Below are 55925 nucleotides of genomic sequence, written 5' to 3'. Positions count from 1 at the left end.
GCCAGGCGATGCGGAGTTGTGAGGCCATGGGCTTGGCCCAGGTTTCCTCCCAGTCGATGAGCTGGAATCGGGCTTCTGGGTAGGTAAGGGCCCAGATCATCACGTTGACGCCGTGGATCATCCAGGGGAAGTCGCGGGCGGCTGCTTCGTTGAAGACGCGTATGTCCCAGCGGGCGTCGTAGGTGTAGGCGGGCCACGGAAGGCAGTGGACGATCTGGGACACGACGGGGTCGATGGTGCTGGCGTCGGGACGGCAGCGGAGGGCCGGTTCGCGTCCGGTGACCTCGAGGAAGAGATGGGTGCGCTGGGCCTCGTCGAGGCCGAGGATGCGGACGAGGCTGTCAAGGAACTCGTCGCTGTAGCCGTCGGGGACTCCGCGTTCGAGCCTGCTGTACCAGCCTTCGCTCACGCCGGCAAGAAAGGCCACCTCAGCCTGGGTGAGACCTTTCCTGCGCCGGGCTCCGTATCGGGCAGTGAGGCCGGGCACGGCCTTGCGGTCGCGTGCCTTACGCCAAGCACGGAGCATGCGCGTGATCGGTGGCAAGTCGCCCATGTGAGGTACCGCTCCCAATGGCAAAGAAACGTTAAAACACAGGAGACTCTAACGCACGTAGCACCCTTGTCCGACTTCAAGCCCCCTGTCGTACACGGCCGGACATAGACGAGTAATTTCGGGCATCTGGGGTTGCCTCAGCCGCTGAAACCCGCACTGATGGTCCTGGTTCCGCCGCTTTCAGCACTCACAGGTTCGACCTAAGCGGTCGGAAAACAGGCAAGGTGGCCTCCGCCTGCGAGGAAGCAAACAGCCACCTCGCCCGGCCCCGTCCTCACGCCGGACCCGACCCGGGCCTGCCGCCAGGGCGGTGTGCACACGAGCGTCGAGTGAGGGGTTTCCCAGAAATGAGCCGCAGCGTCTTCATCACCGGTGGCAACCGGGGTATCGGCCTGGCGATCGCCAAGGCCATGGCCCAGGACGGGGACAGGGTCGCCGTCACGTACCGCTCCGGCGAGCCCCCGGCCGGCCTGCTGGGCGTGCGATGCGACGTCACCGACTCCGAGCAGGTCGATGCCGCGTTCAAGCAGGTCGAGGCCGAGCACGGACCTGTCGAGGTGCTCGTGGCGAACGCCGGCATCACCAGGGACAACCTGCTGATACGCATGGCGGAGGACGACTTCAGCAGCGTCATCGACACGAACCTCACCTCGGCGTACCGGGTGGCCAAACGCGCCAGCCGCGGCATGCTGCGCGCCCGCCACGGACGCATGATCTTCATCTCCTCCGCCGTGGCCCTGCGGGGCGACAAGGGGCAGGCCAACTACGCCGCCGCCAAAGCGGGACTGATCGGCTTCGCCCGCTCCCTCGCCCACGAGTTCGGCTCCCGCGGTGTCACCTTCAACGTGATCGCACCGGGTCTCACCGCGACCGACATGACGGCAGCCCTGCCCGAGACGCGCATGGCGGAGTTGTGCGAGGAGATCCCGCTGGGGCGTGCAGCCCAGCCGGAGGAGATCGCGGCTGCCGTACGGTTCCTCGCCAGTCGGGAGGCGTCATACATCACTGGCGCGGTGCTGCCGGTGGACGGCGGTGCGGGAATGGGGCACTGACAGCGGTGACCTGTAAAAACGGCAGCCCTGACCAGGCTGCGGGGGAACATCACCGGCTACCTGCACCGCGCGAACGCCTCAGGTCCGGCACACAGCGGCCGGACCGCGCCGCGGGCCGAGGGGGCGGGAGTGATCGACCCTGACCGCATCCTCGCCCTGGCGAAGGAACCGCCGCACGCCGGCGTAAGCCGGGGACGCGACGCCGACCGGGTCAGAATGCTGGGCGGCCTGGGAGTTGCCACCATTCCCTTGGCGTCACCGGTCGCCTGGTCAGCAGCTCGGTGCATGACGGAGCATCGCCGAGCAGACCAGGACTCGGCGGAGTGCCGCAGGGATGAGGCGCGGGTGTGCGGGGGCTGCCCGATCCGACGCGACTGCTTCACCGCCCACCTGGCAGGCGCACCTCCTGCTGTGCGCGTGTGGCGAGCGCGTATAGACGGAGGCCTCACGGGCGGACGAGATAGGTGAACGGGTGGGCGCCGAAGCGATTCGGCGCCCACCTCGGCCCCGGACGGCTCTGGAAGATGAGACCGGCCATCAAGCCGCCGCGCCCAAGGCGGCGACGTAGCCCACGAGGGTGGGCTACGCCCGATAGCGGGCTAGCGACGTGTCCATGCGAAACTGTCTCGCTCTTGAGCGGATGACTCGCCTCGTAAGTCGGTCTCTCTGTCGGGACCGTGTCTCATCCGGCCTCGGGTGCATCTGGCCCTGGATCATCCGTGCCTTCGGCAGTGGTGAGAAAGTCAATGGCTCGTGCGATCGTCTCGTCGAAATCTTTCTGACCTCCTGCCGCTGCCTGTCGATCGATCCCAGAACGCACATCCTCGTCTGAACGACGGGTCGGCGCGTGCAGCTGAAGCTCCGCCGGGAACGGCGGAAGTCCGGCCAGCAGCGTTGCCAGGACCGGATCCTCCACTGTGCTCAGCGGCTCCAGTGCCATCGCCCGAGCGAGCATCCGTCGCAGTTCGACCTCGATGACCTCCAGATTGAGAGTCTCGCCCGCTACCTCGACGATCCAAGAACCGTGGTCGACTCTCCGCATCGGTGGTGCAGGGAAGGTCGGCAGGTCACCGGTTTCCATCTCTTCGGCTGTGACTCGGGGGTACTCACCTGTCCACGCGTCGAGGCGCTCGTCAAAATGTTCGCTGGCATCCCGGACCTTCCGGTCAAGGACAGGCGACGCGTCGTCCACCTCCAAGATGGCGCGCAGTTGCTCTCCACGGAGCTTGCGGCGATCGTAGACGTCCTGTGCCGGCCCGGCATTCTTCGGCCTACCCTTGTCCACGCCGATGGGCTTGAGCATCTTGGAGACCTTGGCCGTGAACATCAGGAAGGTCTCAAGCGGAATCCAAATCAGCGGATCTGGGGGTGTCTGGCCAGCCCGCACTCGGATCTCCAGGAGCGCGACCTGCGCGTATCGCATGTCGCGTACCAGCCAGGTCAGGTAGATCCGCTGTGTCCACTCGTCCCAGATCGGCTTCTCGCTCATGGCCACCATCCTGGTGCTGATTGGTTCATCGCGACATTCGCATTACCAGGTTGAAATTCGAGAGCAGGCCCATCGACTCGGGAACGTGCGGACCTTGTCCCCTCGGCGGACGCCGGCTCGCGCCGCGGGGCGGTGATCCCATCGTGCTGAGCGGCGAGCGGAGAGAGGGCCTGTCCCCGGAAGCGTTGGAGCTCGGCGACTTCGACCGCAGCAGACGCCGCCCCTGAACCGGCTGTGGGGAGGGGCGACGGCTTGTCGTCCACGCATTCCCAGGGACGCAACTCCACGTCGTCAGCTCGTCGGGCCGCTGCCGTGCGTTTCGGCAGGCAGTGAGCCTGTTTCGTTCGTGGTCGAGGTCACGTGGGCGGGGGCTGCCGGGAGTGGACCCCACCCCGATTGATAGTAGAATAATTACAGAAGTGAGGGGGAAAGAGCACCTCACACCACCTCTTGGAGCCCGAAAGTGCAGCGCGTCCTCAAGATGTCCCAGGTTCACCGCAACCCGCGCCAGCCGCGCGAGTACTTCGACCAGGACGCGCTCAACGAACTGGCCAAGTCGATCGACAAGTACGGCCTCATGCAGGCCATCGAGGTCCGCCCCGACAACGAACTCGGGGGCTACGAGATCGTCTCCGGTGAACGCCGCTGGCGCGCCCACCAGATCCTCGGCAAGACCAAGATCCGCGCCAACATCATCTCCGAGAAGAGCGAGATCCAGCGGTTCAAGCGATCCATGTCCGAGAACGTCAACCGCGCGGACATGACCCCGTTCGAGGAGGCACGCGGGTTCCAGCGCATCCTCGACGAAGAGGAAGGCGCCACCGTCGAGTCCGTCGCGGACGACTTCGGCAAGACGGTCACCTACATCAAGCTGCGCCTGGCCCTGCTGGACCTGCGTGAGGAGGTCGCCAAGCACGTCGAGGCCGGCGAGATCGGCACCCAGGCAGCCGTTCAGATCGCTGCCCTGTCGCACGCCAACCAGGGCGCGCTGCTGGCCAAGTTCGCACGTGGAGAGTTCGCTTCGGACAACGAGATCGTACACTTCGCCTTCGCGATGAGGCAGCAGCAGGACCAGGCCGTCCTCATGATCGTCGAGGAGATGACGGACGAGGAGCGCCGCGAGCGCGCCTCGGCGCAAAAGAAGACTCGCAGCACGCTCGACAAGATCGAGCAGGTCCGCGGACTCCTCGACGAGATCGCACGCACCGAACCGATCAAGCTCGCCGAGATGCTCGACGGCCAGGTAGGAGCGCGCCTGGAGCAGCTCGACCGGGTCGCAGAGTCCTTGACCAGGGCCCGATTCCAGGTCAAGCAGGCCAAGGCGCACGCCGAAGCCAGGCAGTTGGTGACGGTCAACCCCGACGCCGTACACGACAGTCAGCAGGACACGGCACGCGAGCCTGCCGCCGCCTGACCACAACTCCAGCCGGGTGCGCGGCCCCATCATCCGCGCACCCGCAGCACCGACCTTCCACATCCCAGGGAGACAGCACCACCATGCGCTACAGCGCACCCCTCACCCGTGCCCAGGCCATACAACTCGGCAAGGACGTCGGGATGATCCTCGGCACCGCCGCGAACGCCCTGCATCACATGCACGGCATCAACATCGACAGCCTCATGCGGGCCTTCACCACTTCTCCCTCGGTGGAGGTCACTGCCGCTCGCTACCTGCGGGCCCTCGAAGAGGATCTGTCCCCCGGTGAGGCGGCAGCCCGGGCGGCCACCGCGCTCGTTCACGACTGGGCGGACTCCGTTCTTGAAACCCAGCGCCGCCTGACGTCGGCCGCAAGCGAGGAGGCCACCCAGTGAGCTCCGCCTCAGCAGGCAGGGACTGGGCGGCCATGCAGCGCGCCGAGTTCGACCACGACGCTCCCATCGAGCTGCCCGTCCCCACGGGCCGGCGGCGTATCCCGGCCGCGCCGGACGCGTTCGGTACCGAGGCGCTCTTCGGCGATCAGGTGCCCGCACCGCAGCGGCGTGCCCGGCCGCCCCAACCTGGCGACTCTGGCGGGCAGGACGGGCTGTTCTGAGCGCCGATGCCAGCCAGTCCAACGATGGTCGACGCCATCAACGTCCTCGGTGTTGCTGCGCCTGAGTGCGACGAGTGCGAGGGAGTCGGCACGGTCACCTTCTCCCATGGGCCGTACGAGCTGACGCGCGAATGCGACGCCTGTTACGGGGCTGGGCGCCGCACGCCATGCCCCGGCTGCACCGACGGGACGAGCCCGAAGACCGGCGAGACCTGCTGGACCTGTGAGGGCTTTGCCGTTCTCTGCTGACCAAAAATAGGCCGATACTCAACTGGAGATTGCGATGACTTTCGGAGACACCCTCACGGCGGAAGCCCTGCGCACCGGACAACGGGTCACCCGCGCCAGCGCGCCGCCCGGGATCGTCCGGCTGGCCATCACCCTGCCCGACGGTGCCACTCAGCACTTCGAGCGCCCCACCGCCGGTGGCAGTGCGGACTGGCGGGCCACAGAACTTGAAGGCCCGGGCTCCGGGTTCGTCTTCGACGAGCCCATCACCGCCGAGTGGGGCCGCGGGCTGGACACCGTCGCCGCCACAGCCCCGTGAACAGTAAGGAATCGTGATGGACTTCTTCGAAGAGCATGCCGAAGTCACTCTCGCCAAGCCTGTCCCGAAGGGCATGCTCCGCCTCTTCGGGCAGGTGACCGGTCACGCGACCGACCCTTTCACCGGCCAACGGCAGGTCATGGTTCTGTGGCCCGGCGCGGCCAAGCCCCTCCCCTACGACCCCGACGAACTGGCCCTCGCCGACTGACCAGAAATAGGTCAGTGCACATCTTCGTGTTAGGTTCTTGATCGAGGTCAAGCCCTGGCACGGCCCGACCACCCACCCGACCTCCGGACGGGCAGCGACCCCCCGCGCCCCGCCCGCCCGGAACGGCTCGTCCGATACGAGCCACCCCTCCGGCCGGGACCCGCACACCCCCGCGGGTCCCGGCCACCCCATGGAGAGACGCCCCAATGCCTGCCACAAGCACTCGAAACGAAAACGCCCTGTACGAGGCCCTCATCCTGGAGCGGTACGGCCGCACCCTCGATGAACTCCTCCAGGAGCAGACCCGGCGCCCCCTGCCCGAACTCCTCAAGGAGCAGCAGCGCCGCCCCCGGGTACCGCCCGTCCCCGTGCGGCAGCAGCCCAAGCCAGACTCGGACGCCGCCGCGCACTACGCCGCTCTCCTCGAAGCCACCGCCCCGCGCCCGCGCCGGAGCGCCGCGTGACCGAGGAGCAGTTCCGTCGCCACGTCCGCAAGATCGCCGCACTCCGGGGCTGGACCCTCGCCTACCACACCCACAACTCGCAGCGCAGTGACGCCGGCTGGCCCGACGAGGTGTACGGGCACCCGAAGACCAGGCGGACGATCTTCGCCGAGTTCAAGTCCAACACCGGGCGTCTACGCCCCGAGCAACGCGACTGGCTCCGTCACCTGGCGGCCTGCGGCTTCGAAACCGCCCTGTGGCGGCCCAAGGACCTCGACCTCATCGTCACCGTTCTCGCTCCCAACGGCCCCAGAGCCCAACTCCCCGAACACTTCTGACAAGGAGACCCCGCTCACCGTGCTTAACGCCGACCTCCGCCCCTCCGAGGTACCGCCCGCACCCGGATCCATCTGGTGCAACTCCTGCGACAGCTGGTTCAACGTCATCACCAACACCTGCCGCTGCAACAACCGCTGACCCCTGGCACATCACCGTGACCACTCCTGCTCGCGCAGCCGAACCGGCGGCGCCCACCACATCCGCCACCCCGTCCCGCGAGCCGGTCACACCCCCCGAAGCCACACCGGACCTAACCGCCGGGAAGGCCCTCAAGGGGATCGCCCACCTCGCCAACGAACTGTGCGAGCACCTCACCGACGACCAATGGCGCCTGGCCGCCCAGATCAGAGACCTCGCCGAAACCGCCCGTCCAACCGCCGGAGCCTCCTGATGCACGCCCGCTTCCAACCCCTCCCCAGCCAGAAACGCAGCCAGGAGGCGCACGACACCGCCCAGGCACTGCGTGATCGGCCCGGCGAGTGGGCGCACATCGAAACGCTCGCCAACCTGAACCGGGCCACGAACCTGGGCTACCGCATCCGCACCGGCATGCACGCCGCGTTCCGGCCCGCAGGCGCCTTCGACGCCACAGCGCGCAGCGTCGGCGACGGCACCGCAGAGCTCTACGCCTGCTACATCGGCGCCACCGAGACACCAGCTGGTGACGACGCGCAGGCAGAAGCCGCCCAGCCCTGACTGCTCTCCGCCGCGCATTGCCCACCGACCATCGTCGGGCGGCTCGGCGCACCGTCCTGATCCCCTCGAACTCGAAGACCTCGCACTGTGACAACCGGCTCCATACACAACGCCGCCCCGACCGCTTCCGACACGTACAGCAACTTCGCTGACCTTGCCGCCCATGAGGACGAGGGCCTGCACTGGACGCGCGAATGCCGCCGCGTCCCCGGCTCCGATCTCGCGCACATCGCGATTCACGGCGGCCACATTGAGGCCGGCACGACAGAAGCGGCACTCGCATGCGCGGGCACTACGGACAACTACTACTCGTTCAAGGGCATCAAGACGGGCGCCAACCGAACGTTGCACGTCACCTCGACCCACTTCGATGAACCTCAGTGCGTCGACCTGCAAAGCGGCATGGCGCGAACGGTCTCCTGGCACGGGTTCAGCAGCGGCGACAAGATCACCGAAGTCGGCGGCCTCGACCACGACTTCTCCTACTGGATCACCGCGTCCCTGCAGCACGCCGGCTTCCCGGTCGCCGAAGCGACGCCGGAGAGGGCCGGGAGCAGCCCCAAGAACATCTGCAACCGCAACCTGGCCGGGCGCGGCGTCCAACTGGAACTCTCCAGGGCACAGCGAGCCGCGTTCTTCACGAACAACGACATGAGCGGCGGCAACCGGACCAACCTCACCGAGGAGTTCCACCGCTACATCGAGGCCATACAGGCCGCCTACCGACGGCTTCGGGCCTGACGCTGGAAGCAGGCCGATATCACGGAGGACGACACGAAATAGTGAGCGAGAGCGTCTTCACCTACGAGCGCCATCTGCACGGGTACGCCGCCTACACAGACCATCACGAATGGGTCGGTGACGTCTTCCCCTGCCTGCCGACGCCCGACTGCTACGGATGCGGCCGCTGGCACGGCTACACACGCACCGGCCAAAGCCCTAGGGATCCGCAGATGAGCGTCCACGGCTTCAGCAGCCGGAACGACGCCTCTCGCGCCCTCCAGGCCGTACGGCAAGCCTGGAGGCAGAGCGCCTGACCGGGCGGGCCTGTACTCTTCCGCCGCGTCGCCCCGGCCTGGCACCGGGACGAAGCCCCGGCGCACTCGATGAACGACAACAACGGCAGACTGAGCCCATGGACGCAGGACTTGCCGCGCTGCTTGGCGCCGCTGTCGGCTCTGCCACCACTCTTGGTGCCGCAATCGTGAGCGGCCGGGTACAGGCACGGGCACAACATGATCAGTGGCGCCGTCAGCACCGCCGGGACGCATACGCCAGCTACCTCAGCGCCCTCCACGACCGCGACATTGCCATGGACGCCATCTTCGACGCGCTGCGTTCCGACGCCCCCGACCTGCCCGACGTCGACGAGAAGATACGCCGCTTCATCGCCCTGGCCCGTGAGGTCCATCGCGCTGCTGAAGTCGTCATCCTCGAAGGACCGGCTGCCCTCGTGGAAGTCGCCGAGCGAGTCACCCACGCCTCCAGCGACCTCTCCCACATCATGCGGCGGATGGCCGAGGACGCGCGCACGGGAGACACCACCCGCAAAGCCGAGGACACCGCCCTTGCTGATGAACGAGAACGAATCCTCTACCAAGCGGTCAAGGACTTCCGCCTCGCAGCCCGCAGCGTCATCGGCAACACGAACTGACTCAGCAAACCCTGACCGGCACGACCGCCGGGAAGTCTGAGGCACTGATCAGCTGGGGACGTTAGACGACGGGCGGAAGGCATACCCAACAACTACGGCTGTTGGCCGGAGCCGGCCGCCGTAGTGGGTGGGCTGCACTACCGTGTCCACCACAGCCGGTACGGCCGCGACCTGGTGGAAACGATGCCGAGAGGCAGGGGCGGATGGGACGCACCAAGGACCATCAGTACGTACTCCTGGAGGCGCTCCGCACAGCGCATCGCGCTTCGCCTCACGGGTGGGTGACCGAGACCCTGGGGCTGAGCCGCCACAGCGTCGAGCAGCTCGTGGCCACCGGTCTGGCCGAGTGGGCGGACCCCAGTGAGCGGGCCGAGTTGTCCGCATACGCAGGGAGGCCCGTCGTCTGGGCAGCCCGGCCAAGCAGCGAAGGCCTCGATATCCTGCTGTATACCGAGGCACGGACGCGTCCACCGTCACAGCAGCCACCCTCGCCAGAACCCGAGCCCGGTCGCAAGGAAGTCGGCCTACTTCCTTCCGAGATGACGATGTTGCGTCTCTTCCTCTCGCTCGGCGGCAGCCTTCAGCATCCCCCAGCCACAGGGCTAGACGAAGCCGTCCGGAAGGCCCAATTCCGCAAGGAGTCCAATCGCTGGCTTCTACACGTAACCGAAGCACAGATTGCCTCCATCGCGTACGCCTTCTACCTGGAGGGGCACAGAGGCCACGTCACTGCGGCCAACCGCTTTAGCCGCAACTACGGCATCACCTACCGCCCAGGCACGGGCACACCCGCCTCCACCGAACCCGCAACAGCACAGTCGGCGGTGCGGACGCACTGAGGAGCGGTCGGCGGGTTCCGCCCCAGGGCGGTGGAGCAGAGTGTTCCTTCTGCCAGCACTCTGTTCGCCGAGCCGGTGACCTTGCACCGTGCGAGCGCCACGTCGGGCACGAGGACAGATCTGCACCCCGATCCGGAGTCGCCCTCGGTTGACAGCGCCTCGCGGGTGATCGCTTAGGCTCGACGGTGGGCGTGGGGCTGGAGTCTCGTGTCCACTGCCGCAACCCGCATCCCCGCCTCCCTCGCGAATCTGGCCGTCCCGATCGGCAAGCTCAACCTGTACCACCGCAACCCGCGGACGGGTGATCTCGACGCCATCTGCGAATCCCTGTCCGTCAACGGGCAGTACCGGCCGATCGTCGTCAACCGCGGAACCATGACCGGCCGCCCGAACGAGATCCTCGCCGGCAACCACACGTTCAAGGCCGCCCAGCAGCTCGGCTGGACTGACATCGCTGTCACCTGGCTCGACGTCGACGACGACGCAGCGGCCAAGATCGTCATCGTCGACAACCGCACCAGCGACCTGGCTGGCTACGACAGCGTGCTCCTCGCGGACATCCTCACCGAGCTCCCCGACCTTCAGGGCACCGGCTACGACCAGGACCAGCTCGACCAGCTCCTTGACGAGACGGCGCTGCCGACGCCCATCGAGTTGCCCACCGACGGCGCTGACACGGGTGCCGCGGCGACGGTGGACTACCTCCAGTGGGGCTACTTGCAGTGGTCCACCACCCGCGTGCGGATCACGCAGGCTGAGGTCGAGCTGCTCGACGCGTTGTACAAGGAGTTCGTCGGCGAGCACGACACCGACATGGGCTTCGGCTGGCACGTCCTCAACGACGAGCATCGTGCCGAAAAAGGGGCTGCGGCATGAGCCTCGACGTCCGCTTCGACCCCGCGTACCCGCTGAGCAAGCTCAGGCCTGCGGACTACAACCCGCGACGGCTGTCGGAGGAGTCCTTCACCCGGCTCCAGGCGTCGCTGCGCCGCCACGGTGTGGTCAAGCCAGTCATCCTGAACGCCGACGGCACCCTGGTCGCGGGCCACCAGAGGACCAAGGGCCTGAAGGCCATCGGGCAGACGACGACCCCGGCAATGATCCTCCCGCAGAAGGTCCGCCTCCAGGACGAGATCAAGTTCAACCTCCTCCACAACCGAGTCGAAACCGAATCGTCCGTCGTGTACGCGGAGCCCGGGCCCATCGGCCAGTGGTGCTGGATCCCGTGGCAGACCATCCAGGTCGAGGATTCCAAGAACCTTCCCTTCCAGCAGGCGATCGGCTTCATGACCGCCGCGCACGGCCCCTGGGGCTCCGTGGTGATCGACGACCAGGGCCGCATCGTGCTGAACGCCGAGTACGCGGCTGTCGCCAAGTCCCAACGCTTCGACGTCCTCGCCTGGACCGTCGCCTCCTTCGACGCCGGCCAGCTCGTGGAGGATCTCACCGGCGAGTACGGCGTGTACGACTGGTCCGGCCTCGAAGAGCAGGCACCGGTGTGGAATCAGCACATCGTCCAGCCCAACCGTCTGCGCGAGCACTCCTCGAAGGCGAAGGCGGACAAGGTCCGCTACAAATCCGAGGTCTGGGAGCGTCTCGTGCTGCCCTCGCTGACCACATCCCACCGAGTAGTGGACTTCGGCGCCGGCCACGGTGACTACGCCCAGCACCTGCGCTCCAAGGGCTACAAGATCCACGACTACGAGCCGTACCGCACCCTGAAGGGGAAGTACGCCGTGGACATCCGCGCAGTCGTCGGCCAACTCCGCTCCATCGAGAGGGAACTGCGCAAGAACGGCCTGTATGAGGTCGTGGTCCTGGACTCCGTCATCAACGCCACGACCAGCCTCGATTACCAGCACTGGGTGCTGGTCACCGTGAACGCGCTGTGCGCTGCGGACGGGCGTGTGTGCATCGGCACCCGGAATCTGGAGCGCGAGTTGGCGTACGAGAACTCCGAGCACTCCATCAGCCGTGACTCCACACGTCTGTCGTTTCTCGACAGCGAGAACGTGGACATGCGGTTTGTGCGCGGCAAGTGGCAGCGGATCCGCTACCACACGCCGGAGTCCCTCCGCGGGCTGCTGTCACGCTATTTCGAGGAGGTGGAGATCAGCGACACCTCACGGGCCACGGTCAAGGCCGTGTGCGGGCGCCCCTTGGCGTTGCCCACCGAAGAATACGAAAGGGCTTTCTCGGAAGAATTCAACATGCCCTACCCTAACGACTTTCGACACAACAAGCACGAGGGTATTTCAGAAATCCTGATAGAATTGATCAAGGAGAGGAATTCACATCTAGAGGAGTAGTGGAATGAATCCGGGGGCGGACTCAGAGGAGGTCCGTGTAGGCATAGAGGCTCGCGACAGGTACCACATCATGTGGCTGGCCGGCGTCCGTGCACTCGATCTGACCCAGCATTGCTTGAAGACCTTCGGCGAGTGCGACCGGCACCGTGTCGACACCAAACTGCGCCGTCAGACGCTTCGCCTGTCGGCGGCCAATCCACCCGCCGCCTGGTACCTGTGTGCGCTGCCAATCCCATGGGACTGGTCGCGGAACGCTCACCTCGCGTTCGAGTATGCCCCCGGCGAGACCTGGGCAGGTGACGCCCTCGTCCGCGGCCTTGGCGTGCACCTCACTAACGCTCGTCCCATCATGGGCTGGGGCGAGCACTCCATCCCCCGCGATGCACCGATGCGGAATTCGCGACTGCACCGCACATGCCGGAACTGGCAGTTCGCTTGGTGGCTGCGCACCCATCGCGATGTCCCTGACGCGCAAATGTTCACAGCAAAAGACATCAGCGAAGAGGGACCGGAGCAGTTGTCGTTCTCCTAGGCCAGCACATGGTCGAGGGTCGTACTGCTCACCGGCTCTGACGCACGAGGGGGCGGGGCATGGTTGTTCCGTGGGCACCGGGCAGGATTCGAACCTATGGCGTGCACCGGCTAACGAGGCTGGGCCTGCGCCTTTCGGACCTGCTGCGAGAGCACCTGAAGCCCGGCGTTCCACGAAAATTCGCGTGCCGGCTGCAGGCCTGGTTGCTAGCATCGGCTCCATGATCACGCCTTGGCCTCAGCACCGGATGATGCCCCGTTGACGGGGCTGCTGAGCATGGACGCGTGACACATCCGAGGCCCCGGGGACGGGGCCTCACGTGGTTGTGCGGAGCGGGCCTCGTCTCCCTGACAGGAGGTTCCGATGACTGCACCTCGCCACTACATCACCACAACGATCCCGTACGTCAACGCCCGCCCGCACCTGGGCTTCGCCCTGGAACTCGTCCAGGCGGACACGCTGGCCCGCCACCACCGTCGGCGCGGCGATCACGTCCGTCTGCTGAGCGGCACCGACGACAACTCCCTCAAGAACGTGCTGGCCGCCGAAGCCGAGGGCATCGACGTACAGTCGCTGGTCGACCGCAACGCCGAGGCGTTCGCCGCCCTGCGCGGCCCGCTGACGCTGTCGCTCGACGACTTCATCCGCACCAGCCGCGACCCGCGCCACCGCATCGGCGTCGAGCGCCTGTGGCGCCGGTGCGCCGAGGCGGGCGACCTCTACCGCAAGCACTATGAGGGCCTGTACTGCGTCGGCTGCGAGCAGTTCTACACCGAGGCTGAACTGGTCGACGGGCGCTGCGCCGAGCACAGCACCGAGCCGCATCTCGTGGCGGAGGAGAACTGGTTCTTCCGCCTGTCCCGCCACGCCGCCCGACTGCACGAGTTGATCGCCGACGGCACCCTGCGCATCGAACCCGCCGCCCGCCGCAACGAGGTCCTCGCCCTGATCGCCAGCGGCCTGCACGACTTCTCCGTCTCCCGCTCCCACACCCGCGCCCGCGGCTGGGGCATCCCCGTGCCCGACGACCCCACTCAGGTCGTCTACGTGTGGTGGGACGCGCTGGGCAACTACGTCACCAGCCTCGGCTACGGCACCGACGACCCCACCTACGAGCAGTGGTGGGTAACCAGCGAGCGCCGCACCCACCTGGTCGGCAAGGGCGTGGTCCGCTTCCACGCCGTGTACTGGCCGGCGATGCTGCTGTCGGCCGGGCTGCCACTGCCCACCGACATCCTGGTCCACGACTACCTCACCGTCGGCGGCCGCAAGATCAGCAAGTCCGGCGGGACCACCGTCGACCCGGTCGCCCTGACCGAGGCGTACGGCACTGACGCGGTGCGCTGGTGGCTGCTGCGCGAGGTTCCCCGGGTCGGGGACGCCGACTTCACGCCCGACCGGCTGATCGCCCGGGCCGACGCGGACTTCGCCGGAGGGCTGGGCAACCTCGTGCATCGCATCGTGACGATGGTCCACCGCTACCGCAGCGGGGCAGTGCCCGTACTCGGTGACGACCGATTCGCCGTGACGCCGCTGCTGGACGTGTGCGAGAAGGCTCCCAGCCAGATCGATGCGGCGCTGGCGGACTTCGACTTCCGTCGCGCCACGGGCGTCGCCTGGGGCATCGTAGAGGCGGCCAACCGCTGCATCGACGCCACCCGGCCCTGGGAACTGGCCCGAGCGGAACGGCAGGGCAACGGCGACGCGGCCGAACGCCTCGACGCGGTCCTCGCCGCGCTGGTCAGAGCGTGCCGGGTCCTGGCCGAGGAGCTGCGGCCCTTCATCCCCGACGCCGCAGCCCTCATCGCGGATCAGGTGACATCCGTCGACGGCAGCCTGCCGCCCGCAGCACCCCTCTTCCGCCGCCTCCAGCAGGCGACGCAGCACGCCTGACCCCCTGCCCCACACGGCATGGGCTGGTCGCGCGCCTGGAGTGATGGCTCGGTCAGGGATCATAGAGGGAGGCGCGGGGCCAGGGAGTTCCTCGTATGGGCCGCCCCAACCGCGCCACCCGGGCCGCCATCACCCAGCGCCGAGCTGACGCGATCGATCTGAAGCTTGCCGGCGTCGACTGGCTCACGATCGGCCGCAAGCTCGCCGCCGACCCGGCCATCAACTCCGACGGGATCGCCTACCCGCAGGGTTACGGCATCGACAAGTACCGCCGCGGCCTGGAGCCGCCGAGCGACAAGCGGCTGATCGAACTCGCCTGCAAGGACGTCTCCAAGGCCCTCAACGAGCGCACCACGGCCTTGGAAGAGAACACCGACGAACTCCGGCAGCTCATGGTGGAGCGACTGGAGCGCCTGTTCTTCGGTGTCTACCGTGCCGCGATCCGCAACGGCGACTACCAGGCCGTCGACCGAGCGGTACGGATCATCGAACGCAGCAGCCGACTCCTTGGTCTCGACCGGCCCATCCGCACCGAGCTGTCCGGCCCAGACGGGACCGCGGTCAAGGTGGAAACCGCAGGTCTCGAGGAGCTCGAGCATCTGATCAACCTCGCGGGCAGCCCGCGCAGGGATGGGGAGGCCTGACGAGGCTGCGGTTCTCCGGCTCTACCGGACGCTTCCCGCGCAGCGCCGTCGTGAGATCGCCGCAGCCTCCACCCCTGAGCTCCGCGCGCAGCTCATCCGTGTCGAACGCGAGCTGGCGATGGACCGCTCTCCCGGCGCGATGGCGGCGGTCCTCACTGACGGACGGGAGATGCAGGCCCCGCACCTGGGGCTGATCGATGCCGCGTTTGAGCAGGTCGCTGCCGGCAAGCCGACGAGGCTGCTGCTGACGATGCCGCCCCGGCACGGCAAGAGCCGCCGCGCCGCCAGGTGGGCGCCCCTCTGGTACCTGCGCCGCCGCCCGGAGCACCGGGTGATGATCGCCTCCTACTCCTCCGATCTCGCCGACGACCACGGCCGGTGGATCAGGGACGCGATCCTCACCTACGGCCCACAGCTCGGCATCAACCTGCGACCCGGCTCATCCGCCGCGAACCGGTTCGACCTCGTCGGTACAGAGGGCGGCGCGGTCATGGCCGGCGTCGGCGGTGGCCTCACCGGTAAGGGCGCCCACCTGGCCGTTGTCGACGACCCCATCAAGGATGCCGCGGAGGCCTCCTCGCCCACGATGCGGAAGCGGCTGTGGGAGTGGTGGCAGGCCGTCCTGCTGACGCGTATCGAGCCCGGCGGCTCAGTGATCCTCATCCAGACCCGCTGGGACGAGGACGACCTCGCCGGACGGGTCCTCGCCGAGGAAGGCGACCGGTGGACGGTCATCGACCTGCCCGCCCTGGCCCTGTCCGAGGACGACGCTCTCGGCCGCACTGTGGGCGCGCCGCTGTGGCCCGAGCGGTACGACGCCGATGCACTCGCTGAGATCCGCCGCTCGGTTGGCGAACGCGTCTGGTGGAGCCTGTACATGCAGCAGCCGCGCCCGCAGGACGGCGGTGTGTGGCAGTGGCCGTGGATCACCAACAACCGCATCAGCGCCGGGCAGTTCCGCGGCATCGATCTCACGCGCATTGTGGTCGCTGTCGACCCGGCCGGCGGCGAGTCCGCGGTCGGTGACGAGACCGGCATCGTGGCCGCAGCCTCGGATCGTGACGGTCATCTGTACGTCCTCGACGACCGGTCCGGCAACCGTGGGGCCGGTGACTGGGGGCGGGAGACGTGCCTGCTGGCGATCGAACTGCGCGCGGATGCGATCGTGGTGGAAAGCAACTACGGCGGCGACATGTCCCGTCAGATCCTCTATCAAGCCTGGCAGGAGCTCCAGGGCGAGAAACGCACAGAGAACCTCCTGATGCCCGCTGTTGTGTCGGTCACGGCGAAGCATGGCAAGAGATTGCGGGCGGAGCCGATCGCACAGCTCTACGAGCAGGGCCGCGTCCACCATGTCGGCGAATGGCCAGTGCTGGAGCAGCAGATGGTGACCTGGGTAGCCGGCATGGACAGTCCGGACCGCATGGACGCGGCGGTGCACTCCCTCACCGAGCTCGCCAGCCCACGACTGGCCGAGCAGGCCCCGTCCGCATACCGGGACCAGAGGCTCACCCGTCGCAGGTAGCACTCCCACGGCTCGCTGAGCCTCTGACATGACTGCCGTGAGGCATCATCAGCCGTAGCCCGGCGCATCAGGCCAACCCCCTGGCATCCTTAAGGACGAAGTCCAGCGTACGGAGGACACCCAGGTGGTGCTGGTGCGCTCATGTCTGAAGGGAGTGCCCGTCACCCATGGCCTTGAGGAGTATCAAGTACCAGGAGGACTACCGCTCCGGGTACAACAACCTCGTCGAGGAGTTCTTCCGCCCTTCGCTCAGAGAGGCCAGCTCATACTGGCGGGCGGTCGGCTACTTCTCAAGCACCGCGTTGGAATCCTTCGGTTCCCCGCTCGGCGAGTTCGTCATGAACGGCGGAAAGATCCGCTTGGTAACAAGCGTCGAACTCACTGAAACGGACCTCAAGGCAATATCCGAAGGAGCCTCCAAGGAGACGGTCTGCGCCCAGCGACTCCAGCAGATCGTCGAAGAGGACTTCACTGACGGCATGGGGACAGGTGTCGCGCGTCTCAGCCGTCTACTCGAACTGGGACGACTGGAGATCCGTATTGCCGTCCCCAAGCACGGATCCGGCATCTACCACGAGAAGATCGGCCTGTTCTTCGACAACGATGGCGAATACGTCGCGTTCAGTGGGTCCTCGAACGAATCACGCAGCGCCTTTGAACAGAACCGTGAATGCATAGACGTCTTCACGGCATGGGAGTCGCCGATTCGAGCGGAGCGCAAGCGCAGCCACTTCGAGCAGGTGTGGGCCGGCACAGACATCGGCGTCGAGGTCTACTCATTCCCGGAGGCAGCCAGGCAGAGGCTCTTGCAGGCCTACCATGCTCGTGCTCAAACGGGCACGCCGAGGCCGCGAAGTGACAAGTGGCGCCACCAAGAGGAAGCACTACGGATCTTCCTCTCCTCGGAACGCGGCGTCCTCAACATGGCCACCGGCACGGGCAAGACACGGACCGCGCTGAAGATCACGAAGGCGCTCTTTGACGCTGGAGACATCGACAACGTCATCGTCGCGATGGACGGCACCGATCTCCTGGATCAGTGGTACAACGAGCTGCTGTCCACCCGGCGTCAGCTGGGGCGGTCGCCACACGTGTACCGAGACTACGAGGCTCACAAGGAGTTGCAGGAGTTCTCGTTGTCGACACGAGAACGCATCCTCCTGGTCTCACGCCGCGGCGACGAGCGCCGTGATCCGCTTGCGTCGGCTCTTCGGCAGTTGGACCGCCGATCGGCCCGAAGGACACTACTCATCCACGACGAGGTTCATCGGCTTGGCAGCCCAGGAACGAGGCAGCGGCTAACAGGCCTGTCCGACGAAGTGCGGTTCCGGCTGGGCTTGAGCGCGACGCCGGATCGCGAGTACGACGAGGAGGGGAACGCGTTCATCGAGGAGCACATCGGTCCGGTGCTGATGTCGTTCGAGCTGAGTGACGCAATCGAGCGTGGGATCCTCGCTCCCTTCAACTACCATCCTTTGCCGTACGAGTTGACGCAGCAGGACCGCGAACGGATGCGGGACGTGTACAAGCGGCAGGCGGCCAGGGCTGCCGCCGGCAACCCGATGAGGGACGAAGAAGTCTGGATCGAGTTGGCCAAGGTCCACAAGACGTCCCCGGCCAAGCTTCCCGTATTCGACGAATTCATTGCATCCCATCAAGAGTTGCTGGAACGCTGCATCATCTTCGTCGAGACTCAGGAATATGGGAGGCAGGTACTGAGCATCGTTCACAAGTACCGGCCTGACTTTCACACCTACTTCACGGCGCAGAATTCATCGACTCTCAGCCGATTCGCTCGGGGTGATCTGCAATGTTTGATCACCTGCCATAGGCTCTCGGAGGGGATCGACATCCAGTCCCTCAATACCGTTATTCTGTTTTCTTCAGCACGGGCTCGCCTGGAGACTATTCAGCGGATTGGTAGATGCCTTCGGTCTGATCCAGCAAACCCTCAGAAGATTGCGAATGTCGTCGATTTCGTTCGCGACTCTGACGGCGAGGCCCAGAATTCTGATCAGGAGCGGGCAGACTGGCTCGCAGAGATGGCTGCCCTACGGCACAAGGAGACTCCCGCATGAGCCTTGACCTAAAGATTAGCCATGCGATCAGGGAAGCAGTTGCCAACTCGGAGCAGGAACCGGCACTGGCACACCGGCTGATCACGTGGATGGAGGCGGTTACGTCCGGTAGTGAGGATCTGCACGATTCAAGCGACACAGATCGTCGACTTGAGCTTCTATTCAGCAGCACTGAAGTGGATGACGTCAATCGAGATGGTGGGGGTATCTTCTGATGTCTGCTGTAATGCAGATCCTCGGCTGGAAAGCTGATGGGCTTCGGTGTCCAGATCACGAGATCGACTTCCGGGAGGCGGGGGACGATCCTCACAGGGTGTCTCTAATTCAGATGCCCAACGGGACGGGCAAGACGACGACACTTAATCTCCTTCGAGCCGCCCTGTCAGGTTCTGCTGCCAATGGCAGCTGGGACGGCTCGGAGACGATGAAGTACCGGAAACTCGAGAGCGATCAGAGTCACGGAGCCTTCGAAGTACGGCTCATGCTTGGTTCCGAGCGGGTCACCATCATCATGAACTTCGACTTCGAAACATCTCGGGTTCGCTACAAGACCACGCGTGGCGAAGGACAGGTGGATGGCTTTGAACCCCCTTACGAATTCCGGAGGTTCATGAGCGAAACCTTCGTGGAGGCATTTGTCTTCGACGGAGAGCTGGCAGAGCGACTCCTGGATGAGAAGCATCTGCGGGCAGAGGAGCTCGTAGAGGACCTTTTCCAAGTTGGCACCCTCAAGAAACTCGAAGATAAGGTAACCGAGTACTGGGAGAAACTCACCAAGAAGTCGGCGACCGAGGAAATAGCCCTCACGCGACGCCAGAACAAGCTAGAAAAACTGAAGGAGCGCCTGGCTAAGTGCGAATCAGAGAAAGAGCGGCTAGAGCGTGATCGCGATGAAACCTCAGGCCGGCTTCAGAAGCAGCACGCCACGTACGAGCAGGAGATCAGTAAGGAAAATTCACGGGCACAAGAACTAGAGGCTCACAAGGAAGAAGTCGCATCCTTGAAGAGTCGCGTACGCGAGGAGTCTCTTGACATCCTTGATGTCATGCGGGCCCCGAACGCCCTGTCACCCATCTTCGCGAAGAGGCTCCATGAGCTTAAGATTGGCCTTGATCGGGTCAAGCTCCCAGAGAGTGCAGCTCGCGAGTTTTTTACCGAACTCGCGCAGGAGGAATTCTGCGTTTGCGGGCGACCCATTGACGATCACGTAAGGGATGTAATTCATAGCCGCGCAGAGCAGTACCTGGGTTCGGACGATGTCATCCTCCTTAACTCGATGAAGACGGCCATCCAGGATGCAGTCGGTGAATCTCACGAGACCGCCGAGGAGCAGCTCCGCGACAAACTGCATTCCCTCGGTGAGGCGATGCACGACGAACGGGACGCTCGAAACGAAGTCGCTCTTCTCCAGAGGGCTGCGGAACAAGCCGATCCCGCCGTCCGGGAAGCCAGCGAGGAAATCAAAAAACTGGAAGCGGAGCTAGCGGGCATCGCCAGGAACCTTGATAAATACACCAATGGCGACACGGCCGAAAACACGCGCGATGTGAATATCCTCGCAGAACGCGTCAAGGCTGCAGAAGACGACGTCGCCGAAATCACCAAGACGATTATCCTCAAGCGCAAGCGCGACGTCCTGAGAAGGATCCTCAGGGAGGCCTATCAGACTGCCCGCAGGGGCATCTTGGACGAAGTCTGTGACGCCGCAAACCAGCGGATCACAGAATTGCTGCCTCATAATAACATTCGTATTATGCGTATCGAGAAGTGTCTCGTGCTTGACGGGAAGGAAGGTGGAAGTGTCGGCGAGAACCTTTCTGTGGCCTACGCATTCCTAGCTTCACTATTCAACCGCTCTGAGCATCAGCTTCCCTTCATTGTCGACAGCCCGGCCAACTCCATCGACTTGGCAAATCGCTCCAGGATCGGTCCCCTCATCCCTCAACTCACACGGCAGTTCATCGCCTTCACCATCTCCTCGGAGCGCGACCAGTTCGTACCGAATCTCCAGCAAGCCTGCGGGGGCAAGGTGCAGTTCATCACGCTGTTCCGGAAGGCTGATGAGCAGCTGATCGAAGACGCGCGAACCACTCCGAACCATACGGAAACCCTTGACGGGATTGTTGTCCGCGGCGAATCATTTTTCAATAAATTCCAGGTAGAGGAGGCGGCCTGATGCAGCCTTTCCGTCTCAGGAAAGACGCTCGCAATTGGTTCAAAGACCTCAGGGAGGACGATAGTTTCAAGATTGACTTCGACATCTTCTATTTCTGCTTCATTGCAGGGATTTCCAAGTCGCGAAAATTGCACATCACAAACGAGCACGCGCCGGAACTCGTGGCGAGCTTTCCAGGTCGATATACAGACCGGGGAAAACTGCTCGTCGCGCTGTTCCTGGCAAAAGAGCTAGAAATTCTCGGGGTCACCATGAACGAGAAGAAGGTCGTCCACTCCTCGATCGCAAAACTAGTCGACCCGACGGCACCCCATAACCTGAGCGACGAAGGGGTCAAGCACTTCAACCAGTACGCTCACGGGGGCTACGACGTTCTTCTCGAGTGGTTTTCCGGTGACAGACCGCGCTCCCTCGAGACGTTCCTCCGCATCTTCAAGCAAAACCTCGACACGACGCTCGTCCCGACCGTGTGACTCGTCCTACCAGCGGCTCCCGCCACGCCTGCACCATGCAGGGCGGGAGCCGCGGCCCCTGCCGATGGCATCTCCAGTCCCATCTAACGCCTGACAGCCACGACTTGGCGTGCCCCGCACCCAGCTGCCGCTTATGAACCAGCAGGTCACAGCACCAACGAGGCCGGTTCCTCAGGAAGTTGGCCTGAACGTGAGGGGATGCATGCCTGGGCTGTCCCATTGAGTATGAGACCGAATCGAGCGCCGGCTGTCAGTCATGCGCTCTACAGTCTCAAGCACCTGCTCATGCCAAGTCGACCGCCAGGCGACGACGGCCAAAGGGAGAGCAGGCAACGACCACATGGGTCCGGCACACAGCAGTCGGGCACCGGGGAGGGGCATGATGCTCCAGCTCGATGACGTCCGCGTCTCCGTGATGCGACGCCTGTACCAGAAGCAGGAACAACGGCCGTGGGACGGGGAATGGCAAGACCTCCTCGACACGGCGCTTGATCTCACTCTCGGTCACAAGCGGGCGGCGGACAACGCTGCTTACCTGTGCCGCAACGTCATCCGTGACGCACGACGTACGCTTCACCGGTCGGCAGCCAGCTCCCGTGAGGCTGCTGCGTGCCGGCCTCTCGCTGATGCCGCTCGCCGACGCGTCTGCACGCTGACCAACGATGGCCGGCCTACTGCTGAGATGGTCACCCAGGCTTCGCCTGAAGCCTGGGCAATCGCAGAGGAGACGTTCCGGGAGCTGCGGGAGTTTGCTGCGGGCCTTGGAGCCCATGGCCTTGGTTGTCTTCAGGGCATGCTGGACCGCGTGCCGGCATCGGCCTCTGCCAAGCAGACGGGTGTCTCCATCGCGACGGTAGAACGAACTCGTCGTGCGATCCGGCTGCACGCCCAGTCCCTCGCTGGAATCAACTCGTGAGCTCAGGCGCAGAGTTCACGATCCGCATCGCGGATCCGTACCGGGGCGCACGACTCACCCTTCGGTACACGAGTGCTGTCGTGAACCTACAGATCCCGAGTAGAACCGTGGGCGCGTACCTACTGCTACGCCACTGCGCGGAGACCGTTCGCCCGCTCTTCGTAGGGCGGTCGGACACTTGTCTGCGCAGCCGCCTCATCCGTCACCCCCTGGCCGACGTCGCCACCCACTTCGTTGCTGCACCGGCTCGCAACTCGCTCCAGGCGTACGCCATCGCGTCGTATTGGTACCACCGATGCCTGTCCTCAGGCCGCCCCATAGCGAACCAAATCCACCCGGCCAGCCCTTCAGGGACTGGGCAACGCTGTCCTTTCTGCCCCGAGCCGGCTGTCCGAGCAGCCTGGGCTCGGGCCCTTCGCCAGACACAAAGCGCACAGAATAGGAGCGGAACATGACCATCGCCGACGAAGGTGCCATCCCTGTCGTACTGTCTGGGCAGGCTCTGCTCAGTCTGCGGGAGTCCGGGCACAACTTCCCCTCCGCTGTCGGTGAAGTCATCGACAACAGCATTGAGGCGCGCGCCAACAACATCCAGATTCTGACCGAAGAGGTCATGAAGGGGCGTAAGAAGGCGCTCGACCAGATCGCGTTCATCGACGATGGCGAGGGCATGGACGACCACACCCTCCACCACTACCTGCAGCTGGGTTTCTCGAAGCGATTCATGTCCGAGAAGACGATCGGCAAGTTCGGTGTCGGCGCGAAGCTGGCCAGCCTCAGCGTCGGCACCTGCATCGAAGCGTGGTCACGCGTCCAGGGCAGCGATCGGATCAGGCACGTCAAGTTCGACCTCGATGCCGCGGTCAACGCGGAGAAGCAGGGCAAGAAGGTCGGGATCAACCCGCCGGATGACGAGCCTCTTCCGCCACATCTCGAGGAGGTGTTCCCTGAGGGATCCGGGACGCTGGTGCTTTGGTCGAAGATCGACCGTGTCTCCGACGGGCACGGTCGCAGCACCCCGGACCACGTGCGCAACGAGTTGAACAAGGAGCTGTCCCGCATCTTCCGGGAGTTCCTGTGCGGCGGCATCCGGATCTCGGTCGACGGAGTGGTGCTGAAGCCGCATGATCCGACGTTTCTGCGCAAGGGCACATGGGTGGACGCCGTTCTCACTGAGGAACTCGCGCGAACGAGCGGTATCCCCTACAAGCGCGGGGACGAGCGGCACTTCCACGGCCAGGTCTTCTTCAACGAGGAAGTCAAGGTCCAGGGCACTGACCACAAGATCCGAGTCGTCATCACCCTGGCACCCCCCGAGGTGCTGCGGTACAAGGGCGCCGGCGGTGACAAGCTGGCGCAGAAGCTGCGAGTCCCTGAGAACCAGGGCGCCATCAGCTTCATGCGTTTGGATCGCGAGATCAGCTACGGCACCGTGCCACGTCTGTTCCCCGGCAGTGTCGACACGCCCGACCGGTACATCGGGTTCGAGGTCCACTTCACGCCCGAACTGGATCGGATGATGGGAGTGCGCAATGTCAAGCGCGGCGCGGTCCCCTCGGACGAGTTGCGCAAGACTCTGACCACCATCGCCGCAAGCTACGTTCCCAAGGCTCGTGACGAGATCCAGCGCGTCTGGAGCGAGGAAAACCGCAAGGCCGCAGTGAAGTCCGGGGAGCACGCTCCGATCGCACGCGCGGTCAGCAGCGTCGATCGTACGATGCCGAAGGGGCGGGTGAAGGAGGTGCCGACGCCCGCTCAGCGTGAGAAGGAGTACGACAACCTTGCGAAGGACGCCGGGCGAAGCGCCACCAAGGAGGAGAAGGCCGCCTACGTGCAGGAGATCAAGGATCTCCCGTTTGTGCTTGAGACCGTCGACGTTCCTGGCGACGACCTCTTCCTGCTCACGCACCTAGGCGAACAGACGATCATCCGCCTGAACCAGCGGCACTTCTTCTACCAGGAGATGTTCGAACCGCTCCAGGTTCTGGCGAAGGCCGGCAAGACGAGTACCGGCCCCGATGCATCAGCTACTGCCCGCCGGGCAATCGAGGCGATTACGTTGCTGCTCGTGGCCTACGCAAAGGCCGAGTCGATGCACGAGACGCCGATCGCCCAGTACAAGGAACTGCGGAAGTGGTGGGGTAGCTTCACCGAGCAGTACCTGACCAAGATCAAGGACGTCGTCTAACGCCGTAACCGGCCTCTGATCCACGCATAGGCCTGGCAAGGACGCTCCTGTGCGTCCCTGCCAGGCCGTTCGCTACTGGAGAGCCGCGGCCACGAAGGCGCTGGCGCTCCTCAGGTCACGACGACCGTGCATGTAGCCGATCCCGCGGTGAATGTGCACGGTGAGTGTGCGGGAGAGGGCCTCCTCCGTCGGCTCTTCGCCATCGGCCAGGCACCGCTGCTTCAGCAGCGCCAGGTAGATGTCACCATAGATGGTTCCCGCGAAGGTCTTCCAGTCCATCTCGACATTGGAGTCGGTGACGATGTCCTTGACCAACGGCGTGGTCTCATCACGCAGCGACAAGGCAAGCGCCCACCGGCACAGGACGTTCCAGTGAGTGATGCCTGTGTGACGTTTGAGCCATGACAGCTGATCCTTGGCAGTCTTCGAGAGACGGATCCTGTCAAGCGACATGTGCTGCTCCTCTGCTCCACAGGTAGCCCGGCACGACCGTGGTGGTGAAGTCTGCGTCGTCGTGGACCAGCGTGTAGGTGTGAGCGACGTGCGGCTTCAGCCGTTCGTAAAGCTGCTCGTCAATCTCCTCGTCTGTCGAGAGAAGCAGAACCTGTCGTCCGGCTTCCGGGAAGTAGCGGTCGATCAGGTGCTGCCGGTGCTGGCTGTCCAGTCGTCCCAGCGGCGTATCGATGATGCTTGGCAGCCGGTTACCTGCAGTCTTCGCCAGTCCCCAAAGGAGTGACACGGCCAGTAGCTGCCGTTCGCCGGCGCTGAGGCGTCCAGGATCGACGCGCTTGTCGTCAGGGCCCGTCAGGACGAGGGTGAACTTCTCCGTGTCGATCTGGATGTCACGGATGAGGCCCTGCTTCCGCATGAGCTTGTTGAAGCTCTTCAGGACTGCGACTTCCACATTCTCGATGTGGAGGCTCAGGAGGCGATCCTTGAGCTTTGCGAGCGTTTCCTGCGTTTTGTCTGTGTACTTGATGATCCGCTCACGGCGTGCGGAGTTCCACTTGGCCTCGGCGTGAGCACGGCGGCTCCGGTCAAGCTCCTCCTTCAAGCGTCGCTGCCTTCCCTCCGCTTCGCTGTGCTCAGCTTCTGCACGCGCGACTCGGGCCTGCTCCATGGCTACCTGCTCCATGGCGAGACTGCGGCGGCTCACGAGGTCCTGGACCACGTCCTCTTCGGGCACGGCTGACATATGCTGCTTCGCCACCTCAAGGTGCTCGGCAGCATCCTCCGCTTCTTGGACGAGTTCGCGTGCTCGCGCGGCCTCGGTGGATAGAGCCTGATCCAGAGTCGAGAGCTGCACCAGCATGTCGTGCGGCAGTTCAAGGTTCTGTTCAAGATCGGCAGCAGCGGCGCGCTTCTGTCGATCGTCGGCAAGCGTCTTCTTCAGCTCGGTTCGGGTGCTAGCCGGCAGTGCTTCCTCGACCTGCCGGAGTAGCCATTCGTCACGCTGCTCCAGCACCCCGACCACACGAGACGCGTCCTCAGCGTCCAGTTCGAGCCTTGCCTGCTCCCTGAGCTCGTCAAGCTCCTTCCTCAGGAGTAGAAGCGGGAGAGGGCCTTCCGCAACCGAGACCAGTGACTTGTTTGTCGCCGCTACCTGCTCCTCGGCACGGTCGCGTTCCTTCTCGAGCTCGTGGCGGCGCTCGTACGCCTCCCCGCCGCCGTCTTTGAAGGCTCGCTCGACCTTCGCGAGTTCTCGCTTCTGCGCAGCGAGCTGCGTACGCGCACCCACCAATCGCTGGTTGGCGTCAGAGGTCGCCTGCTTGGCAGCATCGTATGCGCGCTCTTGGGCCTCGAAATTCTCCAGGACTTCCTTATCGGCATCTTCAAGACGCTGCCTGGTCTGAAATACCCTCAGGTCATTACGCAATCGCTCCAGGTTGCTCACGCCGAGAAGCGAGTAGATTGCCGACTCAATGACCTTTGCTGCTCGTGCAGGATCAGCAAGCTCCTCGATCTTTTCGCCATCGAAGAAGAAGAGCGAAGCCACGTCAATAGGGAGGATCGTTTCAACATGATCAGCCCAAGTCTCAGTAAGAGTCCGGCTGAAGTCACCGTCGATCAGGACAGTGACAAATTCCTTCAGCGTCTTACTACCCGCAACGTACCAGTTCCGGGTGACTCGATAGTGGCGCTCAACCCCTTCCACCGTGACAGTGAACTCGAGAGCGATCGACGCCCCCTCAGCCTCATCTGCCTTCCGGTTGATGCACTGCTGGAGGTAGTCGTTGTAAGAGCGGCCACGGCCGCTCCAGTCTGCCTTGGGGCCGTAGAGAACCAGTTGGATGGCGTCGAGCAGCGTCGTTTTGCCGCACCCGTTCAGGCCGCCGATCAAGACAATCGGCCGTCCGGACTCGGTGCGCAGGTCGAGTCGCTGCTCTCCTTGGTACGCCCCAAAGTCGCGCAGGGTGATGTTATGAAGAAGCATCGTTACTTGTCTTGTTCGAGGGGGAGGGCTTCGGGCTTGGCGCTGATCTCCGTCTGCGCGTTGCCACCACGGACTTCCTTCTTACGCAGAGCAAACTCTAGCGCGTCGTCCTTGTTTTCGTAATATCCCTTCTCGATGACTTTCTCGAAGGCATCAAAGAGTCCCTTGCGCCGGGTCTTGGTGCGGAACTCGCGGTCTACACCCATGAGTTCTCGGACCATCCCGAAGTGAATCTCGTCTCCGTCGCAAATTTCGCGTAGGAGTTCGATCTCGCTTGCCCGGATGACGAGCTGTTCATCCAAGTCTGCATCCGGGAACTTCTCCCCAGTTTCCTCTTCGTAAATACGGGGAAGGGAGTCTTCGACTTCGTGCTTGTTGAAGACCCAAAGCCTGCGAATCATCTTGAGCTCTTCAATTGTGATGAGCTCAATATTCCGTACGTGTTCGGGAGCCCTCGACCTCACCTTGGTCTGGGCCTCGAGGAGCTTCCGCAGCCACTTCTCGCGTGCCTCTTGCGTGTACGGCCCTCTGATGACTTCGTCGTGGAAGAGCTGCACTCGCCCGTTCATCCTTCGGAAGTCCCGGGTCTCCCCCTCTTTGGAGACGTCATCCAGCTCGTCCCGGAGGCGAAGAAGTGGCCGCATCCACTTCTTCTCCTTGTCGTTCTGGACCATCGCGGTCATGGACTTGTCCTGGTCCACCAAGGTGCAGGTCCAGCATCCAAACCGGCTGTCACCACACGAAGGGGTGCTGTCATCCACTACCAGTGGGCACTCCGAGTCGCTGGATGCCCCCTGATACATCGCCAACAGGTCCTGGTTGTCGTGTCCCCAGGCATTGTCTTCCTGCATGAGGAACATCCACACCTCGTCGTTAGTCCAGTCCTCGATGGGGCTGTAGACGAGAGAGTTGGGGAGATTGCCGTTGGGAGAAAGACGGTCACGCACTCGGCGCTTCTCGTGCTTGGCCATTGCCCGAGCGCGAGCTTGGCTCTCCGCCTTGCGGATGCCCAGCACGAGGATCGCTTCACCGTGCCGGCGTACCACCTTGCGGATGAATGTATTGGAGGGCTTGATCTTCATCCGCTCCGTGCACCAACGGAACTTGGGACGCGGTGCCGGGTAGCCACGTCCGATCAAGTTAACCCAGAACGTGTCTTCCACCTTGGGGGTAAGCCTGTGCGGCTCAATGGGGAGTCCTTGTTCCTCAGCAGCCTTCTTCATGGTGTCGAGGGACTGGGAGACCCACAGGGCGACCACAGGGTTTTCGACAAGCGTGTCTGTGCTGATGACGTAGACAGGCTTGGTGCGCTGCTCTGCAGGCAGCCCCTTCAAGGCAAGCCAGACAAGTTGCAGGACGGCAGTGGAGTCTTTGCCTCCGCTGTAGCCAACGACCCAAGGCACCTCGTCTGCTGTGTAGAGCTCGCGAACTTCCTCAGTCAGCTCGCTGACAACGTCGGAGAGACTCCGCCCCTGGAACGGGGCGGCGGTCTGTGCCGGGATGCTCATTCGTCTCCTCGTACGTATGCGTCTTCTGCGCGCTGCTCTTCAGGGCTGAGTCGGAGGTTCATGCGCTGACGGAGATAGTTGACAGTCAGAGCCAGGTTCTGGTGACTCTTCTGCACGCGGCCCCCGATCAGGGCCCGACCTTCCCAGTCAGAGTTGGTCCTCGACCAGTCAATGGTCTTCAGGCGATTAAGCTTTGGCTTCCAAGACTTGGGATCCTGCGACTCCTTCAGCAAGGTGTTACCGATCCGACCAAGTGCATGCAAGGCGATGCCATGACTGTGGATGAAATCCTTGCGGACTTCGGGTGCTGTCAACTCTCTTCGGCGGACCATGCCCCATTCAGGGATGACTTGGTCCACTGCTTCCCAGTACTGCTGCACAATCTCCTGAGCAGGCTCCTTCTTGAGCCCAAGTCCCTGAAGCAGCGACTGAGTTGAGAAGTAGAGGGCGCTGAGTGTGAAGAGTTTTCGGGACCGTTGGGAGAGAGTACTGCTCTCCATGTCTACATGCCCCTTAAACACCGCCGACTTCATCGCCAGGAGACGCGCCGTGATCGCCAGATCGTCGCGGTGGTCGTACAGCACCCCGATAGACCGCGGCGGCCGCACGGCGTGGCGGTTCAGGTCGGCGAACATCTGCTGGCAGCGGGCGAGGCCGGCGTCGTGAAAGAAGACGACGGCGATGGTCTCCTCGCCCAGGTCGGGGTATTCCTTCAGGGCTGCCTCGATCGCTGCCCTGCGGTGCTGTCCGTCGTTGATGAGGAAGCGGGCGGCCATCGGGATCCGGATCTGACCGACCCGCATACCCACTCCGGAGTCGGAGATGCTCTCGAACTGCATCGGCCCGTCGACGGAAGCCGTAAGAGCACTGAAGACGTAATCGTCCGGATTGTCCACAATGTAGCGAGTCAGGGCCGGCAGGCGCCCCTTGTTGAGGACGCGCTGAGCTCGCACTTCAGGGGCTAGCTCGTCCTCATTGAACAAGAAGATCTTTGGAATCAGACGAAGCGGACACATGGACACATAGAACTCACGTCCGGCCTGGATGCCCCGGATGGCTGGAAAGATGTACTCGAATCCAGACGACGTAGCAGTGTCAGCGAGCTGCAGAGATGACGATGAACCCACCCGTGCAACGGTATCGTACGTGAGAGAAAAGACGTACGCGATGTGCAGGAATGACGCACTAAGGTCTGGTGGGGTTAGTGGCGACGTATCTGGATGCAGCAGCAACCACACGTGTGGACCCACGCGTTGCAGAGGTGGTCCTGCACTGGATGACGGAGGACTTCGGCAACGCAGGGAGCCGGACCCACGAGTACGGATCCCGCGCGAAACGTGCTGTGCAGCGAGCGCGCCAGTACCTGGCCAGCACGTTCAACGCCGATGTGGACGAGTTGATCTTCACTAGCGGCGCCACGGAGAGCAACAACATTGCCCTGCTCGGTCTCGCTCCCTACGGTGAGGAGAGTGGTAGGCGCCACATCATCACCTCGGCCATCGAACACAAAGCGGTCATCGAACCACTACAGCACCTCCAGTCCCGCGGCTTCGACGTCGACTTCATCGAGCCGGGACCAACCGGGCGAGTCTCATCCGCGGCCGTGATGGACCGACTGCGTCCGGACACGCTCCTCGTGTCGCTGATGCACGTCAACAACGAGACAGGTGTAGTCCAGCCTGTTGTCGAGCTCGCCGAGCAGCTTCGGGACACGCCCACGTTCTTTCATGTGGACGCAGCGCAGGGGTATGGGAAGCTCACGCAGGACCTGACCGCCCCGATCGACTTGATCAGTGTCAGCGGCCACAAGATCGGCGCTCCCAAGGGTGTCGGGATGCTTGTCACCCGCCAGACGGAGGATCTCGACGATCTACCGCTGCAGCCGATCATGTATGGCGGCGGGCAAGAGCGTGAGCTTCGCCCGGGAACGCTGCCTGTCCCACTGATCATGGGACTCGAAGAAGCCGCAAAGATCTTCCACCGTGAACGTGAGGTGTGGTTCAAGGCTGCGGCCGAGCTGCGCTCGCGCCTCCTGAGCGCACTGGGCAAGACGCAGTTTCGCCTCAACGGCGACCAGGACCACGTCGTGCCGCACATCCTGAACCTGTCGTTCGAAGGGGTGAACGCTGAAGCTCTGATCGTCGCGCTCAAGGAGCAAGTGGCTGTAGCGACCGGATCTGCATGCACGAGCGCGTCATACACGCCCAGTCACGTCCTCACTGCCATGGGTCTGCCGAAGGAGGCCGCAAAGAATGGTCTAAGGCTGTCCTGGTTCCCCAGCCAAACGGGGGATCTGGACATTGACGCGTTGGTGTCCACGATTGCGGGCTTTCAGTCCAGCCGAGCCTGACGATCAGCCTTGGCTCGTACAAGACGGTGACCACGCAGCTCTCGACCACACCGGTCCAGCTCCGCTTCCCAGCCGCTCTCTGTGCCAATGAGGTGGGGATGTTCGTACAGGCCGGCCTTTACTTCTGCCTCCGTTAGCCGCCGGTACTTCTCGGAATCGGCGTCGTCGGGAGCCAGGAACTCGTGTTTGCGGTGTAGCAGCGGCCGGTTCGAAGATTCGGCGTACGAGGTGTGCGAGGCCTCGAGCGTCTTCAAGTCGACCTGGTACGAGGACAGAAGCCGCGGGTGGGGGTCTGTGTCGAAGTCCGGGTAGTCCAGCCAGCTAACAGCTCGTCCCTGGTGGCGGAGCTTGGCGACGGTCCATGCCTGAGGTCGGCCGGCCGCGATCGAAGCGCAGTGCTCGTATAGCCGAAGGACCGTAGGCATGCGGTCGACAGCACGCTGGTGCACATACAGGGCGGTCGGCGTCAGCTTCCCCACTGTCGAGGCGTTCATAGCTCCGCGGACGTAGGTGTCGTCGCGCAGTTTGAGGAGTAGCCGGTCGGATCGCTGGCATGCCTCCCTGTAGGAGGAGAAGAAGGCGCGGACGTCGAGCTGGACGCTGAACGGGAGGCTGGCGAAGGGGCCACGACCGTTGAAGAGCTCGACGGCGAGGAAGAGCAGGGTATTGAGCGTGGACCGCCTGGCGCCCTCTTCGACCTTGGCCTGGTCTGCGGAGTCTCGAACCAGTCGGCTCAGCTCGTTGGGGCGCAAGTGGCTGAGGAGTTCGGCCATGGGCTGTGGCATTTCTTCCACGCGTGGCGTGCGCCCGCGGCGTTCCACGTGATCCACGACAGCCGCGATCGCCGAGGTCGTGTCTTCTGAAGCGAGCCACTCAGCGTCGGGGACAATCCGATGCGCAAGGTAGCTCAACCGCGCGGTCTCGTCCTTGAACGCGTAGACGACCCCTGGAGCAGCGGAGACTGTCCGTACGCCTGTGACTTCCTCGACGTAGTCGCGTAGCTCGCTTGCCCTGAAGAGGTGCTGAAAGGTCTGCCGGCTGGTGAGGAGCCCATCGCCGAAGGCCTCGCCCTTGACCTTCGATTTCTCCCACGTCAACCGTGCTGAGGCGACGAGCACCGTGCCCGCCAGGTTCCAGGCCGCCTGCAGCGTCTTTCGGCGCTCGTGTGGGTCTTCGATGACGTTGAGAACGTAGGTAAGCAGGACGACGTCCGCCGGCTCCATCTTCGCGTCCGGCTGGAAGAAGGGGTCCCAGCCGGCGGCCACGCAGTCGAGGCGCTGAAGCGCGCGTACGTCGTCGCCGCGGCCGCAGCCGTAGTCCAGGACACTGCGTCCCGGAGTCACCTGCCTGTCGAGGACGGCTTGACGGGCGGGCACGGAGAGCCCTGCGCGACTGATCGCGGTCAGTCTGCGGTCACTGTTCCATGTTTGCTGCACCATGTTCGCGCCCTCGTACAACCGGGTGACAAGCGGAGGGTATCGGCGGCCCGGCGCCGAGGAGGCGGATTCGGCAGATGCCAACCCTTGAGGTGGAACTGGCTCGCTCACCTACGCTGTACGTGGCGCGGGATCGACGTTACGGACCTGTCCCCGTGGGCCTCCGCACCTTCCTGACCGACGCCTGGTCATGGCTGAACTACAAGCCAGCAATGGCCGGCACACACGACGGCCGTCCTCACCGGGCCCTCGGGCCCGAGCTGCACGCCAGCTGGCTTCCCGACGAGGCCGTGCGCCGCTTGGCTGCCTACAAGCTCTTGGCTGCCTATGACTCCAATCAGGCGGGCGAGCTGGCAGCTTTGACGGGCAACGAGGCTGCTTCCGAGCGCCGAGAGTTCGGGGATCCCTCAACGTTCGTGGACACCGCGCTCACCCATCTGTTGGGCAAGTCCCAACAGATCACCGTGCCCGGAGCCGAGCATGCACGCGATGAGGACGCCTCACCTGAGTCGGAGGCCGCGGCGGAAGCACAGCAGCGGCTGCGTGTCTGGGCCGAGGCGGAGCTGCTGCCGCTGCGGATGCAGGCGGCTGAGCGGAAGGCGGTTCTGCTCGGAGATGCGCTCTACCTGCTGGCCTGGGATCCGGAGATGGGGCGTGTTCGGCTCAAGACTTACGATCCCGGCTTCTATTTCCCGGTCATCGAAGCCGATGCTGATCCCGGCGACTACCCGCGGCGCGTGCATCTGGCTTGGGAGATCCCCGAAGACCCCAGGCGGGGTGCGAAGGCTCGTGTCCGTCGCATCACCTATGAGCTCGGTCCTATCGCTCCCGCGACCCGGAGCGCCGTGGACAACCGTGGGCAGACATCACGGAATCCTGTCGTCGACGAGGCCGGAGACTACGTGCTTCAGCCGGGCGACGTCTACGCGCCGGAGTCCGGTCGGATCGAGCGCAGGTACCCGTGGGCGCCCGATCGGCCCTCGACGACGACGTGCTACCTCACCGACGCCGAATGGTTCCTCGATGACCTACGTCACGGTCAGAGCCTCGACGACCTTCCGCTGGACCAAGCCCACATCCGCACCCGACCCGACGGTGAAGTGCTACATCGCCTTGATCTCCAGCTCGACTTCATCCCGCTGGTACACATCAGCAACACGGTGGCCGACGGAGAGCACTTCGGTCAGTCCAGCCTGGCCAAGGTCATGCAGGCATTGGACGAGCTGGCAGAGACCGACACGGATTCCGCGCGGGCCTCGGCCACCACCGGCGCGCCGATCATCGGCTTGGCTGGCGCCCGGGCCGAAGTCGACCGTGCTACCGGACACCCCAGGCCACTGTCCATCGAACCTGGCACGGTATTTCAGCTCGGCGACGGCGGTCGCATGGACGTGTTGGACACATCCGGGCAGCTCGCTGAGCTCCGGGCCCGTGTCGAGGAGATCCGCGACCGTGCGGCTGTCAACGCCCGGCTCCCTGCCGTGAGCCTGGGGACCCTCGACCCGTCCGACGTTCCCAGCGGCTATGCCCTTCAGCTGTCCCTAGCGCCTCTGGACTCGCTCGTCGACGCGATGCGGCTGGCCAGAGCCCACAAGTACGCGCTGCTACTCAAGATGGTGCAGCGCATCCACCAGGCCGGCGGGGCCGAAGGATGGCCCACCGGCATCGTGTACCCGGCGCGCCTCGTATTCGGGCCGCACACTCCGACAGACCGGACTGCGATCCTCGACGAGGTCGTCAAAGCGGTCTCAGCCGAAGTCTTGTCACTGGAAACCGGCGTCCGCATGCTGCAAGACGCCGGGTACCCGATCGGTGACACTCGGGAAGAGGTCAACCGCATCATCAGCCGCAAGACTGTCCCGAGGCTGGATAATCGCTCAGCGCGAGACGCTCCCACGTCTTCCGCACACACCGCTGCGAAGGCATCTCGTCCTGGAGTGGATTGACGTCCACGACTCGACTGGTGGCGCCTACAGCTTCCGCGCCACGCCGCCGAAGTTGTCGACTTCAACGGGTTCTTCGAGACCATTCGAGTCGGGACGCCACCGAGACGTCGAGACCAGGCCGGGCTCCAGCAGCTCGAAGCCATCGAAGAAGCGGGCGAGTTGGTCGGGGCTGCGGTTGACGCGGGGGTTGTCGCTCGCCTCGTTCCACTGCTCGACCATCGCGCGTTGTTGCTCGGGGTGGATGACGTCGGTGCTGTCGCAGAACACGAGGTAGCTGCCGGGCGGCAGGGCGTCGACCAGGCGGTTCACGATGTCGTAGGCGGAGTCGTCGGTGACATGGGCGGCAATGCCCAGCAGGACCAACGCCACTGGCTGGGTGAAGTCCAGTGTCTTGGCAGCCTGTTCGAGGATCTGCTCCGGATTCCGCAGATCGGCGTCGATGTAGTCCGTCGCACCCTCGGGCGTGCTGGTGAGCAGCGCCTCGGCGTGCACCAGGACGACCGGGTCGTGATCGACGTAGACGATCCGCGCCTCGGGCAGCAGACGCTGCGCGACCTCGTGGGTGTTGTCGGCGGTGGGCAGGCCCGTGCCCACGTCCAGGAACTGGCGGATGCCGGCGTCGCGGACGAGGTACTCGACAGCACGGACGAGGAACGCCCGCTGCGCCCGGGCGGTGTCGAGAATCCCCGGGTTGGCCGCGGCGATCTGGTCGCCGACCTGCCGGTCGATCTCGTAGCAGTCCTTGCCGCCCAGCCAGTAGTTCCAGATGCGGGCGGAGTGCGGCACGCTGCTGTTGATGGGCGGGCGTTCAATTGACATAGGGGCTCCCCGAGTTAGCCAGTTGTCACCCACAACTTAGAGGCATGAGGCGTCCGCTGCGTGTAGAAAGTGGATCTTCACGCCATGACGCGCTCATGCCCGTTGTCGGCACTGCTCAGACGTCCTCGTTGGACAACAGTGTCCTGTTCATCATCACCTCGCGTTGGTGAGCAATCGAGGCGCGCAACTGGTCCTCGTCGATGGTCACGATGTTCCCGCCGCCGATTTGGACCTTGTAGGTGCCCTCGCCGCCCGGGAGCTGCTGTACCTGCGTCGCGTGGAAGCACCAACCAGCCGTGTCCCCATGCGATGAAGGCAGTACCTCACCCTCGCTCGGCTCGACACCAGAGGCCAACTCCCTCTTGCCCGAGGCGTCGTAGATGACCACTGCTTGGCCTGCGAGCTTGGGCGTACAGACCTCGCCGGCATCCGCCCGCTCGGCCAAGGGTGAAACTCCAGCAACTGTGGCCGTGAACGGGCTTCGATCCTTCCCCGGCTCCCACATCCACAGCCCGAGCCCTCCCGCCGCAGGAACCACCGCAACGACCGCCCACATCGTGACACCAGCGCAGGCGGTCCGTCCGAGGCCCTTCGCTGCAGCCATACGAGAAGAGATCCCATTAGATGCTGACGTTCTAGACATAGGTTGATCTTCACAGAAAGATCAACCTGCGCTCGACCAGAGCGGGCGGAACCGCTCCAGCGACACCTTCCATCCGCCGCCACAAAGAGCCGGGCCTTGGCGTACGTAGACTCGGCCATGGCGCGGGGCCGTCGTGGGAGCAACACCACTTGATGACCCGCACCCTGCCTGATCCTCGAGTTCCTGTCGGCCACCGAGGGGACGGTCGTCCGATCTATCCCGTCCTCGGTGCCTCCTCCGAGGACGCGTCGAACAACGAGGTCCAGGTCACCCTCAGCCAGAAGCAGCTGAACACGCTCATGGCTCGAGAGAAGGACCAGGGTGGCCGGGCGGCTGTCCGTGGCCTGATGGAGCGGCTGGGCTTCTCTAACGCGGCTGCTCTAGAGGAGTACGTCAGCGTCCAGCGCCAGGCGGAGGAGCAGCGCCTCACCGATGCGGAGCGCCGTGAACAGGAGATCGCCGAGCGCGAGAAGGCAGCCGCTGCCCGTGAAGCTGCTGCCGTCGCTCGTGAGCGGGAGGCCACCTGCCGTGCGGTCCTTGCCGGTTTCGGCGCAACCGGCGCCGACCTGGATGACGCCATCGCGCTCCTGCGTGCCCCGGACGACGCCGATGCTGCCGTGCTGCGGGAGGCGGCAGAAGAACTGAAGTCCCGCCGCCCGGAACTGTTCGGCGCTCGCCCGGCAGACGGCCGAGTTCCGGCTGCTCCGGGCGGTGCGCCCGCGTCCGTGCCTCCGCCGCGCCCCAGTGGTGCGGAACGCGACCTGGGATCTGCCGGCCTCCAGATGGCCCGCCGTCGAGGGCACATCCCGCCTACCGCCTAATCCAACGGAACGCACGGTCAGCCGTGTTGGGGACCACGCCCCGACTTCTCCTCGTGGACCGCGCCACCGCCGGTGAGTGCGCGACCGCCCCCTTGCACCACCAGGAGAAGCGGCTTGATCCAGCCGTACACCACCTCCGTCACCATGACTGCGAACCGGGACTGGCTCGCCTCCCGGCACGGCACCGACTCCACGGAGACCATCACTCTCGACCTGCAGAAGCTGACCAAGGACACCCACTACGTCGAAACGACCGCGGGCCAGCCGCACGGCTACGTACGCTCCGGTGTCCCGGTCGGCCGCATCACCGCCTCCGGCCTGTTCGGCGCATACGATCCTGCCGCGAAGGACGGCCGGGAAGTCTTCGCCGGCCTCGTCTACGCCGAGGCCCCGTTCACGCCCGGCACGACCAAGGTTCCCGCGGCGCTGTTCTGGCACGGCACGGTGAAGGCGGCGAAGATCCCCGGCGGCATCGACCCGTCGAAGATCGCCCCTAGCCCGGCCGGCGCACAGATCCGGTTTCTTGAGGCGGTGAGCGCGTGAGCGTCGCCGACCTCCTCAAGAACGTCTCCGTCGCGGACCTGACCGTCTACGCCCGGTCGATCCCGACCCCCGCGGACTTCCTGCTCACCCAGAGTGTCTTCGCCGAAGCCAAGGTCCAGGACGTGAAGTGGCGGGTGCGACAGTCCAAGCGTCGCGTCAATGCCGCGTCCTACCGCGCGTACGACGCCAGCGTGCCGTTCGCGAAGCGCCAGGCCGAGTCCACGCAGACCGAGGGCACCCTGCCGGCACTGGGCCAGAAGCTCCTCGTCGGCGAGATGGAACAGCTTCTCCTCGATGCGACACGCGGCGCGGACGAGGACCGGCTGATCGAACTGCTCTACGACGACACCGAAAGGCACGTCGAGGCCATCCGCTCCCGCCTGGAACTGGCGGCAGGTGACGTCCTGGTCGACGGCAAGTTCACCCTGGCTGGAGAGAACGGCCTGACCGTCGAAGTCGACTACGGCGTGCCCGCGGCGAACATGCCGACCGCTCCGAAGCCGTGGAGCGCCCCGGACGCGGACCCGATCGCAGACGAGTTGCGGTGGATCGACTATCTCGACTCCATCGGCGCTCCGGCGCCGGAGATGGTGGTGACCTCGCGGAAGGCGTGGTCTCACCTGGCGTCGAATGGCGCCTACCGGGCGGCCTACTACGGCACCCCGGCAGGCGGCCAGACACCGACGGCGACCCTGAACCCGGAGCAGGTCAATTCGGTGCGCGGCACGTATGGGCTGCCGCCGGTGACTCTCTACAAGGCGCAGGTGTGGCAGGACGATGTGTCGAAGCGGGTCCTGCCGGAGGACCGGTGGATCATGCTTCCGCCGGACCGGGCGAAGTGGGGCCAGACGCAGTACGGCACCACGACCGAGTCGCTCGCCCTGTCCCGGGGCACGAACCCGCAGATCGAGCGCGAGGACGCCCCGGGCATCGTGATCACTCGTGACGCCGAGGACGACCCGGTGCAGATCTGGACCAAGGGCGCTGCTGCCGCAATGCCGGTCCTGTACGCGCCGGACTGCCACATCACGGCGACCGTCCTGTGAGCACCAACAGCTCCACCAGGGGCATCCTCGCCGCGACCGTGCATGTACTCGATCCTGTCGAGCGAGTTCCGCTCGTACTGGAAGCCGGCATCGAGGTTACTGACCCGGCGATCGCCGAGCAGATCACCAATCCGCGGTGCTGGCAGGCCGAGACTCCCGGCTCAGGCCGAACGAGCACCCGTAAGTCGAAAGCCGCTCAGTAACCCCACTCAGCGGTGGGGAGCAGCACTCACGCTGCTCCCCACCCTCGACTTTCCAGGAATGACTGTGCACAGCGACGTACTGCGCTGGCTTCAAGCCCAGCTCGGACCCGATGTAGACACGACGGACCTCACCAGCCGATATGAGCGTCTCGGTTCCGCCCGAGCGGTCGCTCTCGAAGTAGTGCAAGAGCGCATCGCTGTGCTCGTTGCCGAGCCGTTGAAGGTCACCGTCAACGGCGTGGTGACGATTGATAACTCGGCCAACGTCGCCGCGTTGGAGAGGCGCGCCGCCCACATCAATGCCGCGGATGCTCCCGATGACCCATCCAGACCCAGCCACAGCTTGCTTACGACCGTGCAGTTGTTTTCTCGACCCCGTCGATAGACGCGTCGGGCGTTGTGATCGAGAAGCTGGCGTTGTAGGGGGGCGCACACTCCGAGGTCAGGCTGCCGTCTGCCAGGCGCCGACGAGTGACCGGACGGATGGGAACCGGCGCTCTGGATCGGTGGCAGTCGCAGTCCTGACGACCTCCAACTGCTCGGGTGTCCCGCGCCATTCCTTCTCCTGGTCGCCAGCGTCCAAAAGGAGGCGGAGTGCCCGCCCCAGAGCGAACACTGTTGTCCGGATGTCGATCAGCGATCCGCGCACGAACTCCTCTGGCGCCATATAACGCATCGACCCGGGCAGCCGGTCCACCTCCAGAACGAAGGGGCCCGCCCGGTATTCGTCCAAGTCGCACAGCACCACGCGGTGCTCGTCGAAGTCGTACAACATGCATCCGTCATAGAAGTCGACTGCGACAAATCCGGCCTCCTCCACAGCCAGATGGGCAGAGAGGATGCATTCCAGCGCGGCATGAATTAGGGGAAGGGGCTGGGCCCTGAACCGTGCCATCGGGCTGTCCGGGGCTGCCCGACCCCCCTGGCGTGAGAGGGTCGGATGATAGAGAACCTCTCCACTCATCCATGGGTAGACCAGCACAAGGCCGTCCTCTGTGGTGAAGGAATTCATCAGGGGGACGATGGCCTGGTGTGAGACGCTTTGGTGAAACGAGACCGCCCGCCGCAAGGAGGAGATCCCCTGCGGCGTCGAAGCGCCTTTCACGAACCAACGTTGCCCTGATGCCAGCAGTCCGTATGAGATGCAGCCAGAGTCCTGCGCTTCGAACCTCTGGAAGACGGTGCCCAACCGGTCGAGAGCGGCTCCGAGCGTCGCAACGTGCGTGACGCTATGAAACGGGTTCGTCGTCATTTCGTACATGATGTCACTCGCTCGCCGACCCGCGCACATTCCGCGCACCGCATGCTGCACCTGACCGGAGAGACTCCCGAGTCCAAGATGACCACTCCTGCTCGCGCCAGCCTCGCCGTTCCCCCGCGTGTGTCAGCCTATGGTCCATGACAGGAGGGCACTCCCAACTACCCGCAGCTGGCTGGCAGCGCACACTCGCCTCGGCGCTCGCCGAGTTCTCGACCCTGGACGGACGCATCCGCGAGATGCGCGTCCACGGATCAGCCGGCGGCTGCGCGGAGACACTGGACCAGTGGTCTGATCTTGATGTGCTGATCACAGCCCGTGAGCCGCTTGCGGTCGCTGAGGATGTGGTCCAGGAGATCGCTGAGCACCATGCGCCGGTGTTCGCCGCGAACCGTAGCGGAGACACCAACCGATATACAGTCCGACTGGTGTTGTGTGACCTGCGCCGACTGGATCTCACCGTATTGGACGCGGCCCAGCACCACCCAGGCGCGGCGAGTACCTCGCCACCCAGGGACGTGAACGGTGTGATCGATCCTCTGGTCAACGACTTCCGATTCGACGCCGTACTGGCCGCATGCAAGGCGGCACGCAGGGATGTACTGATCGGCGCACATTTGGCCCTTGGCCTAGCCCGTCACATCCTGGTCGTTGGGATGGTGCTCCGCGACCAGGCCAAGAGCACCACCCACCATCGACACGGTGGCACCCGATATGACGCCTGGGCGGCGCGCCTGGCAGCCGCCCCAGCCCCCTACGATCCCGCGGCGATCATCGCCGCCATCCGGTACTACACCGTCGCCCTGCAAGACCTACTTACCGAACACGGCGTGCAAGCCCATCTAGACAACGGCCCCCTGCTGACCCTCCTCGATGCTGTCGATCAGCACACCCTCGATGCCACTGGTCACGGCATACAAGGAATCAAATAGGCCACGTCTTAGATACTCGTTAGCAACACCTCCCATATTCCTCTCGGGCCACATTCCGATTTTCACCTGCTTACCGATGTCATGTAATGTCTCCGTCGCGGAACGGAAGGAGAGACATGGCAAGGCACGTAGAGACCTATTTCGTGGACGACTTGACCCAGGAGCGGGGTGATGACGTCCAGACACGCTCATTTGAACTCGACGGCGTCTCCTACGAAATAGACCTCAGCGCGGCTTCATATGAGACCCTCGAATCCACGCTCTCCCCCTTCGTGAAGGCTGCCCGCCGGACATCTTCCGGCAGGAGGACGAGGTCTCGCAAGGCACCCACCCGGAAGCGAGTTCCCGCTGCCACGTTCAGCGATGCCGAGCCGGATCCCGCCGAGATCCGTAAGTGGGCAAAGGAGCGGAAGATCGCGGTGCCTGCACGAGGACGGATCCCACGTTCGGTTCGGGAACAATTCGTCGCAGTCCACACCGCTGCGTAGGGTGACGGCAAAGAGGCAGGGCCGTAACCGGCCTGCAGCGTCACGCAATGCGGCGCGGGGGCGGACCTCTTAGGGGCTCGACCTTCCCGGCCAAGCGAGTGAGCGCGACTCTTCGGTCGCGTGGCCTGGACAAGAAGTGGAAGCGGTGCCCCTACTGTCGGGCGAGCCTCGCTGTCCTCAACTCGCAGCGGCAATACGTACGGAAGCCTTCTCGTCCACAGTGTGTGGACGAGAAGGCGCGCGGCATGACGAGCAGGATCACGAGTTCACACGGTGTCGAGGTCATCGAAGATGCTCCGCCTTGTATCCTCGTCGACCTCCGCTTCTTCGTCCTCTTGCTCCTCAAAGTCTCCCCCACACATGGGCGCCGAGTAGAGGAGGGAGTGGATCAGCTCGCCGGCGTGCTCAACCTCAGCGGCGCCATCGGGGTGGTCTCCGTAGGCGTTGCGGTAGGCGCGCACTGCGTTTTCATAGTGGCGGGCGAGTTCGCGCCAGTCCTCTTCTGACTCCCACTCGATCGTGGCCCCTGGGTCGTCAATCACTTCTACGAGTTCGGGGATGACTTCACTGAGGACTCGCTCGCGGAGCTGGCTGTATTCTGACGCGGTACAGAGGTCGGCGGTCGCAGACGATTCAGCCCAGTCGTAGTCGACCTCCAGATCATACGTGGATGTAGAGCTGTCCATGATTCTGGACACGGCGGAGGTCCGCTCTTCTTCTGCGAGGAGCCCTACCTGGTGAAGACGCGCCAGGAGCGTGATTCCGCTTGGGCCGAAGCCTACCGTGTCTGCGGTGGTGAACTTTCCGATGATGCCGCTTCTCAGGTGGGCAAGTCTGTAGAGGAAGCTTGCGCTGCAGGAGGAAAGGAACCCGACGAAGCGCGGCGAGTCACAGAGATGATGAGATGCATGAAGTTCCGAGATCCGGTTGATGAGGAGGTCATAGCAGACTTCCGGGATAGCGACAGTCTCGCGTTCGTCCTTCTCATCGCTCCCACAGTCGACGAGGCTGAACAGCGCACGCGGAGTCAGACCAGAGATGAAAACTTCTACAAGTTCAGCATTTTGGCCAATGTGTTTTGCGAGTGCGTTCGCCAGACTGGGGTGATAGAACTTCCAACGCGGGCTTGTGCGGGTGTTTACCCTGAGCAGGAAGGAACCTTCCAAGCGGGCGAGTGCTTTGGCTACGCTTGCTTTAGTTCCCCCGACGAGGTCGAGTACCCCTAGCTCCCGCTGTGTCAGCGACAGGGGAGATTTGAGCTCTCCGCCGGCCATGTAGATCAGGCACAGAGCGGCGAGTGCGTCTTGATCTAGCCCCCGAAGCACTTCACAGAGATGATCAATAGGGTTCTCGAAGAAGTCCAGCAGGTTCTTCTCTGAGATAGCCTCAAGACCGGAGGACAAGTAGGAACTTCCGAGCCTTCGGGCTTGCTCCGGGCTGAAGTGAGCAGAGCGCGCTGCGGTCGATAGATGGGGCTTGATCTCCGTGAGGAAGCTCCGAGACTGATCGCCGTATCTCAGGTGGTTGTAGAGGATTTGCTCGCGTTCTTCGACAACAAGGTGAGTTGGAGCGATCTTCACCCGGCAGTCGAGCAACTCTCGCGCGGAGCCCGTGAACTGACTCTGCGCCTCTTGGAGGATGTAATCACGGCTGGTGAAGACAAATCGAGCGCCGCGCTTGATCGCGGTTTGAACCAGGCCGATGCTGCGGCCCCACTTTTCGGTCGCCTGGGTGTCGAACCTGTAGACGCCGAATGCGTCATCCACCCAGAAGAGCTGGTCCGGCTCATGGGGGTTCCACGCGTCCTTGAATTCCCCGGGGGTATCAATCTTGACGACCGCGCTTCCGTAAGCATCGATGGCACCCACCGCCAGGGCGGCTGCACTGATGGACTTTCCGGACCCGGGTCTACCGGACAAGACAACGAATCCCCGGCGATCCAAGTAATCTACAGCCTGCTCATAGAACCTGGTGCGCACGAAGGTGACAAGGTTTTCGTCGCCGAGGTATGACAGAAGGGCATGCGCTTGGTGGTACTTCCTTTCATCGAGGATCTGAGTCAGGTCACCCAAGCCATAGATTCGCGGCACTTTCCTACGCAAGTTTGGGCTGCTGGAGATGATTTCCTCAATCCAAGTGCCGCCCAAGATAAGTACGTTCCTGGCTCCTGCGGCTTGGAAGTCCTTGCGCATCTTCAATTCACTGCCCGCTGTGATGCGCGCGTTGGTCATGAGCACATAGGTTGAGCAGGCCCCTTCTCCGACCAGCTTGCTCACTTTCTTCAGTTCGCCGGACACCTCTGAGGGCATCAGAGTTTCCGACTCGCTCTGTTTGAATTTGCATTGGATGACGAATGGGCCCTTCAGGCCGTTTACTTCAGCCTCCCCGAATGGGGCTGGTGCCTGATGGCTTCGGCCCGGTTCCCAGTCGCCGTAGAAGGCGCCGTCACGCCCCCCGTCGCCCGTCTCAGCGAAGCTCACTACTGTCGGCCCCAGGATCTCCCGCATGATGTCCAACGCGAGATCCTCGAATGCTCGCCATCCAAGGGTGTGCAGTCGATAGCTTGGGCGGGCAGCCGCCTCTCCGGGGTACCGATGAGTCCGTGAACTGGTCATGCTTGCAAGGCTACTTAATGCCTCCACCCGAAGACTGGGGCGTAGAGAGCACCCATGCTCTCGCAACAGCGGGAGACCGGTCCGATTTCCGAAGTTTGTCGACGAGGTCTACGCCGTGAAGCAGGGAGCACGGAGAGGTTCCTGCTGCCAACCGCCGCTCTGGCCGAGCCGCGAGCAGGCTTGTGCCCGCGCTGCTGGAGCATCGCTCGTCGGCCTGATGCTGAGGGCTATCTGGCAATCGCTGAATGAGGGGCACCTCGGATCAGATTGTCCGGCCACGCCGGTCGGCCAGCCATCGCAATGTGACTCAACAGTTGGCCGCACCCGTTCCCAAACTGATCGGCGGGCGTGATCACGATCCCGGCGCGGAATGAGGCTGTGTCCAGCCGGTGGCGGCTACCACCTCCCGCGCGATGTCCACGACGGATCGTCCGTCCGTCAGCACCCGCACGGTATCTGCGGCGGCCCGCTGGTCAAGGAGCCGCGCCTTGCGGATGCTCGCTTCCAGCTCCTTGTCCAGCTCCGAGCCGAGTTCCCGCCCCACCAGCCGCTCGCGGGCGGTGGCATCGGAGGCGGTGAGCAGGGCCCGTATGATCCGCACCCCGTCCCCCATGGCGCGCTCGAACATGCCTGTCGCCTCGGGCAGCACGCTCACGGTGTTCGTGTAGATCAGACGTCGGTAGCCGCGCTGGGCGAAGTTTGCCCACACGGCGGTCAGGTTGCTCTCGGTGATCTCCGTGCGGTGAGGGTCCCCTGCTGGTGCTGGATGCACCTGCCCCATGTAGTCCCCCTCGATGACCGCGTGAGGGACCGCCGCGGCGCGCAGCAGCGCGGAAACCTCCCACCCCACCGTCGTCTTGCCGACGCCGGCTCGTCCGCCGATGAGCAGTACTTCAGCTTGATCCATGAGGGCAGCGTGCCAGCGGGCGATCGCCTCACGCGAGCGCATATCGATCCACCTTCGAAAGCAAGATCGTGATCCGCGCGGGAATCTCGCTGTCCTCGCGAGGCCCTGGCTCGCTATCCTCCGTAGCAACGCGATGACGGAGACGAGTAGCCCGGGATCACGCGAGATGAGAGAGCTGCCGGCAGCTGGGAAGGCAGCCTCGCGCCCCCGGGGCGAAGACCCTCCCGAGTGCGGGGAGAAACGGCCCGTGGCCCAATGCCCCGCCGGCTGGCCTCGTTACCGGCCACGAACGAGGCTGCCGCTGTCGGGCGGCAGTGAAGGCGCGGTGGAACCGCGAGTCCCCTTCTCGCCCGCGCCCCCAAGGGATCACCATGACGCCCTGGAGGGCTGCGATGATCCACACGACCGACCGTGTACTGGTGTCCGAGCTGCGTGAGCACGTGGGCCGGACCGTTTCCGTGTCGGGCTGGGCTCATACTCTGCGGCTGCTGAGTCAGGTGCAGTTCGTCGTCGTACGTGACCACACCGGCATGGTGCAGGTGACCCACCGGCGCGGCGGCGCAGGCGACGACATCGAGGCCGCCCTGCAGCAGCTCACGCCGGAGTCCGCGGTGCGGATCACCGGCCGTGTCGCCGAGAACCCGATCGTGAAGCTCCATGGTCTGGAGATCATCCCAGAGGCGGTCGAGGTCCTGAACCGGGCCGAGACGCCGCTGCCGATCGACGAGCAGACCGGCCTGGAACACCGCCTGGACTGGCGGTTCCTGGACGTCCGGCGCCGCCCGGCCGCGCAGCTGCTGTTCGCTGTGCAGAGCACGCTGGAGCAGGGGATGCGAGAGTACGCGTACGGGCAGGGCTGCACGGAGATGCACACGCCGAAGCTGATGGGCACCGCCTCGGAGTCCGGCGCGGAGGTGTTCGAACTCGGCTACTTCGGCCGCTCTGCCTACCTGGCGCAGTCGCCGCAGTTCTTCAAGCAGATGGCGATCGCGGCCGGCATCGACCGCGTCTTCGAGATCGGTCCGGTGTTCCGCGCCGAGCCGTCGTTCACCTCCCGGCACGCCACCGAGTTCACCGGCGTGGACGTAGAGCTGGCGTGGATCGACGGGGTCGAGGACGTCATGGCGTTCGAGGAGCGGATGCTTGCGCACGCCATCGCCCGGGTCGCCGACGCGTACGGGGAGGCGATCCGGGATGCGTTCGGCGTTGAGGTGACGGTGCCGACGGTGCCGTTCCCACGGATCACGATGGCGGAGGCTCAGGAGATGCTTCGGGCGAAGGGCTGGGACCCGCAGGGTGTGAAGGAGGACCTGGACCCCGAGGGCGAGCGCGGTATCGGCGCGCTTCTCAGGGAGCACACCGGCCATGAATGGGTGTTCGTCACCCACTACCCGACGAGTGTCCGGCCCTTCTACCACATGCGGCCGGCGGACAACCCGTCTGTGACGCTCAGCTTCGACCTGCTGTGGCAGGGGCTGGAAGTTACGACCGGCGCCCAGCGTGAGCACCGCTACGACGTGCTCGTGAAGCAGGCTGCGGCAAAGGGTCTGAGGCCTGAACCGATGCAGGACTACATCAACGTCTTCCGGTACGGCTGCCCGCCCCACGGAGGCCTGGGCCTGGGGCTGAGTCGGGTGCTGATGGTGTTGCTCGGGCTCGACTCGATCCGCGAGGCCACGTTCCTGTTCCGTGGCCCGAACCGGCTGACTCCGTAGCGGCCCAAAGACCAGGGCGCGATCACGATGACGCGATCGACGACTTGCGGCTTCACCGCATTTCAGTCTGGCTGACGTCCTCAGGGGTTACCCGATAGCCTGCATCGAGCGATCTCCGAGGGACGAGATTCATCCAGGCTGGTCAGAAGCTGGAGGGCGAGGATGGGCGCGACGAGAACGGTTGCTGTCTACTCTCTCGGCGGCACCATCGCCATGACCACCGATCCGGCGACCGGCGGAGTCGTGCCGGCCCTCTCCGCCCACGACCTCCTCGCAGCCGTGCCCGGCTTGGACGGCCACGGACTCGAGCTGCGCGTGCACGACTTCCGCCGTGTGCCCGGTGCCTCGCTGACCTTCGACGACCTCACCGAACTTGGCGCGGCGGTCGACAAGACCCTCGCTGGCGGCGACGTCGACGGTGTTGTGATCACGCAGGGCACCGACACCATCGAGGAGACCGCGTTCTTCCTTGACCTTCATCACGGCCACGAGCAGCCGATCATCGTCACCGGCGCCATGCGCAATCCCACCATGGCAAGTCCCGACGGACCCGCCAACCTGCATGCGGCTGTCCTCGCCGCAGCCGACCCGCGGCTGCGTGGCGCCGGTGCCCTGGTTGTCCTGAACGACGAGATTCACGCGGCACGCCACGTCCGCAAATCCCACACCACCAGCCCCGCCGCCTTCACGTCACCCGGCGCAGGGCCCATCGGCCGGATCGCCGAGGACGGCGTACAGCTAACCGCTGCGCTACCCCACCGCTATGACCCCTTGGTGCAGCCGCGAAGCCGTCAGGTTCGCGTGGGTTTGTACACGGTCAGTCTCAGCGACGATGGGGAACTACTCGCGGCATGGGACGGCCGATGTGACGGGCTCGTCGTCGCTGCCTTCGGTGTCGGTCACGTTCCTCAGCGACTCGTTGAGAGCCTCGAACGGCTCGCCGCAGGGATCCCCGTGGTTCTCTCATCGCGCATCGGAAATGGCCCTGTCCTGACCAGGACGTACGGCTTTCCCGGGTCCGAGAAGGATCTGATCAGCCGTGGGCTCATCCCGGCTGGCAATCTTGGCCCCTACCAAGCACGCCTCCTACTCCATGGGCTGCTGGTACAAGACGCGGACCGCGAGACGATCATGGAGAAGTTCTCTCTCTTCGCGTACTGACCTGCGCACCTCAGCCCGTCCGAGGGGGACCCCAGAGACGTGTCAACAGTGCCATTCCCGAGGTTCAGGAGGCGAGCCACAAGAGAGCCAGCAGTTCGGCAGCCGGCCATTCAGGGGATCACCACTGATCAGGTGACTCGATACCGAGCAGGTCTTCTATTGCACGAAGATCCTCGGCCCCCACGCCTATCCGGGCGATCCCCGCATGGGACTCGCCCGGACTGAGACGGAACGCATCGTGGCAGAGCCTAACGCAGGCTGATGGATCGCCATGCCACGGAGGAGAGCGCGGTACTGGAGTGCCGCCTGTTCGTCCACCTCGAACGGCAGCACGTTGATCGAGCGCATGAACGCCGGCAACCAGGCCACACCAGATCGTCAGGACGGCCAGCTGCGCAACAAGCAGAATCAGCTCGGACGAATGCGCATCTCATCCCATAACTAGTCGAGGACCCACAATGCCCCGGGCGCCGTTTCAAGTTCTTGTCGTCCCCTTCCGCCGAGTTGGCGGCCAAGTCCAATTCGCTGTGCTGCGTCGCAAGGATATGAACGTATGGCAGGCCGTGGCTGGGGGTGGCGAGGTCGGCGAGACGCCGCAACAGGCTGCCGTACGTGAGGCCCGTGAGGAACTCGGTCTCGCCCGTCCGGTCCCGCTGTACCCGCTGCAGACCACGGCCAGCATCCCGGCGCGGTTTTTCGCGGATCGCGGCAGTTGGCCTGCTGGGACGTACGTCGTGCCGGAGCACTCGTTCGCCATCGACCTGACCGATGTGGAGACCAAGACCTCCCAGGAGCACACCGATGTCCAGTGGTTGGGCTGGGAGGCGGCCGTCAAAATACTGCGGTTCGACAGCAACCGCACGGCTCTCGGCGAACTTCATGAGCGTCTGCTAGCCGACGACCTGCCTCAGCCGGTCGAGTGATCGCGGTAGCTGACGGGGCGGTCCGTCCGTGGCCGGTGATGCCCTCAGGCTGGCGCCAGTCAGGATGAAGGGCCCGGATAGACTGTCGGGATCGCCAAGCTGGCCTCGTCTAGTACGGCTTCCCATGGACACCGGCGCCCTGACATCCCAGCCCGCGGCTCGGCGAGCGGCCATACCTCGTCTCCGTAGATCAACCGCACCCCTGAATCGTGAAGAGCTTTGATGTGCCCTGCCCATGCGGGGTGGCGAGCGTGCGCCGCGTTCACCCGGGGCCAGACGACTACCGGGAGGTCCAGTGTTCCGATGGCTTCGTTGACCTGTGTCAACGCTTGGTTGTCTGAGACCCCCAGGGCGAGCTTGGCGACGGTGTTGGCACTTGCCGGGGCCACCACGTAGCAGTCCACAGGCGGATGCGGCCGGGGGTCACCCGGCAGGCGTGATTCGGACCGTACAGGAAGGCCAGTCAGCCCCTCGAGCTCCGCCGTCTCCCCGCTCGCGCGGAGCCACTGATCTGCGGTCGGTGTGAGCGTGACCGCAACCGTCCAGCCCCGTTCGAGCGCGGGGACCACGAGCCCTGTACGCAGTTCTTCAATCCCGCCGGCGCTCGATCCGACGACGCCCAGCACCTTGCCCTGCCTTGACCTCACTGCACCGCCCTGCATCGCTGGGCCATGGCCAGCAGCTCGGACAAGTGGCTGCCGCCCGTGACCGGTGACTGCTTCCTCAGGTCGCGAAGGGTCTCGCGGACACATGGATTGTTGCGCACGAGCTGGGCGAGGTGCGTTCGGTCTCCCGCCGCTCCCTGAAAGACTCGTCGACGCGACCCCCGAGGCAGAGAGGGCATAGAAGCCGTTGATCGTGAAGGACCACCGGGGGAAGGCCGTTGCTAAGAAGACCTCGACTCGGTCCGCGAAGCCACGTTCCTGTTCCTCCCAAGCTGCATCACATCGTCGACGTGGGAGGCAGCAGGACCGCCTGGCCGTAGTGGCCCGGCGCTTCGGCGGCTCACCGCAGTGAGAGTGAGTGGACGACCTGCCAGCGGTACGCCCTGCGTTCGCGGCGGAGTTCAACGAGTTCCACGTGGTGTACGTCCACATGCATCGGGTCGAGATCGCGGAGGGGCCGTATGGCGGCTCTTACGTCGCGCGCGGGCATCGACCGGTTGCAGTACGCGATGCCCATGTGGGGCCGCATGCTGGCGGTCGGCTTATCCAGGGGCAGGCCGGACTCGCTGCCGGCGGCTGCTAGCGTCGCGTGAAGCCGCAAGACGGGGTCCCAGGGGGCGATGCTGTAGCGGATCGCCCCACGGGAGGCCGTCAGTGGAATGGCCTGAAGCGTGAACGCGTGGATGACGTGCTCTCGCGCGATGGCTGCCAGATGCTTCAACCGATGCGGGGCGATCTCGTGGATGAGTCCGATGCGGCCGAGTGTGAGGTGGAAGCCGTCTTCGTCTACCGCATCGAAGTCGAGGTCCTGAAGTTCCCGTTGGCAGTGGCGGGCTTGCCTGATGAGCGCGAGCGTCTCAGGGAAGGTGAGCATCCAGTAGTACGCGCGGGTGCGACTTGTCCATCCGGGCCGGTCCCAGTGGTTGACCATCTGGTCGACTGCGGCGAAGGCGTCCCAGTCGTGAGCCGAAATGACGCCGGGGTCGGTGCTATCGGCTGGGGGTGCTGGTGGAAAGGCGCGTGGGTCCGGCGCGAGCGTCATCCAGCTCCCCCGTGTCGCACATGGCTCAGGCCGACCGTCATAGCAGATGCAGTGATGATGCCCTGCCCTTCCGCTACGGGGGAAGCAGAAGGACAGGGCGGCTCTCATCGGGCGACGGCAGCATGAGGTGGGCGCGCGTTCCGTCGCTCGTAGATCGCAAGGTATCGCCTACGCGTGTCCGCGACACCTCTGATTGCTCAACTCTGCATTGGCGTCGCACGCTTCGCACATCACAAGTGTGATACCGGGGCCGGAATCAGCCGGGTACCTTCTTCACAGAGCGGCGTCAATGCAAGTTTGGTTGTCACGGCCGTCGTCATACTCGGCACCACAGCTTGGCGGCCAGATCACGATCGAGGTTGGAGTATCAGGAGACGGTCCGGAGAGGCGGACCTGGAGCGGCTACGGGGCGGAGCATCGGCCCGGTGATGTCGACGGGTGCGTTCAAGCCGTCTAGGAGCACGACGATCCGGTCGATGTTGGTGAGGCGTCGATGCCCGGATTCCAGCATCGACAGGAAAGCCTGACTCAATCCCGTCAGGAGGGCCATGTCCTCCTGACGGAGATGGCCGTACTCACGCACGAGCTGGCACAGCTTGCCGAAGTCCTTGTGTAACAAGGCGTCTCTGACGTCCTGACAGGCCCATACATGGGTCGGAACGAAGGGGCGCGCAGGCTGTGCGGCTGTCGTGCTGCGAGCGCAGCCGGAACAGATGTCGTCGCTGTTGTACCTGCTCAGGCGGCACTGGCAGGTACGGCACCGACGAGTGCCCCACGAAGTTGCAGGTACCTCAGTGGCTCGCGGTCCCGACACCTGATCGTCTCCTTCACCGGCTGATGAACTCCTGGATCCGGCAAGCACGCCTGCCGGAGTGGGCCCCATCACACCGGTGTTCGGCTCTGTGGCGTATCACTGGCGCTTGGCGAAGCTGCTCATCATCGGGCGACGTGACTTTTCAACATCCGCTTACACATGCCTTCATTCGGGGCAGACTTAGGGTCACGATCATGGTGAGTGATGGGCAGGCGGTAGCGGGCATGGCGAAAGGCCGCGCGGGGTGGCGTCCGGACCAGCTTCGCGCCATGCGTGAGGCGCATGGTCTGACGCTTGAGGGTGCCGGTGAGCGGCTACGTGAAGTGGCGCGCGCTGCCGGACTCACCGTGCCGGCAGCGAACTTCCAGACGCTGTGGCAGCACGAGCAGGGCGAGGTGTATCCCGGTCCGCACTACCGCCGGGCTTACTGTCTTCTTTACCGAGCGACCGAGCCCGAGTTGGGCTTCCGCAAGGCGCTGCCAGGTGAGCAGACTCAGCTCAAGCTCACACCCTCGGAGGTAGAGCCACTCGGCGACCACGTGCTGGCCGTTGAGCGCGCAGTGCTTCAGATCGCTCCGGGTGATGCCAACGCCAATGGTCAGGAAGTTCAGCAGCGGATCATTGACGCGTGGAAGCGTCGTCACACCGGTGGCGACCCGAACCGACCCACGCTGCTGGTGGTGGCCGGGCTTGCTGGCAGCGGGAAGTCGGAGTTCTCACGGTTCATCTCACGGCTCACCGGGTGGCCGGTCCTCGACAAGGACCCCATCACCCGTCCGCTCGTTGAGCGGCTGCTAGTCGAGATGGGAAGCGATCCAAACGACCGGCACTCCCCGCTGTATCGGGACAAGGTGCGTCCATTGGAGTACCAGTGCTTGCTGGAGACCGCCTACGCCAATGTCGACTGTTCGATCAGCACAGTGCTCACCGCACCGTTCGTTGCCGAGGTGAGCGATGAGCGGTGGATGCGCCGGCTGATCAACCGGTGCGAGGCGCGGGGCGTCACCGTGGCAGTCATCTGGATCCAGTGCGACCTGGAGACCATGCACGAGTACATCAGCTTCCGCTCGGCAGCCCGCGACAGCTGGAAGTTGCAGAACTGGGACGAGTACGCCTCGACGATTGATCCGGACCTACGGCCGGTCGTGCCGCACTTGGTGGTCGACAACCGTCTGGGTGCGGCGATATCCCTCACCGATCAGGTTCGGCAGATCTTCGGGACGGTGTTCGCATGAGCCAGGGCGTCCTTCTGTACGGTCCCCCTGCATCCGGGAAAGACACCATCACCACCGAGCTATGCAAACTCAACGCTGGATATAGCGCGTTCGAGCGTCTCAAGATCGGTAGCGGTCGAACCCACGGCTACCGGATGGGGACCGTCAATCAGCTGGCAGAGCTTGAGGCCCGCGGGGACGTGATCTACCGAAACGACAGGTACGGCAACATCTACCTCGTGGACCGCCCTGGCCTTGCCCAGGCCATGCAGGACGGGCGCATTCCCATCCTGCATCTCGGGCAGGTCGCCGGCCTTGAGGCAATGGTGGAGAAGTTCCCCGCCTCGTGGACCAGTGTGTTGCTGTGGTGCTCGCGGGAGAGCACCTCGATCCGTTCCAAGGGACGCGGCGACAGCGACACTGAGGCCCGCCTGACCGCCTGGGACGCTACGGCCCAAGACATCGAGGCCAACACCGATTTCACTTGGGACCTGCAGCTGGACACCGACGCCATGTCGCCCACAGAGGCTGCCCAGGAGATTGATCTCCTGATTCGCCGCGGGATCTGATCGCAGGGAATCAGGAAGACGCACTACCGGTCTCCGCTTTCCTCCAGGCCAGGGTCGACGTGCAGAAGTGAGAGTGCCTCCGCAACGGTGAGCTCGCGGTCTCGGGCGTCCGACCAGTAGTGGAGGACTCGGCTGGCTGCTCGCATCAGGTCATCTGGGAGCCCGACGTCCCTCAGCAGGGCTGCTGCATCGTCGAGTTCGGGGCCCCAGCGCCAGGCGCGGGATGCTGTCTTGGGGATGTAGTCGGTTTCGGTCAGGTAGCTGCCGCCGCGCTTTCCGGCGATCTTGAGGAGTTCGTCGGCTACGCCGCTGGCGTCGGCGACACCGTAGGCGAGTGCCGCCAGGACGCGGGAAGCCTTCTGGTAGCTCGAGTACGCCAGCTTCAGCGCAGAGGCCGTTCCCACCTCGGCGCCCAGCACATGCGTCTTCACGTCGCTCGCTTCGAACAAGATCTCGGCTTGGGAACAGCCGGCGGGGTCTCCGGACAGATACAACGTGGGCTGCTTGCCGCCCACCGGTGGGGAGCCGACCACCGCGCCGTCGATGACCACGGCACCAGGAAGTAATTGTGCGACATCCTTGACGCGGCGAGGCGTGATCGCATTCGCCTCGATATACAACCGGTTGAACCCGCAGGCAGCCACCTGCTGTGCGACATCCACCGCCGCGGCAGGCGGACACAGAGACAGCAGCACATCGGCACGCGCCACCAGTTGCCCGAGGTTCTGTACACCTTCGAAGTCGGCTTCCTCGGCCCGGCCTCTGGACCGGCTGCTACGACCGTCCGTGCACCACAGCACCCGAATGTTCTGCCGTCGCAACTGGGCACCGAATGCGGCACCCATGCTGCCGGGGTGCAACAACCCAACCGTGATCGCTTCACAATCCACGACGATGTCCTCTCAGCCCACGGTGGTGAGCAGCAGATCGATCGCCTGGCCTACGTCGGTAGTGACGTGGTCCGGTCGCGCGTCATCACTGGTCCAGGGCCTGCCGCCGCTGATCCAGATCGTGTGCAGCCCAGCTGCTCGACCCCCGCGGATATCGGTGTCCACACCGTCACCGACCATCCAGCCGCCCAGTGCGAGATCAGCTCCGCAGGCGACGGCCGCCTTCTGGAAGATCATCGTTTCCGGCTTGCGCGCACCGACTGCCTCAGAGATGCACACCGCATCAACGTGATCGACAATTCCCGATGCGGTCGCTTTCGCCGTCTGGATCTCGGTCCCACCGTTCGTAGCAACGGCAACCTTCCAGCCAGCACCTCGGAGCCTGGATAGGCCGTCAAGTACTCCTGCAGGACATCTGACGGAGCGCGCCATGTAGTCGCTGTAATCGAGCCACAACGCTTCGGCCGAAGGCGAGAGCTCATATTCACTGCAAAACACCTCAAAGGTTCCCAAAGAGGCGCGGTCGCGCATCGCATCGAACAGGCGCGTTCGAGCAAGGTCCGTCAGGGCTTGCTGCTCGGAGAAAGCTGAGATCCAGGCTGCCAATGGACCTTGGCGGTCCACAAGGGTGTTGTCGAGGTCGAAGATCGCCAACTGCTGCATGGAGGCAGAGCCTACGGGCCAGTGCGCCAGCGACGTATCACGCTGGTGATTTGGTTCCGCAGCAGTCAAGCGCGCACCGGGGACACCAGCTCGGCGATGGCCAGGATGTACGACGTCGAGGTGTGACTGCGCAGCACCGATACCGACGTCGAGTCGGCGCGGTGTCGAATGCTCGCGACTTCCAGGCCGCCCTGCCGTAGTTCGTCCAGGGCGGCGGTCATGCCGCAGAGCATGCGGTGGAGCAGGTGACGGTAGGGACGTCGGTCGGCGCCGGACGGGGTGGATGAGACCAAAACGAGCCGCGTTGTCCGTGATGACGGACGCTCCGAGGTGTTGTCCGGGCCGCATTGGCGACGAGCTCTAGCGCGAGGATCAGGCTCCGGGCCGCCTGTGGATCGGGATCACTGGAACGAGCCGTTTGAGCGGTCACGAAGCCCAGCCGTGGCGCAGAGGGAGTCGGCCGGCCTGGTGTGCGTCGCGCTGCTCAGTGATCCACTGCTCGACGTGGGCTACGGATTCGGGGACTGAATGGTCCGTGGTGTCGAGCAGCTGAGTGCACCATCGGGGATCATCGGAGTGCCACCCGGTCCAGCGGTGCCAGGCCATCTCGGGCCAGCCGTCCTCGATGATGACGTCGGGCCGGTGAGACGGGTCGAGGGCGTGTTTGCGGTGCCATGCAGCCCAGCGGAGGTAGGCGTCGATCGCCTGGGTGTTCCACCGCCCGGGGTCACGCTCGGCGAGGCGAGCGCGTCGGACGGGGGGAGCGACATCGACCAGGCAAACGGCGATGCCGTCCAGTAGCGGGGCGGAGGGCGCTGCCAGCAATTCGCCCAAGGGCGACTGCCCGCTGAGCAGGAGGTCGATGCCACGGTCCTGGTAGTCCAACGCGCGTCGCACCCACTGCTCGGTCATTCGATGGCGCCAGTGGCGGTTGGCGCCCTCCGGCACACCAAGCTCGTCGGAGTCGTGCACCGCGATCTTCCCGAGCTGACCGGCCGTCGCATAGGCCAGGGTCGTCTTACCCGAGCAGCTTGACCCGGTGAGCATGAACAACATGGCGTCAGAGTGCCAACAGGAGGGCACCTTCCACGACCCGTTTACCCCAGCCAGGCACCTCCGCCTGCTGCCCGTGCCGAACGTTGCTGGCGCTGCAGTCGTGCGGCACGTGGGAGAAGATCAACGAGGTCCCGGTCGCATCCCTCGTTCCGTCAGGGGCGCCTGAGCGGGGGCTTCCCGGGTGCGGTCCATACGTGGGTGCGGGTCATCTAAGCCGTGGTCTGGTTCTAGCATCGGACCCGTCAGTTCGGCTGGCGTGCCCAGTCCATCGAGGAGAATGATGATCTTGTCGATGTTCGTCAGCCGGCGCGCACCCGTTTCCAGCATCGAGAGAAACGACTGACTCAGGCCGGTTAGCATGACCATGTCATCTTGCCGTAGGCCGCTGGCTTCCCGTACGAGAGCGCACAGCCTGCCGAAGTCTCTGGCGACAAGCGCGGCCTGAACGCCCGCATTGGCCCACACCTCGGGCAGCACTTGGGGTTGCCTCGAAGGTAAATCCGCTGGGAGTCGCTGGCATCCACCGCAGCGTGAATCGCTGTTGTAGCGGCTGAGGCGGCAGCCGCACCGAGCACAGTGCCGGTAGCGTTCGGTGATCGCACTCGCCCCGGCATAGCCCTGTTCGAGCATCGCTATCCCCTCGTCGCCGTCGATCGATGCCGCTGCGTCGCTCATTT

60 protein-coding genes (1 of these 60 only partly in view) are annotated in these 55925 nt (G+C 64.5%); 40 read left to right on the top strand and 20 right to left on the bottom strand.

Annotated elements, in window-relative coordinates; all coding sequences use genetic code 11:
- Positions 1-526, bottom strand: partial view of an MmyB family transcriptional regulator gene (locus tag M878_RS74105; RefSeq protein ID WP_158692768.1) — the 5' portion only. It extends 311 nt beyond the left edge of the window; only the first 526 of its 837 coding nucleotides appear in the window; the start codon lies at positions 524-526; its stop codon lies beyond the left edge, outside the window.
- 374 nt (positions 527-900) lie between these two features.
- On the opposite strand from M878_RS74105, the gene M878_RS74100 reads away from it, so the two are divergent.
- Complete coding sequence (locus tag M878_RS74100) at positions 901-1605, top strand: beta-ketoacyl-ACP reductase (protein WP_023549809.1); 705 nt, start codon at positions 901-903, stop codon at positions 1603-1605.
- 682 nt (positions 1606-2287) lie between these two features.
- Here M878_RS74100 and M878_RS74095 read toward each other — a convergent pair.
- Entirely contained in the window at positions 2288-3094 is an 807-nt protein-coding gene (locus M878_RS74095) for a hypothetical protein (protein ID WP_158692767.1), read from the bottom strand.
- Positions 3095-3557: 463 nt separating this feature from the next.
- Here M878_RS74095 and M878_RS92405 point away from each other — a divergent pair, with 463 nt between their 5' ends.
- The 25 genes from M878_RS92405 to M878_RS74000 all read left to right on the top strand — a co-directional run bounded on the left by M878_RS92405 (position 3558) and on the right by M878_RS74000 (position 24587).
- Positions 3558-4508 carry a ParB/RepB/Spo0J family partition protein gene (locus M878_RS92405; RefSeq protein WP_023549807.1) on the top strand — a complete coding sequence of 317 codons (951 nt, stop codon included), beginning with the start codon at positions 3558-3560 and terminating at the stop codon, positions 4506-4508.
- Positions 4509-4591: 83 nt separating this feature from the next.
- On the top strand, positions 4592-4906 hold the full coding sequence (locus M878_RS74090) for a hypothetical protein (RefSeq protein WP_023549806.1): 315 nt from the start codon (positions 4592-4594) through the stop codon (positions 4904-4906).
- Entirely contained in the window at positions 4903-5127 is a 225-nt protein-coding gene (locus M878_RS74085) for a hypothetical protein (protein WP_023549805.1), read from the top strand. Before M878_RS74090 ends, M878_RS74085 begins: the two co-directional genes overlap by 4 nt.
- A 283-nt stretch (positions 5128-5410) precedes the next feature.
- Positions 5411-5674 (top strand): hypothetical protein, encoded by a 264-nt coding sequence (locus M878_RS74080; RefSeq protein ID WP_023549804.1) that lies wholly within the window; start codon positions 5411-5413, stop codon positions 5672-5674.
- Between the two features lie 16 nt (positions 5675-5690).
- The gene (locus tag M878_RS74075; protein WP_023549803.1) at positions 5691-5882 is read left to right on the top strand and encodes a hypothetical protein; all 192 of its coding nucleotides are present in this window, start codon (positions 5691-5693) and stop codon (positions 5880-5882) included.
- 206 nt (positions 5883-6088) lie between these two features.
- On the top strand, positions 6089-6346 hold the full coding sequence (locus tag M878_RS74070; protein ID WP_023549802.1) for a hypothetical protein: 258 nt from the start codon (positions 6089-6091) through the stop codon (positions 6344-6346).
- A complete protein-coding gene (locus M878_RS74065; protein ID WP_023549801.1) occupies positions 6343-6663 on the top strand; it encodes a VRR-NUC domain-containing protein in 321 nt (106 codons plus the stop codon). Before M878_RS74070 ends, M878_RS74065 begins: the two co-directional genes overlap by 4 nt.
- Before the next feature lie 155 nt (positions 6664-6818).
- Positions 6819-7055: a hypothetical protein gene (locus M878_RS74060; RefSeq protein ID WP_023549799.1), complete on the top strand. Its 237-nt coding sequence runs from the start codon at positions 6819-6821 to the stop codon at positions 7053-7055.
- Complete coding sequence (locus M878_RS74055) at positions 7055-7360, top strand: hypothetical protein (protein WP_023549798.1); 306 nt, start codon at positions 7055-7057, stop codon at positions 7358-7360. Before M878_RS74060 ends, M878_RS74055 begins: the two co-directional genes overlap by 1 nt.
- An 87-nt stretch (positions 7361-7447) precedes the next feature.
- Positions 7448-8101 (top strand): poly-gamma-glutamate hydrolase family protein, encoded by a 654-nt coding sequence (locus M878_RS74050; RefSeq protein ID WP_023549797.1) that lies wholly within the window; start codon positions 7448-7450, stop codon positions 8099-8101.
- A 41-nt stretch (positions 8102-8142) separates the two neighbouring features.
- Positions 8143-8397, top strand: a complete 255-nt coding sequence (locus M878_RS74045) for a hypothetical protein (protein ID WP_023549796.1) — start codon at positions 8143-8145, stop codon at positions 8395-8397.
- A 98-nt stretch (positions 8398-8495) separates the two neighbouring features.
- Positions 8496-9014 carry a hypothetical protein gene (locus tag M878_RS48760; protein ID WP_031225656.1) on the top strand — a complete coding sequence of 173 codons (519 nt, stop codon included), beginning with the start codon at positions 8496-8498 and terminating at the stop codon, positions 9012-9014.
- A gap of 281 nt (positions 9015-9295) precedes the next feature.
- On the top strand, positions 9296-9853 hold the full coding sequence (locus M878_RS96630; protein ID WP_158692766.1) for a DUF6417 family protein: 558 nt from the start codon (positions 9296-9298) through the stop codon (positions 9851-9853).
- Between the two features lie 207 nt (positions 9854-10060).
- A complete protein-coding gene (locus M878_RS92395) occupies positions 10061-10729 on the top strand; it encodes a ParB/RepB/Spo0J family partition protein (RefSeq protein WP_023549793.1) in 669 nt (222 codons plus the stop codon).
- Positions 10726-12162, top strand: a complete 1437-nt coding sequence (locus tag M878_RS74040) for a methyltransferase domain-containing protein (protein ID WP_023549792.1) — start codon at positions 10726-10728, stop codon at positions 12160-12162. Before M878_RS92395 ends, M878_RS74040 begins: the two co-directional genes overlap by 4 nt.
- A gap of 70 nt (positions 12163-12232) precedes the next feature.
- A complete protein-coding gene (locus M878_RS74035; protein WP_158692765.1) occupies positions 12233-12694 on the top strand; it encodes a hypothetical protein in 462 nt (153 codons plus the stop codon).
- A gap of 363 nt (positions 12695-13057) precedes the next feature.
- The gene (gene metG / locus M878_RS74030) at positions 13058-14587 is read left to right on the top strand and encodes a methionine--tRNA ligase (protein ID WP_023549790.1); all 1530 of its coding nucleotides are present in this window, start codon (positions 13058-13060) and stop codon (positions 14585-14587) included.
- 95 nt (positions 14588-14682) lie between these two features.
- Positions 14683-15231: a hypothetical protein gene (locus tag M878_RS74025; RefSeq protein WP_023549789.1), complete on the top strand. Its 549-nt coding sequence runs from the start codon at positions 14683-14685 to the stop codon at positions 15229-15231.
- 118 nt (positions 15232-15349) lie between these two features.
- A complete protein-coding gene (locus M878_RS74020) occupies positions 15350-16756 on the top strand; it encodes a terminase large subunit domain-containing protein (protein WP_245238194.1) in 1407 nt (468 codons plus the stop codon).
- 167 nt (positions 16757-16923) lie between these two features.
- A complete protein-coding gene (locus M878_RS74015; protein ID WP_023549787.1) occupies positions 16924-18834 on the top strand; it encodes a DEAD/DEAH box helicase family protein in 1911 nt (636 codons plus the stop codon).
- Positions 18831-19049: a CxC ATPase DNA modification system associated small protein gene (locus M878_RS94740; protein ID WP_078630371.1), complete on the top strand. Its 219-nt coding sequence runs from the start codon at positions 18831-18833 to the stop codon at positions 19047-19049. Before M878_RS74015 ends, M878_RS94740 begins: the two co-directional genes overlap by 4 nt.
- Positions 19049-21010 (top strand): coiled-coil domain-containing protein, encoded by a 1962-nt coding sequence (locus M878_RS74010; protein WP_031225653.1) that lies wholly within the window; start codon positions 19049-19051, stop codon positions 21008-21010. The genes M878_RS94740 and M878_RS74010 overlap by 1 nt, the downstream gene beginning before the upstream one ends.
- Positions 21010-21483 carry a hypothetical protein gene (locus tag M878_RS74005; RefSeq protein WP_023549785.1) on the top strand — a complete coding sequence of 158 codons (474 nt, stop codon included), beginning with the start codon at positions 21010-21012 and terminating at the stop codon, positions 21481-21483. Before M878_RS74010 ends, M878_RS74005 begins: the two co-directional genes overlap by 1 nt.
- A gap of 379 nt (positions 21484-21862) precedes the next feature.
- Complete coding sequence (locus M878_RS94735; protein ID WP_245238193.1) at positions 21863-22399, top strand: hypothetical protein; 537 nt, start codon at positions 21863-21865, stop codon at positions 22397-22399.
- Positions 22400-22850: 451 nt separating this feature from the next.
- Positions 22851-24587 carry an ATP-binding protein gene (locus M878_RS74000; protein WP_023549784.1) on the top strand — a complete coding sequence of 579 codons (1737 nt, stop codon included), beginning with the start codon at positions 22851-22853 and terminating at the stop codon, positions 24585-24587.
- A 72-nt stretch (positions 24588-24659) separates the two neighbouring features.
- Here the strand turns inward: M878_RS74000 and dndE are convergent, their stop codons facing one another.
- The 4 genes from dndE to dndB are packed head-to-tail and all read right to left on the bottom strand — an operon-like array spanning position 24660 to position 29545.
- Positions 24660-25040, bottom strand: coding sequence for a DNA sulfur modification protein DndE (gene dndE / locus M878_RS73995; protein ID WP_023549783.1), 381 nt, complete (start codon positions 25038-25040; stop codon positions 24660-24662).
- On the bottom strand, positions 25030-27021 hold the full coding sequence (gene dndD / locus M878_RS73990) for a DNA sulfur modification protein DndD (RefSeq protein ID WP_023549782.1): 1992 nt from the start codon (positions 27019-27021) through the stop codon (positions 25030-25032). The genes dndE and dndD overlap by 11 nt, the downstream gene beginning before the upstream one ends.
- Positions 27022-27023: 2 nt before the next feature.
- Positions 27024-28529, bottom strand: coding sequence for a DNA phosphorothioation system sulfurtransferase DndC (dndC, locus tag M878_RS73985; RefSeq protein ID WP_023549781.1), 1506 nt, complete (start codon positions 28527-28529; stop codon positions 27024-27026).
- Positions 28526-29545: a DNA sulfur modification protein DndB gene (gene dndB, locus M878_RS73980; protein ID WP_425347936.1), complete on the bottom strand. Its 1020-nt coding sequence runs from the start codon at positions 29543-29545 to the stop codon at positions 28526-28528. The genes dndC and dndB overlap by 4 nt, the downstream gene beginning before the upstream one ends.
- Positions 29546-29724: 179 nt before the next feature.
- Here dndB and dndA point away from each other — a divergent pair, with 179 nt between their 5' ends.
- Positions 29725-30879 carry a cysteine desulfurase DndA gene (gene dndA, locus M878_RS73975; protein WP_245238191.1) on the top strand — a complete coding sequence of 385 codons (1155 nt, stop codon included), beginning with the start codon at positions 29725-29727 and terminating at the stop codon, positions 30877-30879.
- On the opposite strand, the gene M878_RS73970 is transcribed toward dndA, so the two are convergent.
- Positions 30861-32318 (bottom strand): DNA phosphorothioation-associated putative methyltransferase, encoded by a 1458-nt coding sequence (locus tag M878_RS73970; protein ID WP_031225650.1) that lies wholly within the window; start codon positions 32316-32318, stop codon positions 30861-30863. The genes dndA and M878_RS73970 overlap by 19 nt on opposite strands.
- Before the next feature lie 152 nt (positions 32319-32470).
- On the opposite strand from M878_RS73970, the gene M878_RS73965 reads away from it, so the two are divergent.
- Positions 32471-34261: a hypothetical protein gene (locus M878_RS73965; RefSeq protein WP_023549777.1), complete on the top strand. Its 1791-nt coding sequence runs from the start codon at positions 32471-32473 to the stop codon at positions 34259-34261.
- 24 nt (positions 34262-34285) lie between these two features.
- Here M878_RS73965 and M878_RS73960 read toward each other — a convergent pair whose 3' ends face one another.
- Complete coding sequence (locus M878_RS73960) at positions 34286-35080, bottom strand: SAM-dependent methyltransferase (protein WP_023549776.1); 795 nt, start codon at positions 35078-35080, stop codon at positions 34286-34288.
- 115 nt (positions 35081-35195) lie between these two features.
- Positions 35196-35525: a hypothetical protein gene (locus M878_RS73955; RefSeq protein WP_023549775.1), complete on the bottom strand. Its 330-nt coding sequence runs from the start codon at positions 35523-35525 to the stop codon at positions 35196-35198.
- Positions 35526-35875: 350 nt separating this feature from the next.
- On the opposite strand from M878_RS73955, the gene M878_RS97690 reads away from it, so the two are divergent.
- The 5 genes from M878_RS97690 to M878_RS97685 all read left to right on the top strand — a co-directional run bounded on the left by M878_RS97690 (position 35876) and on the right by M878_RS97685 (position 38721).
- Positions 35876-36544, top strand: a complete 669-nt coding sequence (locus M878_RS97690) for a hypothetical protein (RefSeq protein ID WP_158692763.1) — start codon at positions 35876-35878, stop codon at positions 36542-36544.
- Between the two features lie 114 nt (positions 36545-36658).
- The gene (locus M878_RS73945; RefSeq protein WP_023549773.1) at positions 36659-37087 is read left to right on the top strand and encodes a head decoration protein; all 429 of its coding nucleotides are present in this window, start codon (positions 36659-36661) and stop codon (positions 37085-37087) included.
- Positions 37084-38133 carry a major capsid protein gene (locus M878_RS73940; protein ID WP_023549772.1) on the top strand — a complete coding sequence of 350 codons (1050 nt, stop codon included), beginning with the start codon at positions 37084-37086 and terminating at the stop codon, positions 38131-38133. Before M878_RS73945 ends, M878_RS73940 begins: the two co-directional genes overlap by 4 nt.
- Positions 38130-38336: a hypothetical protein gene (locus M878_RS73935; RefSeq protein ID WP_023549771.1), complete on the top strand. Its 207-nt coding sequence runs from the start codon at positions 38130-38132 to the stop codon at positions 38334-38336. The genes M878_RS73940 and M878_RS73935 overlap by 4 nt, the downstream gene beginning before the upstream one ends.
- Positions 38337-38400: 64 nt before the next feature.
- Positions 38401-38721: a hypothetical protein gene (locus M878_RS97685; protein ID WP_158692762.1), complete on the top strand. Its 321-nt coding sequence runs from the start codon at positions 38401-38403 to the stop codon at positions 38719-38721.
- Positions 38722-38778: 57 nt separating this feature from the next.
- Here the strand turns inward: M878_RS97685 and M878_RS73930 are convergent, their stop codons facing one another.
- Positions 38779-39588, bottom strand: coding sequence for a protein kinase family protein (locus M878_RS73930; protein WP_031225648.1), 810 nt, complete (start codon positions 39586-39588; stop codon positions 38779-38781).
- A 146-nt stretch (positions 39589-39734) separates the two neighbouring features.
- On the opposite strand from M878_RS73930, the gene M878_RS97680 reads away from it, so the two are divergent.
- Together M878_RS97680 and M878_RS000000101930 are read left to right on the top strand one after the other, a co-directional pair.
- Positions 39735-40526: a hypothetical protein gene (locus tag M878_RS97680; RefSeq protein ID WP_158692761.1), complete on the top strand. Its 792-nt coding sequence runs from the start codon at positions 39735-39737 to the stop codon at positions 40524-40526.
- An 86-nt stretch (positions 40527-40612) separates the two neighbouring features.
- Positions 40613-41014, top strand: a complete 402-nt coding sequence (locus M878_RS000000101930) for a histone-like nucleoid-structuring protein Lsr2 (protein WP_425347908.1) — start codon at positions 40613-40615, stop codon at positions 41012-41014.
- A 266-nt stretch (positions 41015-41280) separates the two neighbouring features.
- Here M878_RS000000101930 and M878_RS48745 read toward each other — a convergent pair whose 3' ends face one another.
- The gene (locus M878_RS48745; RefSeq protein ID WP_158692760.1) at positions 41281-43629 is read right to left on the bottom strand and encodes an nSTAND3 domain-containing NTPase; all 2349 of its coding nucleotides are present in this window, start codon (positions 43627-43629) and stop codon (positions 41281-41283) included.
- A 352-nt stretch (positions 43630-43981) separates the two neighbouring features.
- Entirely contained in the window at positions 43982-44536 is a 555-nt protein-coding gene (locus M878_RS73920; protein WP_031225646.1) for a hypothetical protein, read from the bottom strand.
- Between the two features lie 392 nt (positions 44537-44928).
- Between M878_RS73920 and aspS the strand changes: the two genes are divergently transcribed.
- The 3 genes from aspS (at position 44929) to M878_RS73905 (ending at position 48335) form a co-directional block, all read left to right on the top strand.
- Complete coding sequence (aspS, locus tag M878_RS73915; RefSeq protein WP_023549765.1) at positions 44929-46251, top strand: aspartate--tRNA(Asn) ligase; 1323 nt, start codon at positions 44929-44931, stop codon at positions 46249-46251.
- 162 nt (positions 46252-46413) lie between these two features.
- On the top strand, positions 46414-47412 hold the full coding sequence (locus M878_RS73910) for an asparaginase (RefSeq protein ID WP_023549764.1): 999 nt from the start codon (positions 46414-46416) through the stop codon (positions 47410-47412).
- Positions 47413-47870: 458 nt separating this feature from the next.
- A complete protein-coding gene (locus M878_RS73905) occupies positions 47871-48335 on the top strand; it encodes an NUDIX hydrolase (RefSeq protein WP_031225644.1) in 465 nt (154 codons plus the stop codon).
- A 59-nt stretch (positions 48336-48394) separates the two neighbouring features.
- Here the strand turns inward: M878_RS73905 and M878_RS94725 are convergent, their stop codons facing one another.
- The 3 genes from M878_RS94725 to M878_RS000000101095 all read right to left on the bottom strand — a co-directional run bounded on the left by M878_RS94725 (position 48395) and on the right by M878_RS000000101095 (position 50925).
- Positions 48395-48997 (bottom strand): flavoprotein, encoded by a 603-nt coding sequence (locus M878_RS94725; RefSeq protein ID WP_078630369.1) that lies wholly within the window; start codon positions 48995-48997, stop codon positions 48395-48397.
- A gap of 343 nt (positions 48998-49340) precedes the next feature.
- Positions 49341-50042, bottom strand: coding sequence for a 2'-5' RNA ligase family protein (locus M878_RS73900; RefSeq protein WP_023549762.1), 702 nt, complete (start codon positions 50040-50042; stop codon positions 49341-49343).
- Between the two features lie 367 nt (positions 50043-50409).
- The gene (locus tag M878_RS000000101095; protein WP_280923668.1) at positions 50410-50925 is read right to left on the bottom strand and encodes a helix-turn-helix domain-containing protein; all 516 of its coding nucleotides are present in this window, start codon (positions 50923-50925) and stop codon (positions 50410-50412) included.
- A 125-nt stretch (positions 50926-51050) separates the two neighbouring features.
- Here M878_RS000000101095 and M878_RS73890 point away from each other — a divergent pair, with 125 nt between their 5' ends.
- A complete protein-coding gene (locus M878_RS73890) occupies positions 51051-52091 on the top strand; it encodes an AAA family ATPase (RefSeq protein WP_078630368.1) in 1041 nt (346 codons plus the stop codon).
- Complete coding sequence (locus M878_RS73885) at positions 52088-52639, top strand: P-loop NTPase family protein (protein WP_023549759.1); 552 nt, start codon at positions 52088-52090, stop codon at positions 52637-52639. The genes M878_RS73890 and M878_RS73885 overlap by 4 nt, the downstream gene beginning before the upstream one ends.
- Positions 52640-52662: 23 nt before the next feature.
- Here the strand turns inward: M878_RS73885 and M878_RS48740 are convergent, their stop codons facing one another.
- The 5 genes from M878_RS48740 to M878_RS94715 all read right to left on the bottom strand — a co-directional run.
- Positions 52663-53484, bottom strand: coding sequence for a DUF1932 domain-containing protein (locus M878_RS48740; protein ID WP_051430115.1), 822 nt, complete (start codon positions 53482-53484; stop codon positions 52663-52665).
- Between the two features lie 57 nt (positions 53485-53541).
- Positions 53542-54192, bottom strand: a complete 651-nt coding sequence (locus M878_RS48735; RefSeq protein WP_031225640.1) for an HAD family hydrolase — start codon at positions 54190-54192, stop codon at positions 53542-53544.
- A 65-nt stretch (positions 54193-54257) separates the two neighbouring features.
- Positions 54258-54413, bottom strand: coding sequence for a hypothetical protein (locus tag M878_RS73880; RefSeq protein ID WP_158692759.1), 156 nt, complete (start codon positions 54411-54413; stop codon positions 54258-54260).
- Between the two features lie 205 nt (positions 54414-54618).
- On the bottom strand, positions 54619-55248 hold the full coding sequence (locus M878_RS73875) for an ATP-binding protein (RefSeq protein WP_023549755.1): 630 nt from the start codon (positions 55246-55248) through the stop codon (positions 54619-54621).
- A 120-nt stretch (positions 55249-55368) separates the two neighbouring features.
- Positions 55369-55925 (bottom strand): helix-turn-helix domain-containing protein (locus M878_RS94715; RefSeq protein ID WP_245238189.1); only part of this gene is annotated, 557 nt, incomplete at its 5' end.

The organism is Streptomyces roseochromogenus subsp. oscitans DS 12.976, from assembly GCF_000497445.1.
Taxonomy (GTDB): Bacteria; Actinomycetota; Actinomycetes; order Streptomycetales; family Streptomycetaceae; genus Streptomyces; species Streptomyces oscitans.
The sequence above is the reverse complement of the archived record's forward strand: the minus strand, read 5'-3'. Positions and strand labels throughout refer to the sequence as shown.

What these genes read in the sequence shown, in the direction of transcription:
- M878_RS74010 (WP_031225653.1), top strand. Translation starts at nt 19,049, where the DNA reads ATGTCTGCTGTAATGCAGATCCTCGGCTGGAAAGCTGATGGGCTTCGG.
- M878_RS73880 (WP_158692759.1), bottom strand. Translation starts at nt 54,413, where the DNA reads ATGACCGCCGCCCTGGACGAACTACGGCAGGGCGGCCTGGAAGTCGCG.
- M878_RS73900 (WP_023549762.1), bottom strand. Translation starts at nt 50,042, where the DNA reads ATGACGCTCGCGCCGGACCCACGCGCCTTTCCACCAGCACCCCCAGCC.
- M878_RS73970 (WP_031225650.1), bottom strand. Translation starts at nt 32,318, where the DNA reads ATGGTGCAGCAAACATGGAACAGTGACCGCAGACTGACCGCGATCAGT.
- M878_RS74005 (WP_023549785.1), top strand. Translation starts at nt 21,010, where the DNA reads ATGCAGCCTTTCCGTCTCAGGAAAGACGCTCGCAATTGGTTCAAAGAC.
- M878_RS97690 (WP_158692763.1), top strand. Translation starts at nt 35,876, where the DNA reads ATGACCCGCACCCTGCCTGATCCTCGAGTTCCTGTCGGCCACCGAGGG.
- M878_RS74020 (WP_245238194.1), top strand. Translation starts at nt 15,350, where the DNA reads ATGGACCGCTCTCCCGGCGCGATGGCGGCGGTCCTCACTGACGGACGG.
- M878_RS74080 (WP_023549804.1), top strand. Translation starts at nt 5,411, where the DNA reads ATGACTTTCGGAGACACCCTCACGGCGGAAGCCCTGCGCACCGGACAA.
- M878_RS74100 (WP_023549809.1), top strand. Translation starts at nt 901, where the DNA reads ATGAGCCGCAGCGTCTTCATCACCGGTGGCAACCGGGGTATCGGCCTG.
- M878_RS97680 (WP_158692761.1), top strand. Translation starts at nt 39,735, where the DNA reads ATGACAGGAGGGCACTCCCAACTACCCGCAGCTGGCTGGCAGCGCACA.
- M878_RS94735 (WP_245238193.1), top strand. Translation starts at nt 21,863, where the DNA reads ATGATGCTCCAGCTCGATGACGTCCGCGTCTCCGTGATGCGACGCCTG.
- M878_RS73920 (WP_031225646.1), bottom strand. Translation starts at nt 44,536, where the DNA reads ATGGATCAAGCTGAAGTACTGCTCATCGGCGGACGAGCCGGCGTCGGC.
- M878_RS74025 (WP_023549789.1), top strand. Translation starts at nt 14,683, where the DNA reads ATGGGCCGCCCCAACCGCGCCACCCGGGCCGCCATCACCCAGCGCCGA.
- dndB (WP_425347936.1), bottom strand. Translation starts at nt 29,545, where the DNA reads ATGTGTCCGCTTCGTCTGATTCCAAAGATCTTCTTGTTCAATGAGGAC.
- M878_RS73960 (WP_023549776.1), bottom strand. Translation starts at nt 35,080, where the DNA reads ATGTCAATTGAACGCCCGCCCATCAACAGCAGCGTGCCGCACTCCGCC.
- M878_RS000000101095 (WP_280923668.1), bottom strand. Translation starts at nt 50,925, where the DNA reads ATGGGGCCCACTCCGGCAGGCGTGCTTGCCGGATCCAGGAGTTCATCA.
- M878_RS74075 (WP_023549803.1), top strand. Translation starts at nt 5,691, where the DNA reads ATGGACTTCTTCGAAGAGCATGCCGAAGTCACTCTCGCCAAGCCTGTC.
- M878_RS48740 (WP_051430115.1), bottom strand. Translation starts at nt 53,484, where the DNA reads ATGGGTGCCGCATTCGGTGCCCAGTTGCGACGGCAGAACATTCGGGTG.
- M878_RS74055 (WP_023549798.1), top strand. Translation starts at nt 7,055, where the DNA reads ATGCACGCCCGCTTCCAACCCCTCCCCAGCCAGAAACGCAGCCAGGAG.
- aspS (WP_023549765.1), top strand. Translation starts at nt 44,929, where the DNA reads ATGATCCACACGACCGACCGTGTACTGGTGTCCGAGCTGCGTGAGCAC.
- M878_RS48735 (WP_031225640.1), bottom strand. Translation starts at nt 54,192, where the DNA reads ATGCAGCAGTTGGCGATCTTCGACCTCGACAACACCCTTGTGGACCGC.
- M878_RS73875 (WP_023549755.1), bottom strand. Translation starts at nt 55,248, where the DNA reads ATGTTGTTCATGCTCACCGGGTCAAGCTGCTCGGGTAAGACGACCCTG.
- dndE (WP_023549783.1), bottom strand. Translation starts at nt 25,040, where the DNA reads ATGTCGCTTGACAGGATCCGTCTCTCGAAGACTGCCAAGGATCAGCTG.
- M878_RS73890 (WP_078630368.1), top strand. Translation starts at nt 51,051, where the DNA reads ATGGTGAGTGATGGGCAGGCGGTAGCGGGCATGGCGAAAGGCCGCGCG.
- M878_RS73930 (WP_031225648.1), bottom strand. Translation starts at nt 39,588, where the DNA reads ATGACGACGAACCCGTTTCATAGCGTCACGCACGTTGCGACGCTCGGA.
- M878_RS000000101930 (WP_425347908.1), top strand. Translation starts at nt 40,613, where the DNA reads ATGTCTCCGTCGCGGAACGGAAGGAGAGACATGGCAAGGCACGTAGAG.
- M878_RS74095 (WP_158692767.1), bottom strand. Translation starts at nt 3,094, where the DNA reads ATGAGCGAGAAGCCGATCTGGGACGAGTGGACACAGCGGATCTACCTG.
- M878_RS74040 (WP_023549792.1), top strand. Translation starts at nt 10,726, where the DNA reads ATGAGCCTCGACGTCCGCTTCGACCCCGCGTACCCGCTGAGCAAGCTC.
- M878_RS74035 (WP_158692765.1), top strand. Translation starts at nt 12,233, where the DNA reads ATGTGGCTGGCCGGCGTCCGTGCACTCGATCTGACCCAGCATTGCTTG.
- M878_RS48745 (WP_158692760.1), bottom strand. Translation starts at nt 43,629, where the DNA reads ATGACCAGTTCACGGACTCATCGGTACCCCGGAGAGGCGGCTGCCCGC.
- M878_RS94740 (WP_078630371.1), top strand. Translation starts at nt 18,831, where the DNA reads ATGAGCCTTGACCTAAAGATTAGCCATGCGATCAGGGAAGCAGTTGCC.
- M878_RS74015 (WP_023549787.1), top strand. Translation starts at nt 16,924, where the DNA reads ATGGCCTTGAGGAGTATCAAGTACCAGGAGGACTACCGCTCCGGGTAC.
- M878_RS73910 (WP_023549764.1), top strand. Translation starts at nt 46,414, where the DNA reads ATGGGCGCGACGAGAACGGTTGCTGTCTACTCTCTCGGCGGCACCATC.
- metG (WP_023549790.1), top strand. Translation starts at nt 13,058, where the DNA reads ATGACTGCACCTCGCCACTACATCACCACAACGATCCCGTACGTCAAC.
- M878_RS74000 (WP_023549784.1), top strand. Translation starts at nt 22,851, where the DNA reads ATGACCATCGCCGACGAAGGTGCCATCCCTGTCGTACTGTCTGGGCAG.
- M878_RS48760 (WP_031225656.1), top strand. Translation starts at nt 8,496, where the DNA reads ATGGACGCAGGACTTGCCGCGCTGCTTGGCGCCGCTGTCGGCTCTGCC.
- dndC (WP_023549781.1), bottom strand. Translation starts at nt 28,529, where the DNA reads ATGAGCATCCCGGCACAGACCGCCGCCCCGTTCCAGGGGCGGAGTCTC.
- M878_RS73905 (WP_031225644.1), top strand. Translation starts at nt 47,871, where the DNA reads ATGCCCCGGGCGCCGTTTCAAGTTCTTGTCGTCCCCTTCCGCCGAGTT.
- dndD (WP_023549782.1), bottom strand. Translation starts at nt 27,021, where the DNA reads ATGCTTCTTCATAACATCACCCTGCGCGACTTTGGGGCGTACCAAGGA.
- M878_RS74070 (WP_023549802.1), top strand. Translation starts at nt 6,089, where the DNA reads ATGCCTGCCACAAGCACTCGAAACGAAAACGCCCTGTACGAGGCCCTC.
- M878_RS73885 (WP_023549759.1), top strand. Translation starts at nt 52,088, where the DNA reads ATGAGCCAGGGCGTCCTTCTGTACGGTCCCCCTGCATCCGGGAAAGAC.
- M878_RS74090 (WP_023549806.1), top strand. Translation starts at nt 4,592, where the DNA reads ATGCGCTACAGCGCACCCCTCACCCGTGCCCAGGCCATACAACTCGGC.
- M878_RS94725 (WP_078630369.1), bottom strand. Translation starts at nt 48,997, where the DNA reads ATGCAGGGCGGTGCAGTGAGGTCAAGGCAGGGCAAGGTGCTGGGCGTC.